Raw genomic sequence first — 44744 nt, forward strand, 5'->3', positions numbered from 1 at the left:
TAAGGCTTTACCATGGATGCAGAACAACTTCTTAGCGCAATGACACCCGAGGTCTACGAACGTTTAACCTACGCAGTTGAAACGGGTAAATGGCCAGAAGGTACGGCGCTCTCAAAAGAACAGCGCGACTCGTGTATGCAAGCGGTTATGTTATACCAATCTAAACATAACTCTGAAGCTCAACATATGACAATTGCAGCTGGTGGTGAGATTAGCTTTAAATCTAAGTCTGAACTAAAGAAACAGTTTAAGTCAGATCAAGAAGACATTGTTAGGGTTAACCCGAATCATTAAGCTTAAATTACAACAAAGGGGTGGCAATGTGCCACCCCTTTTAGTTTAACTCGTTTATTTATAAGCAATAAAACGATTTAGTTCACGTTAAGCCGCCGTTACTTTCATAGAATAACTGGCTTTAACGTGAATCCTTGAACAGGTTATAAGCTCATCTCACCGCGCAATACTTGTTGCATCTGAGCCTTCACTTCTTCGTAGCCTAGGTTTTGGCTTAATAGATAATGCAACTTCGCCAGTGCCGCTTCTGGTGTCATATCGTAACCACTCACCACGCCCGCTTCTGCTAGTGCACAACCTGTCGCGTAACCACCCATGTTGACTTTACCAGCCAAACATTGAGTTAGGTTCACCACAATAACACCGCGCTCTGAGGCATCTTTCAGGTGCTGAAGCAGTTCTGGGTTTTGTGGTGCGTTACCCACACCGAAAGTAAGCAGAATCATCGCGTTAACAGGTTGTAATAGCGTGTTACGGATAACTTCGTGTGAGATGCCTGGGTACATTGTGATTACGCCGATAGGTTGCGGAGTAATGTTATGAACCTTGAAAGCACCTTTAGGTTGTTCGTTTACCTTTACGTTATTGCTAAGTTGGATATTGATACCCGCTTCTAGCAATGGATTCAGGTTTGGAGACGTAAACGCATTGAAGCCATCTGCGTGTGATTTTGTGCTGCGGTTACCACGCATCAACTTGTTGTTAAAGAACAGTGTCACTTCGTTGATAGGGTAGTTTGCGGCAATGTGTAGCGCATTCAGCAGGTTTGCTTGTCCGTCTGAACGAAGCTCTGCTAGTGGGATCTGAGAGCCCGTAACAATCACAGGTTTGCCGAGGTTTTCAAGCATGAAAGACAGTGCAGAGGCAGTGTAAGCCATAGTGTCTGTGCCATGCAGGATAACGAAACCATCGTACTTATCGTAGTTCGCGCGAATGTCATCAGCGATAGTCTGCCAATCAAGTGGCGTCATATCTGAAGAGTCCATTAATGGAGAGTATTCGTGAATGGTGTACTCAGGCATCTCTGGGCGATGGAATTCAGGCATGCCAGCTAGCTGCTTATCCATGAAACCTGCGACAGGAACATAGCCGTGGTCAATAGACTTCTGCATGCCAATTGTGCCGCCGGTGTACGCGATATAGATGTGTTTTCTTTCCATGGCGATTAATACTTAGTGTGATGTAGGGAACAGGGGGGGCGATTATAGCGAATTATCATGCAATAAAAAGAGGCACCTCACACAGAGGTACCCCTTAGTCATTGAGTTATTGGCTCAACTTATTGAACTTGGCAATTTAAGCAGAAAGCGTATCGGCCTTGTGGGTCGTTAAAGCTGCCTAACAGCTGGCTATCTTGAGCTAACTGCTGAGTAACAGGCTGTAAACTGCTTGGTATCATCGATTGAATATCTAGGCCTATCGACATCTGAACTTGGTTCATAAATTCTTGAATAAATTGTTCAGTGGCCGAAAGTGGCTCTTCTACCCAGTAGATGTTGTAGCTTTCAAGCTCTGCAAGTGAAGCCGCAGCTGCAACCGCATCATCGAAATCGCCAATCTCATCGACTAAGCCTTTCTGAATCGCATCTTGACCTGTCCAAACTCGACCTTGAGCAATCTTGTCGACCGCATCGACTTCCATGCCGCGATTTTCTCCAACTAGGCTGATGAATCGACGGTATCCGTTTTCAATGCCCATTTGGAACGCGTCTTTCGCGCCATCGCTAAGTCCAGTTGTAATCCCAAGACCTGAGAAAGGTGACGTACCAACGCCATCTGTGTAAACACCAATATCATTCAGTCCTTTTTCGAAGGTAGTGATAACACTGAAGATACCAATCGAACCCGTTAGTGTGGTTGGCTGAGCTAGGATCTTATCTGCGCCCATCGAGATCCAGTAACCACCTGAAGCAGCAAGACTCGACATCGACACAACAACTGGCTTACCCGCTTGCTTGATCGCTTCTATTTCATTACGAATAACTTCTGAAGCAAAGGCACTGCCACCTGGGCTATCTACACGAAGTACAACGGCTTTCACTTTATCGTCGTTACGTGCTTGGCGAAGTAGGGCTGCAGTGGTATCTCCGCCAACGGTGCCACGTGGCTGCTTGCCATCCATAATTGCGCCGCTGGCAACAATCACGGCAACGTCGTGTGATTCACTGGTCATGTCGGGAAGCATGGTTGCACGGTATTCGTAGTAACCAAACGCGTTGTAGCTGTCTTGACCGTCACTGCCGAAAACATCGGCAAGCTCTAGGCGAACTTGTTGGCGTGTCGCTAACTCATCCACTAAGCCAAGTTTTTCAGCCAGTTTTGCAATGTCACCATCGACAGACTCAAGTTCTTTCAAGAAGGTGTCCATGCTTGGGTTCAGTGTTTTAGCATCGATCTGACGGTTGTTACTGACGTCATCAACGTACGCACCCCATAGTTGGCTTAACCAACGAGAAGCGGACTCTTTCGCTGCGTCTGACATGTCATCACGAATGAAAGGTTCGATAGCTGACTTATAAGTGCCTACACGGAACACGTGCGTGTTGACGTCTAGTTTCTCTAACAACGTTTTGTAGTAAAGCGAGTAAGCGCTATAGCCTTTAAGAAGAACCCCACCATCTGGTGATAGGAATACCTTAGTTGCGTAGCTGGCTAGGTAGTATTGGCTTTGGTTGTAAAAGTCACCCACCGCATAAATCGGTTTGCCTGATGCTTTGAACTCATTCAATGCTTTAGCAATGTAGCGCAGCTTGGTCAGGTTGGTTTCTGGCAGCTCTTTGAGTGCTAAAACGATACCAGTAACCTTGTCATCGTCTTTTGCGTAGCGAATCGTTTCAACGATATCAAACAGGATGTTCTCTTTTGGAAGGTCTTTGCCAAGCAGTGAACCTGTGACCGAATCCATCGGATTGATATAGCGGCTTTGTTCCACAATAGGGCCAGACAGGTTAAGCACTAAAGCCGAATCCTGTGGAACCGTCGGTTGAGCCGTATCTGAGTGGAAGTACACAAAGTAGATGATGGCGATACTGAGTAAAAAGACTAGGTTAACCAGCGCAAGACGTACAAACGTAATGAGCTTCCAAATCCCTTTAAAGATCATGCCTATAAATTTGAATATTTTTTTCATTCTGTCTCCGCAGTGAGATCACGTCGCTTTAACAAGCCGTAGTACCATTAATCTCAATAATATGAACTGCTTAGTATCCTACGATAATTCCCAAGCTCAAACTACACCAAGAATTGTTAATCGATATATATTCTCATTAAGTGTAGTCAAATTAAGGGCTTCTGAACGATTAATACGTGCAGCATTATGATCGGTGTTACAAAAATGTAAACGGTTGTTTGAACTTTTGGTAATTGAACTATACTGTGGTCAGACCACAAGGATAAAATAATAGAAGTGATGTCTGCCATGTACCCACATTTACTTGAACCACTCGATCTTGGATTTACCCAGTTACGTAACCGTGTATTGATGGGATCAATGCATACAGGTTTAGAAGAAAATAAAGAAGGTCTCCACAAACTCGCCGCGTTTTATGAAGAGCGAGCAAAAGGAGGCGTTGGCCTTATTGTTACCGGTGGTTTCTCTCCTAATTTACGTGGCAGATTAACCCCATTTAGTGCTGAATTCAGTAAAGTGAAGCATGCAAAAGCTCACCAAGTTGTTACCGAGGCCGTGCACAAGCATGGCGGTAAGATTGCCCTTCAGTTGCTGCATGCTGGCCGCTATGCCATGCACCCATTCGCGCAAAGTGCTTCGGGTATTAAAGCGCCAATCGCTAAGTTCGCACCGAGTGAGATGAGCCCTCGTCAGATCAAAAAGACCATCGGTGCCTTTGCCAATAGTGCAGAGCTAGCTCAGGTTGCTGGCTATGACGGTATTGAGATCATGGGCTCTGAAGGTTACTTGATTAACCAATTCATCTGTAAGCGTACCAACATGCGTTACGACGAATGGGGCGGTTCTTATGAGAAGCGCATGCGTTTCCCGCTGGAGATTGTTAAATCGATTCGCGAAGCAGTGGGTGACGACTTCATTATTATTTTCCGACTGTCGATGCTGGATTTGGTTGAGCAAGGCAGCACCTTTGAAGATGTTGTTCTATTGGCTCAAAAGCTGGAAGAAGCAGGCGTGACTATTATCAATACCGGTATCGGTTGGCATGAAGCACGTGTTCCGACTATCGCGACGCAAGTACCACGAGGCGCATTCTCTTGGGTGACGGAAAAAGTGAAACCATACGTGTCGATCCCAGTGGTGACATGTAACCGAATTAATACGCCAGAAGAGGCCGAACGTATTCTTAGCTCTGGGCAGGCTGATATGGTGTCTATGGCGCGTCCATTCTTGGCAGACCCGGATTTTGTTAATAAAGCAGCTCAAGACCAAGCTCAGTTCATCAATACCTGTATCGGTTGTAACCAAGCTTGCCTTGATAACGTGTTTAAAGGTAAACGTGCGAGCTGTTTGGTGAACCCACGCGCTTGTTACGAGACTGAAATTGTTGTTCAGCCAGCGCAAGCGACTAAGACCATTGCGGTTGTCGGCGCAGGCCCAGCCGGTTTAGCCTGTGCAACGACTTTAGCTCAGCGTGGGCATAAGGTTGACTTGATTGAGAAAAATGACCGTATCGGCGGTCAGTTTAGATTGGCAATGCAGATTCCGGGTAAAGAAGAATTCAGAGAAACGATTCGCTACTTTGCTAACCAAATCGACGCATCAGGCGTGAACCTGAAACTGGATACTGAGGCAACGTTTGAGATGTTGTTGAAGTACGATGAAGTCGTGATGGCGGCTGGCGTAGAGCCAAGAAAGCTCGATATTGAGGGCATTGACCAAGAAAACGTGGTCGATTACCAAACCTTGATTCGTGAAAAGACACCAGTAGGCGAAAAGGTCGCGATTGTTGGTGCTGGTGGTATTGGTGTCGATGTGGCAACCATGCTGACAGAACCGACTTCACACAGCCTAGACGATTGGCTGCATGAGTGGGGCATCGATAAGAATATGGAACACCCAGGCGGACTTTACCCTTACCCTGATTCATTCAGCGATAAAACGGTGTGGGTGATGCAGCGTAAAGCGGGTCGTGTTGGTAAAGGTCCGGGCAAAACTACAGGCTGGATTCACAAACGCACACTAGAAAAACGCGGTGTTAATCTACTGGGTGGTGTAAGCTACAACAAGATTGATGACCAAGGTCTGCATATCAGCGTTGGTAAGAAAGAGCAGGTGCTGGATGCTGACTCGGTTATCGTATGTGCAGGTCAGGTGTCAGTTCGTCCATTCGAAGACATGTGGCAAGAGTTTGGTGGCAAACTGCATGTGATAGGCGGCGCCGATTACGCGGGTGAATTGGATGCAGTACGCGCAATTCGTCAAGGTGTTGAGCTAGCGATTAAGTTATAGAATCAGCTATCAAACTGTAATCTTATCAGTAGATATTGTTACTTAATTTGCTGAGTTAGATTTTGAACAAGGCTCCTAAGTCATAGATTTAGGAGCCTTTATTGTTTCTAATCTAGCCTAAATGGACAGCCGTTGAGATTTATTATCGTTTGTATTCTGTGCTAAAGTTCAAGTATACAAATAATAAAGAAATAGTAAGGACTTCAAATGGATGCTTTGGATCTATTGCTCAACAGACGCTCAATCGCAAAACTCTCTGATCCGGCACCTGAAGGTGGGGCGTTAGAAAACATCATCAAAGCAGGGCTGCGTGCTCCAGACCACGGTGCACTAACACCATGGCGCTTTGTTATCGCGCAAGGTTCAGGCCTACAAAAGCTTTCAGACATCTTGGTGCGCGCCGCTGAAGCGGATGACAGCGAAGAAGCGGTTATCGAGAAAGTAAAAAAAGCGCCGTTCCGAGCTCCGATGGTGATTACTGTGATTGCCAAAGTAACTGAGCACGAGAAGGTACCAGCGATTGAACAACACCTTTCTGCAGGTTGTGCAGCGCAAGCAATGCAAATGGCGGCTGTCGCTCAAGGTTTCCAAGGCTTTTGGCGCTCAGGTAAATGGATGTTCCACCCAGAAGTACACCAAGCATTTGGCCTAGAAGGCGACGATGAAATTGTTGGCTTCCTATACCTAGGCACTCCAGGCTGTACACCAATGAAAGTGCCAGAGCGCGACTTCTCTAAGTTCGTTGAGTTTTTATAAAGAAAGCTGAAGCTTGAATAGTGGAATGCTAACTGTATAAACAACCAGTTTTTCTTGATTTATTAGAGCCACATTAGATAATGTGGCTCTAATTGTTTGTAGCATCTGGAAAAACATGTCTCGCCTTATTATTGCTGAAAAACCAAGCCTCGGCCGCGCGATCGCCGCTGCACTACCTAATCCACAAAAGAAAGACCAAGGGTTTATCAAATGTGGCAATGGGGATGTGGTGACTTGGTGTATTGGACACTTATTGGAGCAGGTTGAGCCGGATGCTTATGACGACCGTTATAAGAAGTGGAATTTAGCCGATCTTCCTATCGTGCCGGAGCAATGGCAGCTAAGACCGCGTAAGACTTCAAGCAAACAGCTCACGGTGATCCGAAAGCTATTGAAGGACGCCACTCAAATTGTTCACGCCGGAGACCCGGATAGAGAAGGGCAGTTGCTGGTTGATGAAGTGATTGATTACTGCAAAGTCTCTAAGGCTAAGAAAGAGTCGATGGACAGGCTACTGATCAGCGACTTGAACTTACCTGCCGTAAAACGTGCACTTTCTCAAATGCGCAGCAACCGTGACTTTATTCCGCTTTCTATTTCAGCTTTGGCACGCTCTAGAGCCGATTGGCTGTATGGCATGAACATGACCCGAGCTTATACCTTGCTGGGTCAAAAGGCTGGCTACCAAGGCGTGTTGTCGGTAGGGCGAGTACAAACACCTGTACTTGGTTTGGTCGTAAGGCGTGATGAAGAGATCGAAAACTTTATTCCGAAAGATTACTTCACTTTGCACGCTTTGATCCCTTATCAAAATCACGGCCAGAGCTTTGATATTCGTGCGCGTTGGAAGCCAAGCGAAGCATGTAAACCATGGCAAGATGAAGAAGGGCGCGTGCTCAATCGAAAGCTGGTTGAGAATGTGGCTAACCGAATTGCGAATCAACCCGCGACGGTGACGGAATCAGAGCAAAAGCAAAGTAAACAAGCTGCGCCACTGCCTTACTCGCTGTCAGCCTTGCAGATTGATGCGTCTAAGCGTTTTGGTATGAGTGCTCAACAGGTGTTAGATACGTGTCAGTCATTGTACGAGAAACACAAACTCATCACTTACCCACGTTCTGATAGCCGCTATCTACCTAAAGAGCACTACTCGCAGCGAGAATCGATCGTTGATGCTATCGCTAACAATGCGAAAGAGCTGCAAAGTGGCGCTCAAGGTGCGGACCTTTCTCTTAAATCAAAAGCATGGAACGACAGTAAGGTCGATGCTCACCACGCGATTATTCCTACTCCGAAGAAGTCATCGGTGAACGGCCTGTCTGCCAACGAGATGAAAATCTATCAGCAAATCGCTCGTCAGTATCTAATGCAGTTTTACCCACCTGCGGTTTTTGCTGATGCTAAGCTGGTCTTTGATATCGCTGGTGGCGTGTTCATCGCAAAAGGGCGTCAGCTTATCAACCCGGGTTGGAAGGTGTTGATGGGTAAAACGGATACCGAAGAAAAAGGGGATGGCACGGATACGGTTCCTCCATTGGATAAAGGTACGGTGTTGACGTGCCGTGAAGGCGTGATTGGTGATAAGAAAACTGAGCCACCAAAACACTTCACGGAAGCGACATTGCTTCAAGCGATGACAGGTATCGCGCGTTTTGTTGCGAACAAAGATCTCAAAGCCATTTTGAAAGAAACCGATGGCCTTGGCACAGAAGCAACCCGTGCGGGTATTCTAGATACTCTATTCAAAAGGCAGCTGCTAACGCGCCAAGGTAAGAGTATTCACAGTAGCCCTGCGGGCAGAGGCTTGATTCATGCCTTACCTGAGGATTCTACCTTCCCAGACATGACGGCACATTGGGAGCACCAGCTGCAAGGCATGGCAGAACGAAATCAAGCGTATCAGCCTTTCATGCAAGCGTTAGAAAGCAAGATTGATGGTTTAATGGGTAAAGTAAAAACGGGAGAAGTTCCTGAATCACTCCGCCACCTTCCTAAAGTCGAGAGACCTGCCTTCAAACGCCGTAAAGGCGGTGGGGCGAAGAAGTCTTATGCCAAGACAGGTTCGTATGCTAAGAATGGTTCGTACGCTAAGAAAGGTACTTCCGCTAAAAAGAGCACTAAAAGCTAAGACTTATTGAGGTTAGGATTAGCGACCGACTTTACGGCCACAACGTTTAAACAGTTGCTGCCAATAGTCAACATGGCGACGAGTGGATGATCGAAAGGCTTGATGTGCATCTTGGATGGGAAAGTAATAACTGTGCAGTTCAGGTTGCGCGTCAAACATTCCTAGTTGCGGGGCTATGTGCTGATAGTAGCCATCCAGTTGCGCCATGTAAGGCTGAACCTTACCTATGTATTGTTGCTCGAACACATTGTTGAGATAGCGGAACTTAGTGGTGTCTCGTTGTTTACCACAGATGATCTTGTCATCAAAAGTTGTCAGCTGTTTGGTGATGGTATCAAGCTCAACTGACGCCCGAGCGAGCGAGTAGTATAAATCCCCAAGGGTCGAACTCTTCTCTAATACTTCTTGAACCTCAGTGGTTTTGCCGGAAACGAGCGATGTGTTTAACGCTTGATTGATGTGTTCTAACGCATCACTGGTTTGTCGTACCTGATCGCCTATATCAGCGCGTAACCACTGACTACCCCGCATTTGTGACTGCATAGCATCGCTGGCATAGATGAGATTCCATTGATGCAGTGGAAACTGTGCGAGTTTCTGTTGCTCAATTTCTCTTAGTAATTCTACGATCTCTGGGTCTAATTCATTACTGGATAAACATTTGCCCACGCCTTCAAGTAGCGCGACTTGATAATCGTAATTACGAAACTCATCCGCGACCTTGCCCAGAACCGAATTTCTTTCTGCAATCAGATTGAACAATCCACACTGACGAAGCTGGTAGCTGTCGATGAGGCCGATAGAGAGTGAGGGCACGTCAAGCAGCAGTTCTCGTTTTCTCGGTAGGCTTTCAAATTCCCATTCCTCTATTATCTCGTCAGCATCTTGTACTCTGGCTATCTTTGTTTGATAGTCGTCGAACAAGTCGCCGGGGCCATCACTGAAACAGCCAGCTAGCATCACTGTTAGACAAAACAGCGTTGAGTGCTTAACTAGGTTTGAGAGATGCCCTGCATTCATCTGTGGATTACCAGTCAATTTCGCTGCCATCGAAATTGAAGAAGTGACCACTCACTTCGGTATTCGCTGACTCGATGACTTCAATCAGGCCGGAAGCTGAAGTGTCGGTGTCGATCAGAGCATTAGGGCCACCCATTTCAGTCTGCACCCAACCTGGATGCAGTGCTAACACCGTAAAGCCATCATCGGTTAAGTCGTTGCTTAGGCTCTTCACCACGGAGTTTAGAGCGGCTTTAGAGGAGCGATAGATGTAACCGCCGCCTGAGGTGTTCTCTGACATACTGCCGACTCTAGAGGATAAACAAGCGACCTTTTTGATATCGCTGTCTTTGAGTAAAGGCAATAGCGTTTCGACAAGCTTTAGTGGAGCGATGGTGTTGACTTCGAATACACGACGCCACTCTTCAACATCGGTATTACCCAGCCCGTAGCCTTTAGGGCCATAGTAGCCAGCGTTGTTGATCAAGATATCAATCGACTCTATTTGCGAAGGGAGTTGGCTTACTGCTTGGTAATCGGTTATCTCTAATTGAATACAGGTAAGGTTGGTGTTGTGGTCTGCGAGTGAGAGCAGTTCTTTTGCTGAATTGTCATCACGATAAGTCGCGTACACCTTGTGATTACTTTCCAAGTATTGTCGAGTCAGGCTTAAGCCAATGCCGCGGTTCGCTCCAGTAATAAAAATAACGCTCATGGTGATTCCTTTTCAGTTCAATTAGTTAAGTTTGATGGCTTAACACGAGAAAATCAACGCTCCACCAACTGGCCATTAGCATTCCTACAAAAATCATTACTGCTGCCGCTGAGCCGCAGATCACCCCAAAGATGAGTATTACGTTTTTCATTATGGTCTCTACTTTATAATTAATAACAATGATAACCATTATCATTAATTAAGGTTGTCGCCAAGTTTGAGGCTGTTATGATTTTGAGAAAGATACGCAATTAGCCTGATTATGATTCCTTTAATTTACCACCCAATCTATTCACAGTTACCTTTACCAGAAGATCATCGCTACCCAATCAACAAATATCAGTTGTTGCATAGTGCTGTTGAGGCACTGATGAATAGCGAACCTCGATGGAAGTGCAAGTTTGAAGTGTGCCAACCAACGCCGGTTTCGGTTGAGCAAGTAAAACAGGTACATGATAGCGAATATGTTGATTTGCTCGTGTCTGGTAAGTTACCTGCAGCAAAGATGAGACGTATCGGTTTCCCGTGGAGCGAGCAACTTATCGAAAGAACACTCTACTCAAGTGGTGGAACCTGCTTGGCCGCTGAAATGGCAATAGAGACTGGTTTAGCGATTCATTTGAGTGGTGGTTATCATCATGCGCATCATGATTTTGGCAGTGGCTTTTGTTTGTTGAACGATTTGGTTTTAGCGGCAAAACACGCGCTGACCTTTGAACATATCGATAAAGTGCTGATCGTTGATAGCGACGTTCATCATGGTGATGGCACAGCAACTCTTTGCCAAGACAACGATGACATCATTACTCTGTCGTTCCACTGCGATAAAAACTTCCCTGCACGAAAGCCGCTATCCGATTTAGATGTGCCATTAAGTCGTGAAACAGAAGATGAAGAGTTCTTACGTTGTTTTGAACAAGTCACTAAGTTAGCGATTGCTCACCATCAACCTGATCTGATTATTTATGATGCGGGGATAGATATTCATCAAGACGATGAACTGGGTTATTTGAATGTCTCGACACAAGGGATATTTGAGCGCGACTGTTTCATGATTGAATTAGCGAAATCAGAGTCTATTCCGATGGCTTGCGTAGTCGGTGGCGGGTACCGCACTAAACACCAAGATCTGGTGCCGATTCACATGCAGCTGTTAAAAGCGGCCTATCATGTTCACGGTTAACCTCTCAAATTAGCGGCTGATAGTTCATTGAAATGATGGTGTGAAATAAGCGCCTTTTGCACCATAAAAGACACGCTTGCACCATTGTGACTCATATAAAGTACTTTTTTATTAATTAGTTACGTATTTGTGTGGTTAATTGTGGTCTGTAAATTGCTTGACCCATGTGTCTATAAAAACACAAGGGATAAAATGAACCTGACGGACAAGGAACGTAGTTGGCTTAATTGGTTTGGCGCAACAGGAAAACTGGCTATGCGCAGAGCTTGTCTCCTCAATCGAAGTAGGACGGAGGAGCTTGAACAAGCTTTTGAAAGTATTGCTCACACGCGAGTTCAACTTCTGCATAACTGGGTCAAGAATCAATGGGACTTTTTAGAAGACTCTGCTGTTTATTTGGCAAGTCGAACGGAAGAGCAAGCACAGGGGACGTTATCTAGCCTTCTTAAACGCAGTACGGATTTTTCTGAGTTGGCGATCGTCGATGCTAAGGGGATAGCACAAGCATCGAGTTATCATGAGCATGTAGGGGTTAACCTTGGAGACAAGAAGGCTTTAGTTGAAGGGGCTTCAAAGCGTTATCTGCATGGGCCGTATATGGATCAGCGCACGTTGAACGTAGGGGCTTCGAGTTCATCGTTTCATGACCAAGTAACGCTGATGTTTTATGTCCCCTTTTCTCGGGATGAAGGGGCGCCGCAATTCCTATGTGGTCGTGTTCCAAATGATGTTATTGGTGACATTATTCAAAGAGAAGCGGGGCATATTTATAGCGAGTCGGGTGATAACTATATCTTTATGGTCGACTCCATTCATGATCCTAATACTCAGCCGGGTGTTGCGCTCTCTCGTTCTCGCTTTGAAGATAATACCTTTTCACACGGCGAGAACTTAAAGCAAGGGATTCATACTGATTGGGGAACGGTTAAGATCCAGCACCACACCGAATTTGAGATTCGCTTTACAGACCCAGCCACTAATCAGCTTCACCCAGGCGTAAGAGAAACCATTAAAAATGGCAATAACTTGTTTATTGGTTATCCGGGGTATTCTGACTATCGCCACATACCCGTTATTGGCAAAGGTATCACTTTTCAATTGGATGGTTCACCAGATACCTTTGGCATGATGTGTGAGTCCGATTTAGAAGAGGTCTACAGAGACCGAAGTCTAAGTTATACCTTATCTAAGCACTTTATCAGCTGCATGCTACTGCCTCTATTTGTTCCATTACTGTTTGCCAACCTTTATACACTCACACCTTTTATGCAGAGTGGCATTATGTTCGCTTGCGCGTTGCTTTCATTGGGCTTATTCCGTTTAGTTAGCGCCAAACCACTAGCGAAGAAGATTCATGAAATGACCGGGGTAATGCAGACCTTAGCTGAAGGTGATGGCAACTTAAGTCGGAGACTTGATCCCACCACATTCAGTCATAATGAACTTGGCAACTTAGGGCGCTGGACTAACAGTTTTATCGACAATTTAGATAACACGGTGAGTGAGTTGATCCATGCGAGTCACGAAGTTAGAGAGGTTTCGGAATCGATGTTTCGTCGCAGTGTCGTGATGAAGCAAACCAGCGATGATGCATCACAAGCGTTAAGCAATATGCTTCAGTTGAGTCAGTATCAACAGAGTGAAATTACTCATGCGAGTGTTTCAGCAACGCAAATGGACACGGTGATGAAACAAGCCGTCCTGAGCGCGGAGAAGGAGTACAATCAGTCCGTCGAAGGCATGGAGATTGTTCGCAATATCGTAGAAAGCTCGGCACATAGTGTGAATGAGGTGAATAATGAAATGACCAAAGTGTCTGACATTATAGATATCATTACTGACATCACCGCGCAGACTAACCTTTTGGCCTTGAATGCGGCCATCGAGTCGGCAAGAGCAGGTGAACACGGGAGAGGGTTCTCTGTCGTCGCTTCTGAAGTAAGAACACTGGCTGACCGCACCTCACAAGCTGCGAACCATATTAGTGACCTAATGAAAGAGCTGCATAGTAAGTCTCGCAGTGCTGTTGAGTCTATGGAGCGAGGCGTGGAGAATGTGAGTAAGGGAAACTTAACAGTAGACTCAAACGCCCGCAGTGAACAAATTCAAGTAGCGGTGAGTGACCTGTTTACCACGATGTCTAATCTAGATGAGAACAGTCAGAAAAACGGACAAACGGCAGATAAAGCCCAACGTTCAATATCTGACTTACAACTGTCTACTAAGCAACTCGCACGTCGAGTTTCTTTGATGGGCAATGCATTGAGCCGCTTAGACCAATTGATCGGGCGTTTTGAAGTGAGCCGAAAGGTGGCGTAGTAGAAACTACGTAAGCTCTTTACGTAAACGCCAGATACAAAAAAGCCGCTGATTTCTCAGCGGCTTTCTTTAATGTGGTGGAGGGATAGGGATTTGAACCCTAGAACCGCTATTAACGGTTGCCGGTTTTCAAGACCGGTGCTTTCGACCACTCAGCCATCCCTCCAATGGCGCGTATAATATAAGGGTGGCTTTCGCTTGTAAATACCCTTATTAACTGACTGCTTTTTTTATGAACGCTTTTTGGTATTTTTGTTCTGAATGATTATTTATTGTTCGGTTTATTAAGAAGCCGACAAAATCTAATATTCAATAAGCCAAGTATTCCCAACTTTTGTTATACGTGAAGTGTTTCTGTGCTATTAAAAAAGAAAGTATCTAATTGGCTTGCAGGTAAAGTTATGAGGGGAGTGGCTTAGGCGCATGAACTTTTAGTTTAGAACGGTGAGATCGGAATTTAAAACTTGGTATAAAGTGAATGGGTTTGAAACTGGGACTGTAGAGAGTTTTGTTAGATGAGCTTTATATTTTAAAAAGCTTCAGATGCAAAAAAGCCGCTGATTTCTCAGCGGCTTTCTTTAAAGTGGTGGAGGGATAGGGATTTGAACCCTAGAACCGCTATTAACGGTTGCCGGTTTTCAAGACCGGTGCTTTCGACCACTCAGCCATCCCTCCAGTGGCGTGAATAATATAAGGGGTGGAGGATCTTGTAAACCCTTAATTTTCATAATTTTGTTTTGTTGCTTGTTTTCTAATCATTCACGGCAATAAAAAAGGGAAGCCATTGGCTTCCCTTTGCTGTTTGCTGATTATTTAGTCATTTTTTGTGTAGAAACGCTGTAGCTCTGTCAGGCCTTGCATCAACACAGGTAAGCGAGGGCTTACGTTTTTCAGGCGCTTGTAATTTTGGTCGTACAATTTGTAGTTACCAAATTTATCCAACACCGTTGTTTGCTGGTCAGTAACAAGAGCAAGTTCACGAGAGTCGCCCGCGAGAATCCACTTTCTGTTACGTTCATTAAACAGGCTGCGACCACTACTGAAATCTGTTGGGTTCGAAGATACACCCAATAGCTCTTGCATCAGTGTTACTGACACGTCTAGATGACTAGAACGGTGGGTGTATTCAGAAGCAGACTTGCCAGGCCAGCTGATAAACAGTGGTACTTGTAACTGATAACGACTGTAGTTGGAGTTTGCACCCCAGCTGTTGGTTTTGGTTTCGTTAAACTCAGTACCGTGGTTAGAGGTAATGATAACCACCGTGTTATCGGCAAGCTCTAAGCGTTCCAGTTCAGCGTAGATAGTTGCTAGCTGAGCATCGGCCGCTGTCGCCGACTTTTGATAGTCTGCTGCAAAACGCTCTGCTGTCGTTAGCGTAGAGTCCGACTCTGAACTTGAATCGTAGCTGGCGAAGTTATCCAGTGTGGTTAATTCAATAAAGTTAAACCAAGGGCGTTTAGCTTGCGGTGATTGAATCCAGTTAGACCAAGCTTTTATGGCACTCTGGTCATCATAAGTTGCTTGCTCTGGCATCACATCACGGCCTCGGAAGATGATATCCGAGTACAGTGCATCACTAAAGTTGTCGCCACTGAAAGCAGCGAACTTGTAATCGTGATTCTCTAAAACATCGAGCAATACTGCGCTTGACCCCTGAGCTTCAATGCTGCTTGCGTAGCTGCTCGGTAGGCCGTAGAACAAGCCAAAAATACCAAACATATCGTTACTTGAACTGTAGTGGTTGGTGAAGTTGATCGACTGTTGTGCGTAGGCATAGCTGTTTGGCATCGCTGTCGCATTAAGAGCGTCAGAGCGAAGGTTGTTCACACTCACCATCAGGATATTAAGATCATCACTGCGGCGGTTGTATTGAATTTTTTCTAGCGGGTAGCTAACTAGGTTTACATTCTCTTTGTTCGCTTCTAAACGCTCAAGGTACTCTTCACGGTCTAATAGGCCATGTTTTTCCATAAAGCTTTTCGCTGTCATTGGGTAAGACAGTGGGAAGTTCGCTTTCTGGCTAGTAATTGGGTTATAGAAGTACGCATCAGCCCACATGTAGGTCAAGTGGCTGCTGATGAAACACAAGAAGAAGACGGCAGTAATCGGACGGCCAATGTGTTTATGAGACAGTTTACGCTGCTTACGCCAAACCCACTCAGATAGACCGAGTTGCAGCAAGAAGATAAGCGGCATAACAATGAAGAGGTGCTGCAAATCAGACGTGAATGCAGATTCCTCTCCACTGAATAAAACCTCCCACACGACAGGCGTCAGGTGGAGGTTTATATTTTGATACGTTTGGGTATCAATCAGTAGGACAGTTAAACCTATGGTCGCGAAGATAACGGCAACCAAACGTAATAACTTCCTCGACGGAAGAATAAAAGTGAGCGGGAACAGCACTAATAGATAGAGCGCGAACACTAAAAAGCCAAAATGACCAACCCACGATGCAGCCAAATAGAATTGGCCTAGCAAGGTTTCTGGCCAAGCAGATTGAGTAATATAACGAGTACCAATCAACATCGCAGCAATGATGTTGAAAAATGCAAACCAGTGACCCCAACCAACCAGTCGAGATACACGATCGCTATATGAGTTTGCGCTGTCTACCATTTATAATTCTTTTATCCGTCAATCAAATTTAGTGAGACTTTTTATCTTCAAGAGAAGAAATTAAAGCCTCGGCAAATTTTTCAGCAATTCCTTTGCGTTGTGAAGCAGCAACATTCTGATTTAAGACATTGGTTGCGATATTTCCAGCGATCATCAGTGAAAGTTCTGGCGAAGCTTTGTGCTTAGTTAGTACAGCACCTACTTCAGCTAGGATTTTTTCAACTTGATCATCTGTGTATTTAGATATAATCGGCATAAGGACTCTAATAATGATAGTAAAAGCGGCTTATGATAACCTACTATGCACGACAACTGAAACCTGAACGGTAATATTTTCACTATGAGCCTTCACCTTTCCAACGTAATTTTACACCAGCTGAGCAAGAACGATCAGGATGAGCTGATTGTTAACTATCGTGCTGAATCTCTAGAAAACGATGCTTCATCTGAAAGCCTAGTTGCTGAACTTCACCGTGTTTTTAATTCAAAAGCAGGCAAAGGGTTTGGTTCTTTCAAATCTGACAGCGAATTCCAGCAGTGGTTGCATCAACTTCGTGCTGGTGAGACAAACTTTTACGATTTTTCTCAAAAGAGTGCGCAACGTCTAAAAGACGAACTATCAAAGTACCCATTCGCTGACGAAGGTATCTTGGTAATGGCTGAATATCAGTCACTTGCAACAGATTATCTTTTCATTGGTTTATTGCCTTCAAACCAAAGCCTAAAGGTAACTGAAGGGCTTGATATTAGTGCGACTGACTACCTTGATATCTCAAAAATGGATATCGCGGCTCGTCTAGACCTTTCAACTTATGAGACTGATAAAGAGTCAAACCGTTACTTAACTTACATTAAAGGACGTGTTGGCCGTAAAGTCGCGGATTTCTTCTTAGATTTCTTACAAGCTGAAGTTGGTTTGGATGCGAAACAGCAGAACCAAGTACTGATGCAAGCGGTAGAAGACTTCGTTTCTGACTCTAAATTAGAGAAAGAAGAAGCGATCAGCTACAAAAAGCAGGTTGCGGATTACTGTAACGAGCAGCTTAAAGCGGGCGATGAAGTACAAGTTCGTGAACTTTCTGGTGAGTTGCCAGCAAGCACAGATGGCACAAGCTTCTTTGACTATACTAGTGAGCAAGGCTACGAGTTAGAAGACAGCTTCCCAGCCGATCGCGCAACTATGCGTAAACTAACAAAATTTGTTGGTGCTGGTGGCGGTTTGAATGTTAGTTTTGATAGTCTGCTTCTAGGCGAACGTATCTTTTACGATCCGGAGACAGATACGCTAACGATTAAAGGCACTCCACCGAACTTACGTGACCAACTGACTCGCAATAAGTCATAGTCCGAAGTTAACGGATAAAAGCGGCAGCAGGACGTTGTCGCTTATTTTGTGCTTAATCTTTTAGCTACGGTCATGGCTTCAAGTTAACACGCACAAGGAATATAGATGGAACAATCAGTAGCAAAGCCCAAACGCTTTAAAAAACCAGCCACCTTTTTGGTTGTGCTCTTGGCTCTGTGGTTACTTCCTTCATTGGCTCTTCTTAATCTAAGCCGTTCCTACACCAATTCTCTAGCTCAAATCGAAGAGCTCGGTATTCGAGTCAACGAATTGAGGCAATCGCTTTATTTCTCAGAACCGCTTCGAGTCTCTCGTATCAATGATCTCGCACTCGATGCTCAGTTGGTTTATTCGATCCGACTGCAGATTGAATCTGATTTCCAACACGCCTTGTTTCGTCCTGATGTCAACCAACTGTTGTACGTAGCTGATCAGTTCCTAGAAAAGTTCGATGAGTTCATTCCAATAGAAAGCCAAGTTCAAGACATCGTTGATAACATTAAGATCTTGCGTGCTGATAAAGAGCTTTCCCCTCAGCTAAAACCGCTCCTCAACGAATTCGGTGTTGTGGTATTTGAAGCCATGTATTCTGACAATCAAAGTTCGTCAGCGACCTATCGCGCCTTTGATTCCATTCTGGACAAATCTTATTCGCTAGAAACCGAAGAGCAAGATGCACTCCAGCAGTTACTGGCTGATGCGTCAGCGTTGTTGAGTGATTATGCTCAGCTTAACTATTTGGTCGATAAGATTAAGAAAAACTCAGTAAATGAACAGATCATAAAACTCGAAGCTGAGTTCCATGATCGCCAATTCAACTTATTGTTGGTGATGCTAGGTCTAAGCTTGGTAGCGATGAGCGGGATAGTGTTTTGGGGCGTTAGGTCCACAAAAACGATGAAAGAAGCCGACCAAGAACTCAGCTCTGAACTAGAAATTAATTCAAGTAAGGAAGACGCTTCTTATAGCGATGTTGTTTCCTCAGCAGTGAAACAAGCAGATTGCGACGCTTATGTATCCGAGAACAGGCCAACGAGCCAGTATTCCGCCTCTCAACCTCCGCAGAGTGTTAACGTTACAAGCCAACCCGTTGTACCGCAAGACTCTATTCAGCAAGCCTCTGAGCAGTCACCAGTAGTCGAGAAACACGTTGCCAGTGTGACAGATTCAAAGCCTGCGATTGATATCGAAGACATGTTAGAAACGCTCGATGGTGATGCTGAGTCTGTCGAACTCTTGCTTGGTGTGTTTGTACAAGACCACGCAGGTGACTACGAGAAGTTTAAGTCTTTGTTGACCAAAGATGAAACCTCCGCGGCTCGCATTGTACATAGCTTAAAAGGCGTGGCTGGCAGTATTAAAGCGTCTCGGTTAGCCATCATTGCCGCAAGTATTGAAATGACAATGAAGCAGTCCAGAGCGATCAGTGAACATGATTTAGCTGAATTAGAGAAGGCCATAAAAGCCTCTGTGGATTCTGCTCATGAATATTTAGACAGTCAGCGTTAACTTTTACAGGATTTTTGACAATACTCTGACGAAGCGCTCATACAATCCGCGCCCTTAGTCTTTGTCAGAGGTTTATATGTTACGAGTTTCGAGTCGAAGTTGGATGGTGTTGGTGCTTAGCATTGTGCTAAGTGGTTGTTCTCTCTTAGAAGTTAAGTTAGATAGTCAAACGACGCCTCTCACTCAACAAGAGTTAAATGCTCGGATCATGACGCGTGAATACGCCAAGATGTTCTTTACACGAGTAGAAGACTCAGCCGATCTCATCGCGCAATCTTACCCTGCTGATGACACCTTACATCAATCTTATGTGTTGCTTTGGAAGATCCATGCAGAGCAGGGTTTACAACAAGCGGCTTACCAAACTTCCCCTATGTCTGCGTTAATTGATTCGTGGGTTTTCACTGCTCAAATGAATCAGTTTTATAGCCAAGGCGACGGCGCGGATCTGTTCGTGACGGATAATGCAGTAGAGACCGCTCGTTTTCTTGATCAAGAAGCCGAGAAGCTGGCAAAGGGTGTATTGAGCTCCAGTGATTTCAAAAACAGCAAAGCGTTCGTTGCGCAGTTTGCTGCTAGCCACCCATTTAAAGACCTCACATTCAGAAGCACACCTGCTTACCGTGAATGGCTAAGTTACCTTGGTAAAGACGAATCGCAAATCGTTCAGAGCTTAGGCACCATGCCAGAAGCAATGAGTGACGCATCTGATCGTTTAAGCCTTATGGCTGACCAGACACCAAAACTGATGTCGTGGAAGGCGGAGTTGGTTGCATTGAATAGCTCACTAACGGGTGAAGACCTATCGATGACGCTGGAAAGCCTTCGTCAAACATCAGCAAGCATGCAAGACTTCATTGAGAACAATCCGGAGTACATGCAAACACTGGCTTCTATTATGTCGACAGAAATGCAACCATTGCTCAACGACCTCAGTGATAAAACCGACCAAAAATTAGCGATGCTGAGTGATGAACGTGTGGCATTAGAAAAAATGGTGACACGTGAGAGAGAAGCTCTAGTAGAGATGATTGCGAAAGAGCGCATCGAGATTGCCGGCATTGTGACTTCAGAAAGAGAACTGTTCACGCAAGACCTTGATCGCGTCTCTCAAGAGGTGGTGGTACTGGCGATTGATAAGCTAATGGAGTTAATCAAAGGTGTGATTATCTACTTCATCCTGTTTATCTTAGTAGTGTTCTTTGCACCGTTAGGCATCGGTTACTGGTTGGGTAAACGAACCGCCAATAAATAGATAAATAAGTAAACCAGCAGATCAAAAAAGAGCGCTCTAGGGCGCTCTTTTTGCATTTATCCATTAACGTTTTGAGTTACGTTCGAAAGCGTTAGCTCCTGAACTTAAGCTTGTTGCTTGCTTAACTCGGTCGCTTCTTCAGCTTCAAACGCTGGTGCTGTTGGTTCACACTTATCAACGAACCAACCCATGTAAGATGTCACGATAGTCACGATGATACAGATGAAGCTTAACCACATGAAGGGTGCGTAAGACAGCGTCGCAACACCAAGAATACTCGCCATGTAGATACCGTTATCACTCCAGGGAACCATACCCGACGTTAGCGTGCCACCAAACTCAGCATTACGAGATAGGTTCTTACGCTTGTAGCCTAAACGGTCGTAGTTTTTCGCACAGATTTTTGGCGTAAGGATTAACGATACGTACATTGCAGAACCGAACACGTTACCCATGAAGGCCGTACCAATTGTGCTCGTCGCTAGTGAGCCTGCGCTGTTTACGCGGCGCTCAAACACCTTAGCGATTGTCTCTAGTACGCCCACTTTATCCAGTAAGCCACCGAAACCTAGACCAAATACGATAACCGCAACTGAACCTAGCATTGAAGACATGCCGCCACGGTTAAGAATCGAATCAATAAACTCTACGCCAGATGAGATTGAGAACGGTGCCCAAGCAGTGTTGAATGCCGTTAGGAAGTCGATATCTTGGATCATGACTGCCCAGATAATACCCAGCAGAGAACCAAAACTGATGACCGGGAATGAAGGCATACGGAAAGCCAACAGACCAAGCACGATAAGTACCGGAACGAATGAGTAAGGCGTGATGTAGAACTGAACTTCCATCGCTTTGATGACAGAGTCTACTTGGCTCATGTCAACGTTGCCCGCGTAGTGGAAACCAAACGCAGTAAACATGATGCCTGTAATCACGTAGCTGATTAACGCAACTGGAAGCATGCCCTTGATGTGTTCAACCACTTCAACACCAGACATTGAAGAAGCCAGAATCACTGAATCAGAAAGAGGAGACATCTTGTCACCGAAGTAACAGCCTGACAGCACGGCACCTGCAGTAATCGGTGCTGGAACACCTAGGCCTTGGCCGATACCCATCATCGCGATACCTGCTGTACCCGCAGCACCCCAAGAAGTACCGGTCGCCAATGCAGTTAGAGAACAGATGATCATGGTCGCTAAAAGGAAGATAGAAGGGTGGATAGCTTTCAGACCATAGTAAATGATAGTAGGTACGATCCCGCCTGAGATCCAAGTACCAACAAGAGCGCCAACGGCTAAAAGTATTAAAACCGCGCCTAAGCCATTGGATATTCCTTTGAGTGCTGCTTTTTCTAAGTCTTTGTATTGGTGTCCAAGACGAATACCAAGAACCATGATAATGAACCAGCCAATATACAAGGCAAGTTGAATTGGAAGGTCAAGCTTTGCAGTAAAGGAAAAAGCAAGGGATAGAAATAGTCCTAACGCGATGAATACCTGCAATAGGTTCGGTAGGCGAGTTTTACTCTGCTTCATAAAAGCCTCTTGTGATTTCGAGCATTTATAGTGCTTCGTTATAGTGTGTGGTGCAAAACGGACACTACAGTAATTAGTTTATTATATCGAAAAAATACGCCCAAGTTGTGATATTTGACTGTTAACTCAATCAATTGTGGTTTCATAATCTAAATTTTTGTTACATTCATGATTGTTACATGTTGAAATCTGTCGCACGTTGTTTTCGTTTTGTAAGATAAAACTCTGATTAACCTTGGTTTAAAAGAGGGATTTACTGTTTGTGATGAGCGTCGATTGAATCGACTTTGGCGATGTAAATGTTTGAATTTGACGATAATGGACGCTTAATCAATGAGGTGGAGATGGAATGTCGATACAGAGATAACTGCACGATTCATTACGTTCACTTAAAAGAAACGAAAAAGTTACACTTTTTGACAAAAAGCACTTGAGTTCTGTTTCTGAAAAACTTATAGATGGGGGAGAGCAATTTTTAATTTATACATGGAGAGTGAGCGATGAGAGTAGGTCTAGTTGGTTGGCGCGGTATGGTTGGTTCTGTACTGATGCAACGTATGGTTGAAGAGAAAGACTTCGACTTGATTGAGCCTGTTTATTACAGCACATCTCAGATTGGTATTCCTGCCCCTGTTTTAGGTGGTAAAGATGCGGGTCTACTTCAAGACGCTTTTGATATTGATAGCCTAAAACAGCTTGATGCTGTGATTACCTGTCAAGGCGGCGATTACACATCAAAAGTATACCCAGCACTGCGTCAAGCAGGTTGGAAAGGTTACTGGATTGATGCAGCATCTACTCTGCGTATGGATGCTGATTCAATCATCACTCTTGATCCTGTTAACTTGGCTCAAATCCAGCAAGGCATTCACAGCGGCACCAACACGTTCGTTGGCGGTAACTGTACTGTGAGCTTAATGCTTATGGCTCTAGGTGGTCTGTACGAGAAAGGCATGGTTGAGTGGATGAGTGCCATGACTTACCAAGCAGCTTCTGGTGCGGGTGCTAAGAACATGCGTGAGCTGATCTCACAAATGGGTGTGATCAACGACAGCGTAAGTTCTGAGTTAGCAAACCCTTCAAGCTCAATTCTTGATATCGATAAGAAAGTGGCTGATACGATTCGTTCATCTTCATTCCCAACAGACCAATTTGGTGCTCCGCTTGCAGGCTCACTGATTCCTTGGATCGATGTGAAGCGTGAAAACGGTCAGAGTAAAGAAGAGTGGAAAGCCGGTGTTGAAGCGAACAAGATTCTTGGTCTAGATGGTCAGCCAATCCCAATTGATGGTACTTGTGTACGAATCGGTGCAATGCGTTGTCACGCTCAAGCACTAACGATCAAGCTTAAGCAAGACGTGCCAATGGACGAGATCGAAGAGATCATCGCAACGCACAATGATTGGGTTAAAGTGATTCCTAATGACCGCGACATCACGGCACAGGAGCTAACACCAGCGAAAGTAACAGGCACAATGTCTGTACCTGTCGGTCGTCTGCGTAAGATGTCGATGGGTAACGACTTCCTAAACGCCTTCACGGTTGGTGACCAACTACTTTGGGGGGCTGCAGAACCACTACGTCGTACTCTACGCATTATCCTTGCTGAGAAATCGTAATAGGCAAGATTGCTTAAATTCTATTAGCTGATAAACCGAAAGGGTTGACGACAAACGTCAACCCTTTTTAGTTTATTGCTACCTCGTTATTCGGCCCTCGAAACTGCCCTTAAATCTCTTCGCATCTCGCTACTCGAATCTCGTGTCTGCTTTTATTTCTCGTCGGTGACGATACGCTTGTCTGGATCCGCTAATTCGCTAGCACAGTGCTTGCAATACATGGCGTCTGAATCATGACCCGCTCGGTTACAGTTCGGGCACTTAACCAATTCTTTGTGCGAGTTCATCTCATTACTGAGTTCTGCAGTAATGATCCCGGTTGGCACTGCTAAGATAGAGTAACCCAATAGCATGGTCAGTGATGCTATGGCTTTACCAAGCGCGGTCTGCGGCACCATGTCACCATAACCTACCGTAGTGATAGTCACGATGGCCCAATAGATACTGTGAGGAATACTGGTGAAGCCATTGTCAGGACCTTCAATAACAAAGATCAAGGCGCCAAAGATAACCACCAAGATGCCGACGGTGCTAAAGAAGATCAGTATCTTTCGTCGTGCCATTAATAGTGAGCGCAACAGAATATTGGAATCTTGCAGGTAGCGAACCAGCTTTAGAATTCGGAAGATACGCATCACACGCAGCAGTCTCACCACACCCATAAATGAAGCGCCTGGGAAGATGATTGCTAGGTAGGTCGGAAGAATCGCCAATAGGTCAACGACACCATAAAAACTGGTGGCGTAAGATTTTGGCTTTGGGGAGCAATAGAGCCTTAACAAATACTCAAGAGTGAAGAGTGCAGTGAAGGTGTATTCGATATAACGCAGCTGTTGTGACCATTCGGTCATCACATTAGGGATGGATTCTAAGATCAGAACCAACAGCGAAGCCAAGATTGCAACGATCAGAGTTATATCAAATGCACGTCCGGCTGGCGTGTGAGTACCAAAGATAATGACGTACAAATGATGCTTGAGTGGCTTGCGTGACATAAGGAGAGGTTCGTCTTCTGTTAAATGCATTAACAGTCATTATACAAGCTTCATAATAACGAGGCGAGTGAAAGCCCAATTGCTTTACTCGCCTCATCTATATTTCAATATTGTTGCCCTTTATAGAGCAACCGAAATGTTGTTAAACGTTATGCCAAGCCTGGGAACAGATTACGTAGGCCATTGGCGATGAACTCGATGCCCAATGCGCCAAGAATCAGACCCATGATACGAGTGATCACGTTGATACCCGTTTGACCTAAAAAGCGAACGATAACCGGCGCTGAACGGAACAAAAGCCAAGAGCACGTTGCGAATGCGATGATGCTAATGCCGATGCCGACCGTATCAATAGCAGCAGGGTAGCGAGAACCATAAACAATGGTCGAGCTGATTGCACCTGGGCCTGCCATTAGCGGCATAGCAAGTGGAACAACGCCGATTTGCTCTTTGCTGATGTATTCAGATTTTTCTTGTTTGTTCTGCTTATCTTCACCGAGCTTACCGCTCATCATCGAAAATGCGATGCTCAGTAATAGTAAACCACCTGCAACACGGAATGAGTCCAGCGAGATACTAAACATATCAAGCAGCATTTGCCCCGCAACAAGAGAGACAATGAGGATCACGGCAACAGCAATGTTTGCTTGTAAGGCTGTCCTGTTCCTCTCTTCTGGCGGCATATGAGCAGTAAGAGAAACAAAAACAGGCATGATGCCGATTGGGTTTACGGCAGCAACAAGCCCAAGGAAGAATTGCATAAAAATTGCGAGTTCTAAGCCTTGCATGAGAGCGATCTCCAGTTAGCGTACTTAAGGTTGAAGGGTTGATCTGTGAATAGTTTAGGCGCGTAATGTAAGGGACAAACTCGATTTACGCGAATGAAAAAAACTAACTTGAAATGGGTGATTCTTTTTAGAAAAACTAATTGAATCTCACTTTTGTTTTAAGCCTGTTGCAAGCTAGTTGGTAGTGTTTAATTTTGTAATTTATTATTGAGTAACTGTTAACCGACGCACGAAATTAATAAAAATTATGTCAGAATCTAGCCCGTACAACGGTATGGATATACTCTCAGTAGCACGAATATAGCTGTATACATTTAATTTAACGGACTAAAAATGAAACTTTTTTACAGTTTATTACGCTATGTAGAAAAAAGTTGTCTGTTTGCTTGTTTTTTTCGCGAACGAAAAGTGTGAGTTTAATCTATATAAATCATGCTCTTAAGTTCATTTTTGCGATTGCCTTACTACTTTCTGGTTAATTCTTTTTGGGTAACTGATCTGGGTCAATTTTTTTCACACAGTGAAATAATATACTCAGCCCTGAAAGCAATTTACTAAGAACGCTGGTGTTTAAGGTTAACGGCAAGCAGCGAGTTTAATAAAAAGTTTTTAATATTTATTATTTTAGGAGATCCACCATGCCTGTAACTAACTTAGCGGAACTTGATGCTCTAGTAGCTCGCGTTAAAGCAGCACAAGAAGAGTTTGCAACATTCTCTCAAGAGAAAGTAGACGCAATCTTCCGCGCAGCTTCTCTTGCTGCTAACCACGCTCGTATTCCACTTGCTCAACAAGCAGTTGCTGAATCTGGAATGGGTATTGTTGAAGATAAGGTTATCAAAAACCACTTTGCATCTGAATTTATCTACAACAAATACAAAGACGAAAAAACATGTGGCATCTTAGAAGAAGATGACAACCTAGGCACAATGACTATCGCTGAGCCTGTAGGTATCATCTGTGGTATCGTTCCAACAACGAACCCAACTTCTACAGCAATCTTCAAATCTCTAATTTCTCTTAAGACACGTAACGGCATCATCTTCTCGCCACACCCACGTGCAAAGAACTCAACTAACGACGCAGCGAAACTAGTTCTAGACGCAGCTGTTGCAGCTGGTGCTCCAAGAGACATCATCGGTTGGATCGACCAACCATCTGTAGAGCTTTCTAACGCGCTTATGAAGCACGACGGTATCGCACTTATCCTTGCTACTGGTGGTCCAGGCATGGTTAAAGCAGCATACTCTTCAGGTAAGCCTGCTATCGGTGTTGGTGCTGGTAACGTTCCTGTCGTTATCGATGAAACAGCTGACATCAAACGTGCTGTAGCATCTATCCTTATGTCTAAGACTTTCGATAACGGCGTAGTATGTGCTTCTGAGCAAGCTGCAATCGTAGTTAGCGAAGTATATGACGAAGTTAAAGAGCGTTTCGCTTCTCACAAAGCTCACGTTCTATCTAAAGCTGACGCTGATAAAGTACGTAAAGTTCTGCTTATCGACGGCAACCTAAACGCTAAAATCGTAGGTCAACCTGCTCCAGCAATCGCTGAAATGGCTGGTGTTAAAGTTCCTGCTGATACAAAAGTACTTGTAGGTGAAGGTCTTGGTAAAGTTTCTTACGATGACGAATTCGCTCACGAGAAACTATCTCCAACTCTAGGTCTATTCCGCGCAGATGACTTCGAAGACGCAGTTGCTCAAGCGGTAACTATGGTTGAAATCGGTGGTATCGGTCACACATCTGGTCTTTACACTAACCAAGATACTAACGCAGACCGCATCCGTTACTTCGGTGACAAGATGAAGACTGCTCGTATCCTAATCAACATCCCTACTACTCACGGTGGTATCGGTGACCTGTACAACTTCAACGTTGCACCTTCTCTAACTCTAGGTTGTGGTTCATGGGGTGGTAACTCTATCTCTGAGAACGTAGGTCCTAAGCACCTTATCAACAAGAAAACTGTAGCGAAGCGAGCTGAAAACATGTTGTGGCACAAACTACCTAAGTCTATCTACTTCCGTCGTGGTAGCCTTCCAATCGCAATGAGCGACCTAGAAGGTAAGAAACGCGCATTCCTAGTAACTGACCGTTTCCTATTCAACAACGGTTACGCAGATGACGTAGTTAGCTTGCTTAAAGCACAAGGCATCGAAGTTCAAACTTTCTTCGACGTAGAAGCGGATCCAACGCTATCTGTTGTTGAGAAAGGCGCTGAAGCAATGAAGAGCTTCCAACCTGACGTAATCCTTGCTCTAGGTGGCGGTTCTCCAATGGATGCTGCTAAGATCATGTGGGTTATGTACGAGCACCCAGAAACTCACTTCGAAGAACTAGCAATGCGCTTTATGGACATCCGTAAACGTATCTACAAGTTCCCTAAAATGGGTCAAAAAGCTGAGCTTGTATGTATCACTACAACTTCAGGTACAGGTTCAGAGGTTACTCCATTCGCTGTTGTTACTGACGACAAGACTGGTGCTAAATACCCACTAGCTGATTACGAAATCACGCCAAACATGGCTATCGTTGATGCGAACCTAGTAATGAACATGCCTAAGTCTCTAACAGCGTTCGGTGGTTACGATGCAGTAACTCACGCTCTTGAAGCTTACGTATCTGTTCTAGCGAACGAGTACTCAGACGGTCAAGCTCTTCAAGCTCTTAAGATGCTTAAAGAATACCTACCATCAAGCTACAAAAATGGTGCGGCTGACCCAATAGCTCGTGAGAAAGTACACAACGCAGCAACTATCGCTGGTGTAGCATTTGCGAACGCATTCCTAGGTGTGTGTCACTCAATGGCTCACAAAATTGGTGCTGAGTTCCACCTACCACACGGTCTTGCTAACGCACTACTTATCTCAAACGTTGTACGTTACAACGCGAACGATAACCCAACTAAGCAGACTGCATTCTCTCAGTACGACCGTCCACAAGCACGTCGTCGTTACGCTGAAGTTGCTGACCACCTAGGCCTAAGCCAAGCTGGTGACCGTACAGCTCAGAAGATTGAACGTCTACTGACTTGGTTAGAAGAGCTTAAAGTTGACCTAGACATCCCACTATCTATCCAAGCTGCGGGTGTTAACGAGTCTGACTTCATCGCTAAACTAGACGAGCTAGCTGTTGAAGCGTTCGATGACCAGTGTACAGGTGCTAACCCACGTTACCCTCTAATCACTGAGCTAAAAGAAGTTCTAACAACTTCTTACTTCGGCCAACCATACGTTGAAGGCGAAACTTTCGAAGGTACTACAGTTATCCTTAAGAAAGCAGACCAAAAGCCAGCTGAAGCGAAAGCGCCAAAAGCTAAAAAAGAAAAAGCTAACGCATAATAAGTAAGCATTAGTTTTGAGATAAGTTTTCGCTAGCACGATACTTATCTATCGGGAAAAGATGAAAGCCCCAGTCGAGAGACTGGGGCTTTTTTTATGTTTGGTTCGTTTGTAAAACGGATTGAGAGGCAATAGCTCTGCTACTTAATATGAGCTGAGCCAGTCATGTTCAATTGGAATAGGGAGTTAAACCTCTGCCGCGACAACTCGCCCACTGAAGTAGTCATTCGAGACAATGTATTCGGTTGTTCTGGTCAGCTCGTCTTGCAGCTGCGCCCAGTGACATCGGTTGAGCTTGCCATCGGAGTTATGAACGGCGGGAACAACGCCACCGACTCGAATGCCAAAGGGAGTCAGCTCTTTCGCCCAACTATGGGTAAAGCCAGTGATCATTGAGTTTGCGCTCTCTAAGCCAGACACATCGTGAAAGTCATCATGAGATATCACATTCACAATCACGCCTTCCTTATCTTCCTCTCGCAATCTCTCAGCACTGATTTGCCCAAATGCGAACAGGGTCGATGCCATCGATGAGAGATCATTAATAAAGCTGCTCACAGGCTGATCGCCAATTAGGCTAGGCATTGGGGAGCTTATCCAGTTATTGACCAGCACATCGGGTGTCGTGTTGAAGGTGGTTTGAATAAAATCATATACGCTGAGAATCGCTTGGCTGTCATTGCCTTTGAGCGTGTAGTGGTAAACAGAGTCAGAAAACCGGGCACACTGTAGATACGTCGCTTTAAGTGCTTCCGTGTCTTTATCACAAAGGATGACGGTGGCTCCAAGGTTAACAAAGTGGTTCGCAATCGCCCCCCCCAGTCGCGAGCCGGCAGATGTCACCAATATGATTGAGCTTTTTATTTCCATCCCAGTACCTAAACAAATCGTCCATGTCGGATAAGGATGGGTTAAAATTTATACAACGGGTGTGAATTGGTTCAAACTAAGGTGTGCCAATTAATAAGTTTTTATGAACTTAGTGGCACGTCACATTTTGTAGTAACTTCAAGCGGTAACCGACATCAGGTGTTTTTAGGTTGCCTAAGGCTAATGGTTCATATCATTCGTGTGAATACTTTGAAGTGTGCGAGTTAGTCGAAGAAGAGCTATGGATAGACAGCGAAAAAGGGAAAGGTAGGTGATCGCTATACTTGAGCTTGAATTTGATACCGACGTTGCGCGGTGGTTAGCTCATTGTAGAGCGTGGCATGTGGCAAATCACGTAAATGCTTGTTTGCGAGTTTGCGTCGGTCATGACCAGAAAGGTTTTGGTAAACCTCTTCGGGTAAGTCGGCTGTATCTTCAGGCATGAAGGCAAGCGCTTCAGGTTTCAAGTAATGGCTGAGTTTGGCGCTGGCAAGGCTAGCTTGATGAAAATGATTAGATTGCTGAGCTGAAATCTCATATGAAGACTGGTTTGAACGCAGTTGTTGAGGTTCTGCTACGCCAAATTGTTTGCGCAGGCGATCTTCATTTGTCTCTGTGATTTCAATGGTGTCAATTGGCGTGCAATCACGGACATCATTAGAAAACATAGATAACAGCAACGCGAAATCTGCACGGCGACCTTGCTCAACCGCTTGGCTGATCCCGATGCCGAACTTCAGTTCGTTGATGATTCCTGCTTTGTCTAAAGTATGTATTTGCATGTCGCCTCTCATTGGATACACCTTTAACGGCATGGAGTCGGCAAACTTTAGTGTTTAATTACAGGCAAATAGAGAATTTATGTAGGGTTGGGAAGAAGGCTATCAATAGTTCGAGAAGTAAGCGCTATTGGCGGGTTTATTACGAAATGTTTAGATTTTGTGGAACACGACAGATACAAAAAAGCTCACGCCGAGGCATGAGCTTTCAATAGATAACTCGCTATAAATAGCGCAGCGTAAGCAATAATTACTTAGCTAGGTTCTCTTCTACGAAAGACCAGTTTACTAGGTTCCAGAATGCAGCCATGTAGTCAGGGCGAACATTGCGGAAATCGATGTAGTAAGCGTGTTCCCATAGGTCAACAGTTAGAAGTGGAGTAACACCTTCTTCTGTTAGAGGAGTAGCAGCGTTAGAAGTGTTAACGATGCCTAGAGAACCGTCAGCTTTCTTAACTAACCAAGTCCAAGAAGAACCGAAGTTGTTGATTGCTGAATCAGTGAATTTCGCTTTGAATTCTTCGAAAGAACCGAATGCAGCGTTGATAGCTTCTGCAACAGCGCCAGTTGGTTCGCCGCCCGCTTTAGGAGCAAGACAGTGCCAGTAGAACGTGTGGTTCCAGATTTGAGCAGCGTTATTGAAAACACCACCAGTAGAAGTCTTAACGATCTCTTCTAGTGTTTTGCCTTCAAACTCAGTACCTGGGATAAGGCCGTTTAGCTTAACAACGTAAGTGTTGTGGTGCTTACCGTGGTGGAAATCTAGCGTTTCTGCTGAGATGTGTGGTTCTAGCGCGTCTTTCGCGTAAGGAAGAGCCGGTAGTTCAAATGCCATTGCTCAATTCTCCATTGATATGAAAGAGTTAACTCTTTCGATTGCTTCCAGTGATATTATTATTCATGGCTCGCTATACTGCCAACCATGGTCAATTTGCTGACTTGCGATATAGTTTAGCAAGTTTTTACTTTATTAAAAGCTTATTTCATTACTTTTGTGTGAATTGTTAGCTTAGCTTGTTAACCGCTTTTTTTATATGGTTTTTATTCTTTTAGTTTGGGGTAGAATAAAGGCAATAAAAGCCGTAATCCATTAACGAGGAAGCAATGGAAACTATCGATAAAATCAAACAGCAAATTGAAGAAAACACTATTCTACTGTACATGAAAGGTTCTCCTAAGCTACCTAGCTGTGGTTTCTCTTCTCAAGCGTCTCAAGCTCTAATGGCATGTGGCGAAAAATTTGCTTACGTAGATATCCTACAAAACCCTGATATCCGTGCAGAGCTTCCTGCTTACGCACAGTGGCCAACTTTCCCACAACTTTGGGTTGAAGGTGAGCTAATCGGTGGTTGTGACATCATTCTTGAGATGTTCCAAAAAGGCGAACTTCAGCCAATCATCAAAGAAGCAGCGGCTAAAGTTGCTGGCGATGACGCTGAATAAGTTCTAGCCTTTGCGCTGAATAGTTAAAATGAGGGGCCTTAATCAGGCTCCTTTTTTGTTTGAATTGATCGAATCATTGACTCGATAAGGAATGAACAATGAACGTAAAACTTCATTATGTGCATGATCCAATGTGCAGCTGGTGTTGGGGTTACAAGCCAACACTTGAGTTATTGAAACAACAATTGCCTGCGAGCATTGAGTTTAACTATGTAGTGGGTGGTTTGGCCCCGGATTCTGATGAGCCAATGTCAGAAGAGATGAAAGGCAAGCTGCAAGCGATTTGGAAGCAGATCGAAGCTAAGTTGGGTACTGAGTTTAACCATGATTTTTGGACAAAGTGCCAACCTGTTCGCAGTACTTACCCTGCGTGCCGTGCCGTGATTGCTGCAGGTTTTCAAGACCACTACGAAGCGATGCTTGAAGCGATTCAACATGCTTACTACCTTCGTGCGATCTTGCCACATAGCCAAGACACACATTTGCAGTTGGCTGAAGAGCTAGGTATGAATGTTCAACAGTTTGAAAATGACCTTTCTAGCAAGTTATTGGAAAGTGAGTTAGATGACCAGCTAGGCTTTAAAGAAGCGATGGGTGTATTTTCTTACCCGACCTTAATGCTTGAAGTGAACGGCATCTTTAGTGAAGTTGAATTGGATTATCATTCAACGGAAGCGACGCTTAAGTCTATTCGCGAAATTTTAGTGAGTAATGCTCCCGCTGCGTAATTCAGCGAGAGTCATCTGTATTCGCAATGATTTCTAAGGCTTACTCATCAGAGTAAGCCTTTTTTGTTTGGTGTCGCTAGTTCAATGAGAGTGAGCGGAAGGAAGAGTAGAATGAATCTCAGAGACAAAAAAGACCGCACGAGGCGGTCTTTATAAAAGTGAGTGTAGGGCTCTTTAACTACAAACCTAATTACAGAACCATGGCTGCAATCCAACCGAATACGATCAGTGGGATGTTGTAGTGCAGGAATGTTGGAACTACGGTTTCCCATACGTGCTCGTGTTGACCATCAGCATTTAGACCAGACGTTGGACCTAATGTTGAGTCAGAAGCCGGAGAGCCCGCATCACCAAGTGCTGCAGCTGTACCTACTAGAGCGATTGTTGCCATAGGCGAGAAGCCAAATGCTGCTGCTAGTGGAACGTAGATAGTTGCAAGGATTGGAATCGTAGAGAACGAAGAACCAATGCCCATAGTAACCAATAGACCAACAATTAGCATAAGTAGTGCTGCTAGAGGCTTGTTGTCGCCGATGCTTGTTGAAAGTGCTTCAACCAGAGATTCAACGCCACCTGTTTGCTTCATAACTGCCGCGAAACCTGCTGCTGCAATCATGATGAAACCGATCATTGCCATCATGTGAACGCCCTTGGTGAAGACATCTTGTGTCTCTTTCCAAGCAATAACGCCACCGAAGGTAAATACCATGAAACCCGCTAGAGCACCGATGATCATAGAGCCAGTCGATAGTTGAACTGTTAGCGCTGCTACGATACCAGCTGCTGCTACTAGGATGTGCTTCTTGTTGATCTCTTTCACTTCTGTTGAAACAACAGTGTGAGAGGTTTCTTTGTATTGGCGAGGCTTACGGTAAGTAAAGAATACTGCAGTAAGAAGACCGAAGATCATGCCCGCAGCGGGTAACAACATCGCCATTGGCACTTGGCTTGCTACTACGTTTTCAAGACCATTGTCGTGAAGGTTTTTAAGCAGAATGTTGTTTAGGAAGATGCCACCAAAACCAATCGGTAGCACCATGTAAGGTGTAATCAGACCAAAAGTAAGTACACACGCAACTAGACGGCGGTCTAGGTTCATTTTTGCGAATACGCCTAGTAGAGGTGGGATTAAGATTGGGATGAAGGCGATATGTACTGGAATCACGTTTTGCGAAGACATGGTCACTAAGATCAACGACGCAAGCATGCCGTATTTAAGACCAGTCGATGCCGCACTGTTCTCTTTGCCGTGAATGCGTTTGATAACACTTTGAGCAAGGAGATCTGTGATACCAGAACGTGAGATAGCAACAGCGAATGTACCAAGCATAGCGTAGCTAAGTGCAATCGTTGCACCGCCGCCTAATCCACTTTCGAAAGCCGAGACTGCGTCGTTCAAGCTCATACCAGAGGCTACGCCACCGATAATTGCACTGAACGTCAGAGCAACGACTACGTTTACGCGCATCAAAGCTAAAACAAGCATGATGCAAACTGAAATTACAACAGGATTCATATTATTCTCGGGATGTTGTGTTTTTTATGAAGGCAATACGAAAAAACGTTTACCGACTCTATTTTTTATTCTTCGTCAACAAGAGGCCAACCACCAAGGGCTTTCCATTTGTTTACAATGCCGCAAAATAACTCTGTGGTTTTTTGCGTATCATACAAAGCAGAGTGTGCTTCTTTGTTGTCAAATTCCATCCCTGCAGTGCGGCAAGCTTTAGCCAAAACGGTTTGACCGTAGGCAAGACCACTAAGAGCTGCAGTGTCAAAAGTAGCAAATGGATGGAAAGGGACGCGTTTAAGCTTACAGCGCTCACTTGCCGCATTAACGAAGTTCAAATCGAATGTAGCGTTGTGAGCAACCATGATTGCGCGACTGCAATCTGAAGCTTTTTGTTCTTTTCTCACTAGCTTGTAGATTTCTTTAAGGGCTTCTTGTTCCGACACAGCACCACGTAATGGGCTAAATGGGTCTTTAATTCCGTTAAAGTCTAATGCTGCCTGCTCTATATTTGCGCCTTCAAAAGGCTCAATGTGAAAATGAAGCGTTGATGCAGGGTGCAGATCTCCGTTCTCATCCATTTTTAATGTAATGGCACAGATTTCTAATAATGCATCGGTTTCAGCGTTAAACCCTGCGGTTTCCACGTCGATGACCACTGGAAAATAGCCGCGAAAGCGTTTTTTTAGGGTCAGAGCTTCGTTTTCTACAGTCATGTTAGCCCAAATAAGTGTGATTAAGGCTGCATTATTGCAGATAATAGCAGTGATAAAAACTAGGGAAGGGCAATAAATCTTAAATTACCCAACCCATTACGGCTTGATAATTGCATATTTAAACGTGAGAGAAAAATGCGGCAATTGGCTGCATTGTTAAACGAATTGCTTAAGAGATACTCCACTTTATGAAGAAACAACTCATAACAGGTTCAATGCTATTTTCGCTACTTGTGTCGTCATCGGTCATGGCACAAGAAAAGCGTTACGGAGCATCTCCTCAACAGTCGACATGGGAGATGGTAGCCAACACGCCACTTGAATGTCGCTTGGTCCACCCAATTCCAAACTTTGGTGATGCTGAGTTCTCATCTCGCGCGAGTAAAAAAATCATTTTGGACTTTGAGCTTAAAATGCGCCGTCCAATGGGTGCGACGCGCAATGTAAGCTTGATCTCTATGCCGCCACCTTGGCGTCCGGGTGAAAGTGCTGATCGTATGACAACCATTAAGTTCTTCCAGCAATTTGACGGCTATGTCGGCGGTCAAACAGCTTGGGGCATCTTGAGTGAGTTGGAGAAAGGGCGTTATCCGACATTCAGCTACCAAGAGTGGCAGAGCCGAGATCAACGTATCGAAGTGTCGTTGTCGTCGGTGTTGTTCCAAGAAAAATACAATGTGTTCAGTGACTGTGTTGCTAACCTGCTGCCTTACAGCTTTGAAGATATCTCTTTCACTATTTTGCATTACGACCGCAACAGCGACCAGCTGAACAAGTCGTCGCGCAAAAGGCTGAGCCAGATTGCCGATTACGTTCGCTATAACCAAGACATCGACCTTGTGCTGGTGGCAACGTACACCGACTCTGTCGACAGCAAAGGGATTAGCCAAAACCTTTCAGAGCGCAGAGCAGAATCGTTAAGAGAGTACTTCAAATCTCTAGGCCTGCCAGAAGATCGTATCCAAGTGCAAGGCTATGGCAAGCGTCGTCCGATTGCGGACAATAACTCGCCAATTGGTAAAGATAAGAACCGACGTGTTGTGATCTCTTTAGGTCGCACACAGGTTTAAGCTAAACAACAGCTTGTTTTGAAATGACAAAGCCCGTCTTGATGACGGGCTTTTTTATGTTTTAAATTTGGAGTCGTTGTTTTAACGGAACTTGTTTAATTCAAGCGGAAGCGGGCGATCATTTCACAGTTGGTCGCGGTATCGATCTTTTCCACCATAGAGGCAATTTTAGGGTTTGGGTGGCGTTTCATGAAATCGATCAGCGCTTTCTTACAGCAACCAATAGAATCGATAAAGCTTGAACATTGAGTATTAGGGCACTGAGGGATCAGTGTGAGTACCTTTTCAGAAGCCAGTTGAAGATACTTGAGCTCGTATTCAGTGTCGCCAGCCCAACGCCAGAATTGAGCAAGATTGTGGCAAGAAATCACCGAGATCAGTAAGCGTTCATCGGCTTGAATATCGGTGCGTTCTGTAATTTCTTCACTTAAGTTCAAAGCCTGCTGATAATGAAGAATACTTCGTACAGGATCGTCGAGCTGCAATGCAGTATCGGCAAGTAACGTGTGTTTTTCCCATTCGCTAATCATTGTATTACCTCACTAATCAATAGGTGGTTAATTTAAATGATAATCATTATCATGTAAAGTTTCATCAATGAGATTGTTAAGAATAATTGGTAAAGAATATCGATTATGGTGAGAGTGATAAAAAAGAAGCGAGCATAGTGCTCACTTCTTTTTTCATTTCATCAGGCGTTCAAACTCAACTTCTCAAAGAGGTTAAGGAATTAACCTTCTAGACCTGCGCTTGCTTGTTTGTTCTGAATCAGCTCAATCATGTAGCCATCAGGATCTTTAACGAACGCAATGTGTGTAGAGCCGCCTTTAACCGGACCCGCTTCTCGCGTTACGTTGCCGCCAGCTGCTTTAATCGCATCACACGTTATGTAGATGTCATCAACACCGATAGCAACGTGACCAAAAGCAGAGCCAAGATCGTATTCCGTGGTGCCCCAGTTGTAAGTCAGCTCAATCACTGCGCCTTGAGATTCGTCGCCAAAGCCAACGAAAGCCAGTGTGTATTCGTACTCTTTGTTTTCGTTCTTACGTAATAGCTGCATGCCCATTACATTGGTGTAGAACTCGATAGACTTGTCTAGATCACCCACGCGTAGCATGGTGTGTAAAATACGACCGTTTGACATGATTTGCTCCTAGCTTGTTATTGGTTGTTTCTTTTATAGCACTATATATGAGCAAGCTCATAAGCAACACCAAAGAGATGATGAGCTTGGTCATATTTTCTTATTCTCATCATCTATCTTACTCTCCCCCTCTGCCTTTTTTCTTATTTGTATTACAAGAAATTAAAGAGCGACGGCCTTATTAATTTGTCAGTCACTAGCGCTTAATTCGCAGTTTTGCATAAATAGTAAGTTTGAGTGTTGGTCTTTTTTGTAATGGCCAAGAATGGCCTTGGTTGTTGAATTGTGACTTATATCTCCATCTTGTTGCTGATTTCCTTTCGTTTTTACAATTGGCATCTAACTTTCCATTTTATCAATTTATGATTACGCCAACATATCCCTGTTTATAGAAAGGTTATTCCGATGTTTTACTTCGTTATTAAGGAATTTTCGATAAAATACGCCGATAACCAATGGTTTTTACGAAAGTGCAAAGGGTGTCTATTTTTTGTGCTTATCTTTTTTAAACAATAGTTTGGGCTTGTATTGTTTGTTTTATGTTTGATGTTTGATGTGGTTGTGTTTTCAAAGTAGTTGTCAAGTGTGTATCAAGTGTATCTTTTGCGATCTTTGCTAAATAGACAATCCTTACTATATAGTTTTTCAAGCGCACCAAATCGACTAAATATTCACTTTTGATTTGTGCGATTTTTCTATCACATAAGAATAAGTATTATTTTATTACATTAGCCTCAGCGTGAGGCATTGATGTGGAGTACTCAAATGACGAGTAAATGGTTTACACAACAAAGTTCAGATGTTTTAAACGAACTGAACGCAGATCAAACGACAGGTTTATCAACTTCTGAAGCGGATGCACGCTTAGAGAAGCACGGCACTAACGAACTGACTGCACAAGAGTCAGCTTCTGCGTGGGAACTGTATATTCATCAATATAAAAACCCACTGATTTTTATTCTAGCTGTTGGTGCAATCGTTTCTTGGTCTACTGGCCACGCGATTGATGCTATTGCTATTGCAGTGATTATCCTTATCAATACTGGTATCGCGTTCTGGCAAGAATTTAAAGCTCAGAAAGGGATGGAAGCGCTAAAAGAAATGGCAGCTCCAGAAGCCGAAGTGATGCGCGATGGTAAATGGATCAGTGTTCCAGCTAAAACCCTCGTTCCTGGTGACATCATCAAAATTAATACTGGCGATATTCTGCCTGCTGATGTTCGTATTCTTGAGTCAAACCGTCTGACGGTAGATGAGGCTGCACTTACCGGTGAATCTGAGCCAGTGAACAAGCAGTCTGAACGCCTTGAAGATGAGACTCTTGGTCTTGGCGATCAGAAGAACATGGGCTTCATGACAACAATCGTGACTACAGGTACAGGCCTTGCTGTTGTAACAAGCACAGGTATGCAAACTGAAGTTGGTCACATCGCTGATATGATGAACCAAACGGAAGAGACGAAAACACCAATGCAAGAGCGTATGGACACCATCGCACTCGCATTATTGGTTGTTGCTCTTGTGGTTGTTGCTATTGTTTGTGCTATCGGTGTTTACCACGGTATGCCATGGTTAGAAATCCTAACAACAGGTATCTCTTTATCGGTTGCCGCTATTCCTGAAGGTTTACCAACGGTGGTTACTATCGTATTAACGATGGGCTCGACTAAGATGGTTAAAAATAATGCTTTGGCTAAACAGCTAGCAGCAATCGAAACGCTTGGTTCTACAACCGTTATCTGTTCAGATAAAACCGGTACGCTAACACAAAACCAAATGCAGGTGATGAAAGCGTACGATGTGTCTGGTCGTTACTGGGATGTGTCAGGTAAAGGTTTTGATCCTAAGGGTGAATTCATTACCAAAGGTCACAATGTCGAAGCGACAAACAGCCCTGCTATGATGAAAGGTCTTGTTGTTGCAACGCTTTGTAACGATGCTGAATATGTAAATGCTGATGGTAAATGGACGGTTCGTGGCAACCCGACAGAAGGTGCACTAATTGTTGCAGCTGCAAAAGCAGGTCTTAAACAAGATGAAATGCTATCAACGGGTGGCTACTCAATTGTTAAGAAGTTCCCGTTCGATTCTGGTCGTAAGATGGCTTCTGTTATCGTTCGTGACCCACAAGGTAAGCACTTCCTAGCATTGAAAGGCGCGCCAGATGTTGTTCTTGGTAAATCAACCAGCTTCATGGTTGACGGTGGTTTCGTACCAACGGTTGGCTGTGAAGTTTCAGGCAACTTGGCTCTCGATACCGCACCGTCTCAAGAACTTCATTTAGACTTTGAAGCGGCAATCCAAACCTTTGGTGGTGATGCTCTGCGTACACTTGCCGTTGGTTTCCGTGAATTAAAAGAAGAAGAGCTTGAGTTAGATTTCCCTGAGCTTGAAAAAGACGTCAGCATCCTGGGTATCTATGGCATCATGGATCCACCACGTCCAGAAGTGCGTGATGCAGTAAATAGCTGTTATAGCGCTGGTGTTCGTACGGTAATGATTACCGGTGACCACGCAGTCACGGCAGCAGCGATTGCTCGTGAAATCGGAATCATCCGTAGCGAAGACGATCTAGTGGTAACGGGTGCTGAGCTTGACCAAATGGATGACGAGAAGCTTTTGTCTATCTGTTCTCAGGTTGCAGTATTTGCACGTGTTACTCCAGAGCACAAGCTGCGTATCGTAAAAGCGCAGCAAGAGAACAACGAAGTTGCCTCTATGACCGGTGACGGCGTGAACGATGCGCCAGCACTGCGTCGTGCAGACATTGGTGTTGCGATGGGTATTACAGGTACGTCTGTTGCGAAAGACTCAGGTGACCTTATCCTGTTGGATGACAACTTTAGTACTATCGTGAAGGCGGTACGTCAGGGTCGTCAAATTTTCGATAACCTACGTAAGTTTATCCGCCAAGCACTTACAGCGAACGTGGGTGAGGTTTCGGTAATCCTATTTGCATTCCTACTCATGGGACCAGATGTAGTACTTCCGCTAACTCCACTAATGATTTTATGGGTTAACCTCGTTTCTGATGGTCTACCAGCACTCGCACTTGGTGTTGAACCAGAAGAGAAAGATCTCATGGAGCGTAAGCCAGGCAAACGTGACCAAGGCTTCTTCTCTAATGGTCTAGGCGCTCGTATCCTAACTCGTGGTCTCGCATTAGGTGGTCTAAGCTTTGTGACATTCTCTTACGCACTCGACGGTGGTTACAGTGCTCAATACGCACAAACCGTTGCGTTTTTAACACTGATCTTTGCTCAACTTTGGAGCTTGTTCGATGCACGTACGTTTACAACGATTTATCGTAAGAATCCGTTCACTAACCACTACCTACTTGGTGCGGTGGCAGTATCGGCTATCTTGTCTTTAAGCGTTGTTTACACAAGCTTCGGTCAGCTGGTATTCAGCACAGAAGCACTAGAGTTTAATCACTTAATATCGTTAATCTTCATTGCAGCAGTACCAACATTTGTTCTATCTGCTATCAAAGAAGTGACTAAAGTGAAGTTTATCTAAGACAGACTTCTTAGCTAAATAATTGAATCCCGCCATAAAGGCGGGATTTTTATGCCTGTTATCTTGGGAACGCAGAATTAGAAATGAAAACTGATGTAGAGGCGGCTTCTAGAGAGTGGCAACAAAAAAGCAGCGCTTTAAGCGCTGCCGTATTGATTAATCGTTGTGAACGGAAAGACTAATCTTCGCTCTTTTCTTTGAACTCACAGAGGTCTTCAATGATACAGCTGCCACAGCGTGGTTTACGTGCGACACAGGTGTAACGTCCATGAAGAATGAGCCAATGGTGGACATCCAGTTTGAATTCTTTTGGGATAACTTTAAGTAGTTTTGCTTCGACATCGTCGACGGTTTTACCCATCGCTAGCTTAGTGCGGTTTGATACACGATAGATGTGAGTATCAACGGCAATCGTTGGCCAACCGAATGCGGTATTTAACACTACGTTTGCTGTTTTGCGACCAACACCTGGAAGGGCTTCTAATGCAACGCGATCTTCCGGTACTTCACCATTATGTAAGTCAAGCAGCATACGACACGTTTTGATGGTGTTTTCTGCTTTTGAATTAAATAGACCGATGGTCTTGATGTACTCTTTTAAGCCATCAACACCTAGGTCGAAAATTGCTTGTGGCGTGTTGGCTACAGGGTACAGCTTATCCGTCGCCTTGTTCACACTAACATCGGTTGCTTGTGCTGATAAAAGTACGGCGATCAGCAACTCGAATGGGCTGTTCCAGTTAAGCTCAGTCTCTGGCTTTGGATTGTTTTCTCTTAAACGCTCAAGTATTTCTACTCGTTTTACATTGTTCATAGCGACATTACTTTCAAATAGTTAGGGCATGAAGCTTGGATTGCTTCTGCTTTATCATCGGTTACGCGCTCTTATGAGCGTCATTATTATATGTACTGTTTAGATCTGATTTTCCCCGCTGAGTGGTTGAGCTAACTCAGCGCGGTTTAAGCTAATTTAGCTTATTAAGCATTGGTAACGCGAGCGCGTTCAATGACTGGTTTTTCTTGTTTTGGTTGTCTAGATTTTGCTTGGTTATCGATGATGTTTTTCAAAGCAATTAAGAAACCAACACCAATGAAGGCACCCGGTGGAAGCAGGGCTAACAAGAAGCTGTTATCAAATTGGAATATCTGGATTCGTAACACAGAAGCCCAGTCACCAAGCAGCAGGTCTGCGCCATCAAATAGGGTACCGTTACCAATAATCTCACGCATCGCACCTAACACGACCAATACTGATGTCATGCCTAGACCCATCCAAAAACCATCTTGAGCCGCTGGCAGCACTTCATTCTTTGAAGCGAAGGCTTCCGCACGACCAATGATGATGCAGTTGGTTACGATCAGCGGGATGAAGATACCCAAAGATAGGTAAAGCCCATAGGCGTATGCATTCATCAGCAATTGAACACACGTTACTAGTGATGCAATGATCATTACGAATACTGGGATACGCACTTCTTTTGGTACGTGGTTACGAACCAAAGAAACAGAAACGTTTGAGCCGACCAGTACAAGCAAGGTAGCAATACCGAGCCCAAGTGCGTTAGTGACTGTTGACGATACAGCCAGCAGCGGACATAACCCAAGAAGTTGTACTAGGGCAGGGTTATTGGCCCACATGCCATTTTTGATCAGTGTTTTATGGTCACTCATTATTCACCACCACAATTTAGAGGTTGAGCAAGCAATGCTTGGTTGTTTTGGTTAACGTATTGAACCGCTTGTTTGACTGACTTCACGACCGCTCTTGGTGTGATGGTTGCGCCAGTAAACTGGTCAAAGTCACCACCGTCTTTACGAACCTTCCAACGGTCAAGATTAGAATCTGTTACTTGTTTGCCTGCAAACGAAAGTATCCAATCACTTACACGCAAATCAATCTTATCACCCAAACCTGGAGTTTCTTGGTGAGAAAGCACGCGAGTACCTAAAATAGTACCGTCGATCTTCATTCCAACAATCACTTTAATCGCGCCGTTGTAGCCGTCTGGGGCAATCGCTTCGATCGCAATCGCACTCGGCTCACCATTGATTTTAGCAATGTAAGCCGGCATCGCTTGCTCAGTACCAAGCTCTTCTGCTTGAACCAAAGTACAAGACGAAAACAGCTCGTTGTCGTGCAGATCGTGCGGGATCACTTGATTAAGAACAGACAGTAACTGAGCCTGTTCTTGTTGTTTGATCTGATCTTTGGTCAGGTAGTGAGTTACCGCGACCAAACCCGTCGAAGCACACGCAAAGATCGCGAGTACAAGGCCGTTTTTCTTAATTGCATTTAGCATGATATCCGCTCCCTTAGTGGCCGTATGTACGAGGTTTGGTGTAGTAGTCAATCAGTGGAACACACATGTTGGCTAACAATACAGCAAACGCCACGCCATCAGGGAAACCACCCCAACTGCGGATGATAAATACCAAACCGCCGATCAGAGCACCAAACACCAAGCGACCTTTGACTGTCGTGGATGCTGAAACTGGGTCGGTCGCAATGAAAAATGCGCCTAGCATAGTCGCACCAGACAATAGATGAATGGTCGGTGATGCGGTTTCGCCAGGAGTGAACATCAAGAACACTAAGCTAAATAGGGTCAAGCTGCCCAGAAACGCGACTGGGATATGCCATTGAATCACGCGTTGCTTGATAAGCACCAAGCCACCAATAAGGTAAGCAAGGTTTACCCACTCCCAACCCACGCCAGCTAACCAGCTAAATTGAGGTTGAGACAGAGCTTCAGAAGCGGTGTTGCCTGCCGTTAATGCGGTTTTGAAGGCATCGAGTGGCGTCGCCATTGTGGTGCCATCAATCCCTAAACGAGCTTGTTGTAGAGATAATCCTTCATTATTGAAGCCAGTAAAGATCATCAAGAATGAGTCAATAAAGCTTGTTGCTTCTGCTGTCAGGCTCGCGGGAGCATTCCAACTGGTCATTTGAACTGGGAATGAAATCAGCAAAACAACGTAAGCGACCATCGCAGGGTTAAATGGGTTCTGCCCTAGGCCGCCGTATAAGTGTTTCGCGATAATAATAGCGAAGAACATACCAATGACGAGGATCCACCACGGAGAGTGTGGGGGAATCGCGACACTCAGTAGCCAAGCGGTTACAACAGCACTGTAATCACGCAGTGCCATTACTGGCGGGCGTTTTCTCAATAGCATGACGGCTGCTTCAAAGGTAACAGCAAGTGCAATAGCAAATACTAACTGGATGAGGGTACCCCATCCAAAGAAGTAGGTTTGAGCTAGTAGACCTGGCAATGCACAAATAGCCACCCATTTCATTAGATCTGGGGTGCTTCTACGGCTATGCGCGTGCGGTGAGCTGGCGATAAAGAAGGCCACTACTCTTTCTCCTCATTGTTCTTTTTATCTAGCTCTTGCTGGGCTTTTTTCGCTTTAGCACGAGCGATAGCTGCAGCAACAGCAGCTTTCTTCGGATCGACCTGTTCAGATTGAGTATCAGTTTCTACTTCAACTACTGGTTCAGATGTTTCTGCTTGCTTAGCTTGCTGTGCTTTTTTTGCTTTAGCACGGGCTATAGCGGCAGCAACGGCGTCTTTCTTAGCATCGCCAGAACTTCCAGCTTCAGTTTCAACTGCAGGTTCAGGAGCTTCGGTTGTTTCTTGTGTCGCTTGCTGTGCTTTCTTAGCCTTAGCGCGAGCGATGGCCGCAGCAACAGCAGCTTTCTTAGGGTCGACTTGCTCCGATTGAGTCTCGGTTTCAACTTCAACCACTGGTTCAGATGTTTCTGCTTGCTTCGCTTGCTGGGCTTTTTTGGCTTTAGCACGAGCGATAGCGGCAGTAACAGCATCTTTCTTGGCATCGCCGGATTTTTCAGCAGGAGCTTCAGCAGCAGATTCAGCTTGTTGAGCTTTCTTGGCTTTAGCACGAGCAATGGCCGCAGCGACAGCATCTTTCTTAGCATCGCCAGAGCTTTCAACAGGAGCATCCGAAGCAGATTCCGCTTGCTGTGCTTTCTTCGCTTTAGCGCGAGCAATCGCAGCAGCAACGGCGTCTTTCTTCGTATCGCCTGAGCTTTCAGCTGGAGCGTCGGAAGTAGATTCAGCTTGTTGAGCTTTCTTGGCTTTAGCACGAGCAATGGCCGCAGCGACA

General features: G+C 44.8%; 35 protein-coding genes, 2 tRNA genes and 1 pseudogene. 15 read left to right on the forward strand and 23 right to left on the reverse strand.

Going from position 1 to position 44744, the window contains the following annotated elements; genetic code table 11:
* Positions 1–12: 12 nt before the first annotated feature.
* Positions 13–294 (forward strand): YeaC family protein, encoded by a 282-nt coding sequence (locus AB6E30_RS01715; protein ID WP_010437067.1) that lies wholly within the window; start codon positions 13–15, stop codon positions 292–294.
* Positions 295–437: 143 nt separating this feature from the next.
* Here AB6E30_RS01715 and ansA read toward each other — a convergent pair whose 3' ends face one another.
* Together ansA and sppA are read right to left on the reverse strand one after the other, a co-directional pair.
* On the reverse strand, positions 438–1454 hold the full coding sequence (gene ansA, locus AB6E30_RS01720; RefSeq protein ID WP_017059379.1) for an asparaginase: 1017 nt from the start codon (positions 1452–1454) through the stop codon (positions 438–440).
* A 119-nt stretch (positions 1455–1573) separates the two neighbouring features.
* Positions 1574–3424, reverse strand: a complete 1851-nt coding sequence (gene sppA, locus AB6E30_RS01725; RefSeq protein WP_372102466.1) for a signal peptide peptidase SppA — start codon at positions 3422–3424, stop codon at positions 1574–1576.
* Between the two features lie 279 nt (positions 3425–3703).
* Here sppA and AB6E30_RS01730 point away from each other — a divergent pair, with 279 nt between their 5' ends.
* From AB6E30_RS01730 to AB6E30_RS01740, 3 genes are all read left to right on the forward strand, one after another.
* Positions 3704–5713, forward strand: coding sequence for an NADPH-dependent 2,4-dienoyl-CoA reductase (locus AB6E30_RS01730; RefSeq protein WP_017070327.1), 2010 nt, complete (start codon positions 3704–3706; stop codon positions 5711–5713).
* Positions 5714–5920: 207 nt separating this feature from the next.
* Positions 5921–6469, forward strand: a complete 549-nt coding sequence (locus tag AB6E30_RS01735; RefSeq protein ID WP_372102468.1) for an NAD(P)H nitroreductase — start codon at positions 5921–5923, stop codon at positions 6467–6469.
* A gap of 115 nt (positions 6470–6584) precedes the next feature.
* The gene (locus tag AB6E30_RS01740) at positions 6585–8597 is read left to right on the forward strand and encodes a DNA topoisomerase III (protein WP_372102469.1); all 2013 of its coding nucleotides are present in this window, start codon (positions 6585–6587) and stop codon (positions 8595–8597) included.
* Positions 8598–8615: 18 nt separating this feature from the next.
* On the opposite strand, the gene AB6E30_RS01745 is transcribed toward AB6E30_RS01740, so the two are convergent.
* Both AB6E30_RS01745 and AB6E30_RS01750 read right to left on the reverse strand, forming a co-directional pair.
* A complete protein-coding gene (locus AB6E30_RS01745) occupies positions 8616–9647 on the reverse strand; it encodes a DUF3080 domain-containing protein (RefSeq protein ID WP_017063445.1) in 1032 nt (343 codons plus the stop codon).
* Positions 9625–10311: an SDR family oxidoreductase gene (locus tag AB6E30_RS01750; protein ID WP_017059372.1), complete on the reverse strand. Its 687-nt coding sequence runs from the start codon at positions 10309–10311 to the stop codon at positions 9625–9627. The genes AB6E30_RS01745 and AB6E30_RS01750 overlap by 23 nt, the downstream gene beginning before the upstream one ends.
* Positions 10312–10573: 262 nt before the next feature.
* Here AB6E30_RS01750 and AB6E30_RS01755 point away from each other — a divergent pair, with 262 nt between their 5' ends.
* Complete coding sequence (locus tag AB6E30_RS01755; RefSeq protein WP_372102471.1) at positions 10574–11494, forward strand: histone deacetylase; 921 nt, start codon at positions 10574–10576, stop codon at positions 11492–11494.
* 192 nt (positions 11495–11686) lie between these two features.
* The gene (locus AB6E30_RS01760; protein ID WP_372102473.1) at positions 11687–13813 is read left to right on the forward strand and encodes a methyl-accepting chemotaxis protein; all 2127 of its coding nucleotides are present in this window, start codon (positions 11687–11689) and stop codon (positions 13811–13813) included.
* Between the two features lie 75 nt (positions 13814–13888).
* Here the strand turns inward: AB6E30_RS01760 and AB6E30_RS01765 are convergent.
* The 4 genes from AB6E30_RS01765 to AB6E30_RS01780 all read right to left on the reverse strand — a co-directional run bounded on the left by AB6E30_RS01765 (position 13889) and on the right by AB6E30_RS01780 (position 16691).
* Positions 13889–13979, reverse strand: a tRNA-Ser gene (locus AB6E30_RS01765).
* Positions 13980–14397: 418 nt separating this feature from the next.
* A tRNA-Ser gene (locus tag AB6E30_RS01770) sits at positions 14398–14488 on the reverse strand.
* 138 nt (positions 14489–14626) lie between these two features.
* A complete protein-coding gene (locus AB6E30_RS01775) occupies positions 14627–16435 on the reverse strand; it encodes a DUF3413 domain-containing protein (RefSeq protein ID WP_017065981.1) in 1809 nt (602 codons plus the stop codon).
* Positions 16436–16463: 28 nt separating this feature from the next.
* On the reverse strand, positions 16464–16691 hold the full coding sequence (locus AB6E30_RS01780) for a YejL family protein (protein ID WP_004734063.1): 228 nt from the start codon (positions 16689–16691) through the stop codon (positions 16464–16466).
* Between the two features lie 84 nt (positions 16692–16775).
* Here AB6E30_RS01780 and yejK point away from each other — a divergent pair, with 84 nt between their 5' ends.
* From yejK to AB6E30_RS01795, 3 genes are all read left to right on the forward strand, one after another.
* Entirely contained in the window at positions 16776–17780 is a 1005-nt protein-coding gene (yejK, locus tag AB6E30_RS01785; RefSeq protein WP_017061190.1) for a nucleoid-associated protein YejK, read from the forward strand.
* A 105-nt stretch (positions 17781–17885) separates the two neighbouring features.
* Positions 17886–19289 carry an Hpt domain-containing protein gene (locus AB6E30_RS01790; RefSeq protein ID WP_372102475.1) on the forward strand — a complete coding sequence of 468 codons (1404 nt, stop codon included), beginning with the start codon at positions 17886–17888 and terminating at the stop codon, positions 19287–19289.
* A 76-nt stretch (positions 19290–19365) separates the two neighbouring features.
* Positions 19366–20544 carry a chemotaxis protein gene (locus AB6E30_RS01795; protein WP_372102477.1) on the forward strand — a complete coding sequence of 393 codons (1179 nt, stop codon included), beginning with the start codon at positions 19366–19368 and terminating at the stop codon, positions 20542–20544.
* A gap of 104 nt (positions 20545–20648) precedes the next feature.
* On the opposite strand, the gene nhaC is transcribed toward AB6E30_RS01795, so the two are convergent.
* Positions 20649–22085, reverse strand: a complete 1437-nt coding sequence (gene nhaC / locus AB6E30_RS01800) for a Na+/H+ antiporter NhaC (protein ID WP_017063453.1) — start codon at positions 22083–22085, stop codon at positions 20649–20651.
* Positions 22086–22585: 500 nt separating this feature from the next.
* Here nhaC and asd point away from each other — a divergent pair, with 500 nt between their 5' ends.
* Positions 22586–23704, forward strand: a complete 1119-nt coding sequence (gene asd, locus AB6E30_RS01805) for an aspartate-semialdehyde dehydrogenase (protein ID WP_017061186.1) — start codon at positions 22586–22588, stop codon at positions 23702–23704.
* Positions 23705–23856: 152 nt separating this feature from the next.
* Here asd and AB6E30_RS01810 read toward each other — a convergent pair whose 3' ends face one another.
* Both AB6E30_RS01810 and AB6E30_RS01815 read right to left on the reverse strand, forming a co-directional pair.
* The gene (locus AB6E30_RS01810) at positions 23857–24699 is read right to left on the reverse strand and encodes an ion transporter (protein ID WP_372102520.1); all 843 of its coding nucleotides are present in this window, start codon (positions 24697–24699) and stop codon (positions 23857–23859) included.
* A 149-nt stretch (positions 24700–24848) separates the two neighbouring features.
* Entirely contained in the window at positions 24849–25487 is a 639-nt protein-coding gene (locus AB6E30_RS01815; RefSeq protein WP_004734056.1) for a YchE family NAAT transporter, read from the reverse strand.
* Between the two features lie 638 nt (positions 25488–26125).
* On the opposite strand from AB6E30_RS01815, the gene adhE reads away from it, so the two are divergent.
* Positions 26126–28831, forward strand: a complete 2706-nt coding sequence (gene adhE, locus AB6E30_RS01820; RefSeq protein WP_017061183.1) for a bifunctional acetaldehyde-CoA/alcohol dehydrogenase — start codon at positions 26126–26128, stop codon at positions 28829–28831.
* Between the two features lie 186 nt (positions 28832–29017).
* On the opposite strand, the gene AB6E30_RS01825 is transcribed toward adhE, so the two are convergent.
* The 3 genes from AB6E30_RS01825 to sodB form a co-directional block, all read right to left on the reverse strand.
* On the reverse strand, positions 29018–29701 hold the full coding sequence (locus AB6E30_RS01825; RefSeq protein WP_017061182.1) for an SDR family oxidoreductase: 684 nt from the start codon (positions 29699–29701) through the stop codon (positions 29018–29020).
* Between the two features lie 278 nt (positions 29702–29979).
* Entirely contained in the window at positions 29980–30483 is a 504-nt protein-coding gene (locus AB6E30_RS01830; RefSeq protein ID WP_372102478.1) for a VC2046/SO_2500 family protein, read from the reverse strand.
* Positions 30484–30730: 247 nt separating this feature from the next.
* On the reverse strand, positions 30731–31315 hold the full coding sequence (sodB, locus tag AB6E30_RS01835) for a superoxide dismutase [Fe] (protein WP_372102480.1): 585 nt from the start codon (positions 31313–31315) through the stop codon (positions 30731–30733).
* A 269-nt stretch (positions 31316–31584) separates the two neighbouring features.
* On the opposite strand from sodB, the gene AB6E30_RS01840 reads away from it, so the two are divergent.
* A complete protein-coding gene (locus AB6E30_RS01840; protein ID WP_004741702.1) occupies positions 31585–31923 on the forward strand; it encodes a Grx4 family monothiol glutaredoxin in 339 nt (112 codons plus the stop codon).
* A 98-nt stretch (positions 31924–32021) separates the two neighbouring features.
* A complete protein-coding gene (locus tag AB6E30_RS01845) occupies positions 32022–32651 on the forward strand; it encodes a DsbA family protein (protein WP_102427881.1) in 630 nt (209 codons plus the stop codon).
* 190 nt (positions 32652–32841) lie between these two features.
* Here the strand turns inward: AB6E30_RS01845 and AB6E30_RS01850 are convergent, their stop codons facing one another.
* Positions 32842–34167 (reverse strand): Na+/H+ antiporter family protein, encoded by a 1326-nt coding sequence (locus AB6E30_RS01850; protein ID WP_372102481.1) that lies wholly within the window; start codon positions 34165–34167, stop codon positions 32842–32844.
* A 65-nt stretch (positions 34168–34232) separates the two neighbouring features.
* Positions 34233–34877 (reverse strand): ribonuclease T, encoded by a 645-nt coding sequence (gene rnt, locus AB6E30_RS01855; RefSeq protein WP_017061178.1) that lies wholly within the window; start codon positions 34875–34877, stop codon positions 34233–34235.
* A 188-nt stretch (positions 34878–35065) separates the two neighbouring features.
* On the opposite strand from rnt, the gene motY reads away from it, so the two are divergent.
* Positions 35066–35947, forward strand: a complete 882-nt coding sequence (gene motY, locus AB6E30_RS01860; RefSeq protein ID WP_017063457.1) for a flagellar protein MotY — start codon at positions 35066–35068, stop codon at positions 35945–35947.
* Between the two features lie 95 nt (positions 35948–36042).
* On the opposite strand, the gene AB6E30_RS01865 is transcribed toward motY, so the two are convergent.
* Both AB6E30_RS01865 and gloA read right to left on the reverse strand, forming a co-directional pair.
* A complete protein-coding gene (locus tag AB6E30_RS01865; RefSeq protein ID WP_004734047.1) occupies positions 36043–36477 on the reverse strand; it encodes a DUF2753 domain-containing protein in 435 nt (144 codons plus the stop codon).
* Between the two features lie 200 nt (positions 36478–36677).
* On the reverse strand, positions 36678–37094 hold the full coding sequence (gene gloA / locus AB6E30_RS01870; RefSeq protein WP_137002124.1) for a lactoylglutathione lyase: 417 nt from the start codon (positions 37092–37094) through the stop codon (positions 36678–36680).
* Between the two features lie 765 nt (positions 37095–37859).
* Here gloA and AB6E30_RS01875 point away from each other — a divergent pair.
* Positions 37860–40613: a cation-transporting P-type ATPase gene (locus AB6E30_RS01875; RefSeq protein WP_048610520.1), complete on the forward strand. Its 2754-nt coding sequence runs from the start codon at positions 37860–37862 to the stop codon at positions 40611–40613.
* Between the two features lie 178 nt (positions 40614–40791).
* Here AB6E30_RS01875 and nth read toward each other — a convergent pair whose 3' ends face one another.
* The 5 genes and pseudogenes from nth to AB6E30_RS01900 form a co-directional block, all read right to left on the reverse strand.
* Entirely contained in the window at positions 40792–41427 is a 636-nt protein-coding gene (gene nth, locus AB6E30_RS01880) for an endonuclease III (RefSeq protein ID WP_372102483.1), read from the reverse strand.
* Positions 41428–41591: 164 nt separating this feature from the next.
* Positions 41592–42284: an electron transport complex subunit E gene (locus AB6E30_RS01885; protein ID WP_012603531.1), complete on the reverse strand. Its 693-nt coding sequence runs from the start codon at positions 42282–42284 to the stop codon at positions 41592–41594.
* On the reverse strand, positions 42284–42913 hold the full coding sequence (rsxG, locus tag AB6E30_RS01890) for an electron transport complex subunit RsxG (protein ID WP_012603532.1): 630 nt from the start codon (positions 42911–42913) through the stop codon (positions 42284–42286). The genes AB6E30_RS01885 and rsxG overlap by 1 nt, the downstream gene beginning before the upstream one ends.
* Positions 42914–42926: 13 nt before the next feature.
* Positions 42927–43973, reverse strand: coding sequence for an electron transport complex subunit RsxD (gene rsxD, locus AB6E30_RS01895; protein WP_372102485.1), 1047 nt, complete (start codon positions 43971–43973; stop codon positions 42927–42929).
* A pseudogene (locus AB6E30_RS01900) lies at positions 43973–44744 on the reverse strand (electron transport complex subunit RsxC); the annotation flags it as partial. The pseudogene AB6E30_RS01900 and the gene rsxD, both read right to left, overlap by 1 nt.

The organism is Vibrio sp. 10N.247.311.12 (assembly GCF_041467515.1).
Lineage (GTDB): Bacteria > Pseudomonadota > Gammaproteobacteria > Enterobacterales > Vibrionaceae > Vibrio > Vibrio crassostreae_C.

What these genes read in the sequence shown, in the direction of transcription:
- AB6E30_RS01775 (WP_017065981.1), bottom strand. Translation starts at nt 16,435, where the DNA reads ATGGTAGACAGCGCAAACTCATATAGCGATCGTGTATCTCGACTGGTT.
- AB6E30_RS01885 (WP_012603531.1), bottom strand. Translation starts at nt 42,284, where the DNA reads ATGAGTGACCATAAAACACTGATCAAAAATGGCATGTGGGCCAATAAC.
- AB6E30_RS01875 (WP_048610520.1), top strand. Translation starts at nt 37,860, where the DNA reads ATGACGAGTAAATGGTTTACACAACAAAGTTCAGATGTTTTAAACGAA.
- motY (WP_017063457.1), top strand. Translation starts at nt 35,066, where the DNA reads ATGAAGAAACAACTCATAACAGGTTCAATGCTATTTTCGCTACTTGTG.
- AB6E30_RS01755 (WP_372102471.1), top strand. Translation starts at nt 10,574, where the DNA reads ATGATTCCTTTAATTTACCACCCAATCTATTCACAGTTACCTTTACCA.
- AB6E30_RS01780 (WP_004734063.1), bottom strand. Translation starts at nt 16,691, where the DNA reads ATGCCGATTATATCTAAATACACAGATGATCAAGTTGAAAAAATCCTA.
- AB6E30_RS01760 (WP_372102473.1), top strand. Translation starts at nt 11,687, where the DNA reads ATGAACCTGACGGACAAGGAACGTAGTTGGCTTAATTGGTTTGGCGCA.
- AB6E30_RS01740 (WP_372102469.1), top strand. Translation starts at nt 6,585, where the DNA reads ATGTCTCGCCTTATTATTGCTGAAAAACCAAGCCTCGGCCGCGCGATC.
- AB6E30_RS01815 (WP_004734056.1), bottom strand. Translation starts at nt 25,487, where the DNA reads ATGCAAGGCTTAGAACTCGCAATTTTTATGCAATTCTTCCTTGGGCTT.
- sodB (WP_372102480.1), bottom strand. Translation starts at nt 31,315, where the DNA reads ATGGCATTTGAACTACCGGCTCTTCCTTACGCGAAAGACGCGCTAGAA.
- AB6E30_RS01790 (WP_372102475.1), top strand. Translation starts at nt 17,886, where the DNA reads ATGGAACAATCAGTAGCAAAGCCCAAACGCTTTAAAAAACCAGCCACC.
- AB6E30_RS01825 (WP_017061182.1), bottom strand. Translation starts at nt 29,701, where the DNA reads ATGGAAATAAAAAGCTCAATCATATTGGTGACATCTGCCGGCTCGCGA.
- adhE (WP_017061183.1), top strand. Translation starts at nt 26,126, where the DNA reads ATGCCTGTAACTAACTTAGCGGAACTTGATGCTCTAGTAGCTCGCGTT.
- AB6E30_RS01845 (WP_102427881.1), top strand. Translation starts at nt 32,022, where the DNA reads ATGAACGTAAAACTTCATTATGTGCATGATCCAATGTGCAGCTGGTGT.
- AB6E30_RS01850 (WP_372102481.1), bottom strand. Translation starts at nt 34,167, where the DNA reads ATGAATCCTGTTGTAATTTCAGTTTGCATCATGCTTGTTTTAGCTTTG.
- nhaC (WP_017063453.1), bottom strand. Translation starts at nt 22,085, where the DNA reads ATGAAGCAGAGTAAAACTCGCCTACCGAACCTATTGCAGGTATTCATC.
- AB6E30_RS01830 (WP_372102478.1), bottom strand. Translation starts at nt 30,483, where the DNA reads ATGCAAATACATACTTTAGACAAAGCAGGAATCATCAACGAACTGAAG.
- AB6E30_RS01810 (WP_372102520.1), bottom strand. Translation starts at nt 24,699, where the DNA reads ATGTCACGCAAGCCACTCAAGCATCATTTGTACGTCATTATCTTTGGT.
- AB6E30_RS01865 (WP_004734047.1), bottom strand. Translation starts at nt 36,477, where the DNA reads ATGATTAGCGAATGGGAAAAACACACGTTACTTGCCGATACTGCATTG.
- ansA (WP_017059379.1), bottom strand. Translation starts at nt 1,454, where the DNA reads ATGGAAAGAAAACACATCTATATCGCGTACACCGGCGGCACAATTGGC.
- AB6E30_RS01840 (WP_004741702.1), top strand. Translation starts at nt 31,585, where the DNA reads ATGGAAACTATCGATAAAATCAAACAGCAAATTGAAGAAAACACTATT.
- AB6E30_RS01730 (WP_017070327.1), top strand. Translation starts at nt 3,704, where the DNA reads ATGTCTGCCATGTACCCACATTTACTTGAACCACTCGATCTTGGATTT.
- AB6E30_RS01715 (WP_010437067.1), top strand. Translation starts at nt 13, where the DNA reads ATGGATGCAGAACAACTTCTTAGCGCAATGACACCCGAGGTCTACGAA.
- AB6E30_RS01735 (WP_372102468.1), top strand. Translation starts at nt 5,921, where the DNA reads ATGGATGCTTTGGATCTATTGCTCAACAGACGCTCAATCGCAAAACTC.
- asd (WP_017061186.1), top strand. Translation starts at nt 22,586, where the DNA reads ATGAGAGTAGGTCTAGTTGGTTGGCGCGGTATGGTTGGTTCTGTACTG.
- rnt (WP_017061178.1), bottom strand. Translation starts at nt 34,877, where the DNA reads ATGACTGTAGAAAACGAAGCTCTGACCCTAAAAAAACGCTTTCGCGGC.
- nth (WP_372102483.1), bottom strand. Translation starts at nt 41,427, where the DNA reads ATGAACAATGTAAAACGAGTAGAAATACTTGAGCGTTTAAGAGAAAAC.
- AB6E30_RS01750 (WP_017059372.1), bottom strand. Translation starts at nt 10,311, where the DNA reads ATGAGCGTTATTTTTATTACTGGAGCGAACCGCGGCATTGGCTTAAGC.
- rsxG (WP_012603532.1), bottom strand. Translation starts at nt 42,913, where the DNA reads ATGCTAAATGCAATTAAGAAAAACGGCCTTGTACTCGCGATCTTTGCG.
- AB6E30_RS01745 (WP_017063445.1), bottom strand. Translation starts at nt 9,647, where the DNA reads ATGGCAGCGAAATTGACTGGTAATCCACAGATGAATGCAGGGCATCTC.
- yejK (WP_017061190.1), top strand. Translation starts at nt 16,776, where the DNA reads ATGAGCCTTCACCTTTCCAACGTAATTTTACACCAGCTGAGCAAGAAC.
- sppA (WP_372102466.1), bottom strand. Translation starts at nt 3,424, where the DNA reads ATGAAAAAAATATTCAAATTTATAGGCATGATCTTTAAAGGGATTTGG.
- gloA (WP_137002124.1), bottom strand. Translation starts at nt 37,094, where the DNA reads ATGTCAAACGGTCGTATTTTACACACCATGCTACGCGTGGGTGATCTA.
- AB6E30_RS01795 (WP_372102477.1), top strand. Translation starts at nt 19,366, where the DNA reads ATGTTACGAGTTTCGAGTCGAAGTTGGATGGTGTTGGTGCTTAGCATT.